We start from the raw sequence: 57,671 nt of genomic DNA, 5'->3' as shown, positions 1-57,671 counted from the left end.
CGCAAAAAACATAAAGAACATGTGAATAGAATTACATGGCTTCAGTAAAATACCTTCTTCACGTATAGGCTTTAATCTAAACATCAACCCTTTTAATCTTTTTAGAAAAGTATTATAAGGAAGTATTGTAATTGGAATTTCTCTTTCCACTCCATCTAAATCTTTTATTTTAAACATGTTCCATCAACCTTTTTAGTAGATTTTATCATTCATTTTAATCTATCATTCCTGTTAATTCTACTATTACATACTATATGACTATTGAAGATAGTAGTAAAAACCTAGCAAATTGACCCCCATAAAACAAATAACTCTAGAGAATCGTTTTATAGTCCAAAATATCCACGACAAAATTCGACACATGCGCCTATAGTAGTTCAGACAAGCTCATAGTACTATGAAATTACACATAATAACATTTTAAGTCTACTAAACAAGTAAACGTTATGTGTGACAAAAATTGAAAAAGGCAAACTAGTGGAAACGCTAGGACGCAAAGCTAAAGGGGCTAATACGACGAAAGTCGAGATGCCAGCCAGTTGCCGAAAATAGTAGGAACTTTACATACTATTCTTCGGGAGTAGTATTTTTTTATAGCAATAACTTCCAAATTATAACAATTTTAGAGAGGATGGATTTATGATGACGAACCAAATCAAACGTTTCTTCAAAGAAGAAGAAGGTCAAGGTATGACAGAGTACGGGTTAATTTTAGGACTTGTAGCATTAGCTGCTGTAGGGGCATTAGTATTTTTAGGTGATGAACTTAAAGCATTCTTTGAAACTATTAAGGGCAAATTCCCAAGCACACCAGCATCTTAATATAGCAAGATAATATGTTTTTATTCAGAAAACCAAACCCCTTACTTTCAGCCATTTTTCACATGAAAGTGGGGGTTTTTCTAATTTGAGGTGAACGACATGACAATGATCATCTTACTAATCGCCTTGACGATTTCTCTATATACAGATGTAAAAAACCGAAAAATATTAAACATCGTGACATTTCCGGCAATGCTTTTAGGACTTGTACTGAACACCATTACAAATGGTCTCGACGGTTTTACATTTAGTATTCTAGGCATTCTAACTGGATTTGCGCTTCTCGTCATTCCTTACGCATTAGGCGGGATGGCTGCAGGAGATGTGAAACTCCTAATGGCGGTCGGGGCGCTTCAAGGCGCAATATTTACTTTTTATTCCTTTCTATATATAGCACTGTTAGGCGGTCTAATCGCCTTTTTCCTCCTAATGAGAAAAAAAGAATTAGGCAGTACATTAAAGCGTATTTTTTTCTTTGCAAAATTAGGAACGCTTGACGGGGTGAGCAAGGACGAGTTTCACAAGGCGTTTCCGTATGGTGTGGCCATTTTTCTCGGGACCGTTTGCTATGCGGGAGTGAGCTACTTATGATCAAGAATGAAAAAGGACAAGCAACGGTCGAACTCGCCATCTCCTTAACCGTCTTACTAATATTATTATTCGGTATTGTAGACTTTGGACGTATTTTTCATGCTTACTTGACAATGGAACATGCTGGAAGGGAAGCCGCTCGGATGGCTAGTGTTGGGGGAACGAATGAGCAGATTCAAATACGATTTAAAGATTCCGCTCCTTCCTTACAATCGAATAACATCTCCATCACTATTTCTCCAACGCAAGCACAACAACGAACGCGCGGGACATATGTAACCGTCGAAGCAACTTATCCTGTGTCCTTTCTATTCCCTGCTTTCAAAGCAACTCTAGGTGATCCTCTCTACGTTCGCTCCAAAACCGTCATGAGGGTGGAATGATTATGAAGAAAATTTGGAAGCAAGAAGATGGCGCCGTTATCGTATTAGTCGCTCTCTTTATGACGATTCTACTCGGCTGTGTCGGATTAGTAGTAGATATGGGTTCTATTTATTTGGAAAAAAACCGTTTGCAAAAAATGGTTGATGCCGCGGTACTAGCTGGTGCGCAAGAGTTGCCTGATAGCTTTGATAGGGCTAGAACGGCCGTCGCCAAAACAATTACGTTGAATGGAGGAGATCCATCTAACTTCCACACTAGCACGAACGAGTTAAATACGGTGCTAGAGGTTACTGGTTCTACTGTAGGGACTTTTTACTTCGCCACTTTATTTGGCGTTACTGGCCCAGACATTGTTGCTTCTGCAAAAGTGACATTACATGCGTTAACATCAGGAAAAGGTGCGATTCCTTTAGGGATTTCTAAAGACCAAAACTTAAGTTTCGGAACACATCAAGTGTTAAAAGTAAGTGAGTCGGCAAGCGGGAACTTCGGAGCTCTTGCTTTAACTGGTACAGGAGCAAGGTTGTACGAAACAGATTTAACCTATGGGTATCAACACGAATTAAATGTAAATGACGTATTGAATACGGAAACTGGTAGAATGGCGAATCCTACTGTTAGAGCCGTGGAATCACGCATTAATAAATGTCCACAAGCAACGTATGAGAATTATTTACCCGATTGCGCGAGAGTAGTACTTATTCCTGTCATTGAGCCAGTAGAAATTAGTTCGAATCAAATTAAACAAGTAAAAGTGATCGGCTTTGCTACATTTTTCCTAGAAGCCGTTTCCTCTACAAGTGACGGCGCAGAAGTAAGCGGCCGATTTATCCAATTCACAAAAGAAGGCGGAACATCATCGGTTCAGCCTAACTACGGCACGTACGGAATGAAACTATCTGAATAGTGGACAGTAGTTAGTGGTTAGCCGTTAGCTGCTAGCTGCTAGCTTTTACCTAACCACTAATCACTAACCAACTAACCAACTAATAAAGGTGATGTCATCATGAATACGAAAAAAATATGGATACTAGCGCTCATTTTCGGATTACTCACATCCATTGTTTTTATCATAGCTATTTCAGGCAAAACAGGTCCTAATCAAGCTTCACCAACTACTACTCCTCCAATAGAAGAGGAGAAAACGGACGAAGCGGAAAACGAAGAAGCCGATGAGCCGTTAGAAACAACAGAAGAAAAACCTCAAATGGAAATTCAAGAAGGAATGCGTGCTATATCCATTCCTGTGAATGAAGCACAAAGCGTATCTAGCTTCGTTCGTCCTGGTTCTTATGTTGATGTAGTTGTAGTCCTGCCAATGCCTATTGGAGATGCTACCACCGCTCATTTATTATTACAAAACAAAAAAGTTTTGGCTGTTGGCAATACAATTGACGAAAAAGTTGAAGTAGACGAAAACGGGAACGAAATTGAGACAAATGAAGAACCTTACTATTTAGTAACGTTAGAAGTAACACCTAAAGAAGGAGCTTCTTTAACCTTTGCAAGAGAACTCGGAGTATACACATTAATGCTTAGAGGCGACGGTGATGAGTCCATACACAATGTACGAATTTCAACGGATCAAATGATAGAAGGAAGTTCCTTACAATGAGAATAAACTATTTTATTTTATCCGAAAAAAGAATGTACTCCGACGCCATTAAGATGATGTTAGATGAAATAAAAAAGCCAAGCACCATTTACGATGTGATGGCAGATTTGCGAGCAGATCTTGCCACGCCTACTAATGGAACAGTTATTATTATCGGACCACACACTGCGCAAGATCCTTACGAGCTATGTCAAGACTTATCACGCACCTATCCGTTAACAGCAGTAATTCTTTTGCTCCAACAAAAAGAGATAGATTTTAAAAAAGCAATGTTCGTAGGAGCTGTCGACGTATTAGATATTGAATGTGAGGAATCGGAAGTCATTGATTCGATTCAGAGAGCAGAAAAAGTCGTACAACAAAAAGTGGAGCTAGATGAAAGCAGTAAAAATAAAAAAGAAGCAAAAATCATTACTGTTTGTAGTACAAAAGGCGGGGTTGGTAAAACAACGATTTCTGTCAACTTAGCTGCCTCATTAAGCAAACATAATGTGAGAGTAGCACTAGTTGATTTAGATTTACAATTTGGTGATGTTGCTTTGTTGTTAGACCAGTCAATTGACCATTCCATTTATGATTGGGTAAAGCTGTCATACGAAAATGGAGACAAGTCCTACAGCAAATTTATGATGAGAACGAAGGCTGGAGTAGATATTTTAGCAGCACCAGACTTGCCTGAGTTTGCCGAGCTCATTACAGGCGAACATATCTCCTATTTGTTAGATGTATTAAAGCAAGATTATGATTACATCGTCATTGATACACCACCTGCCTTCGTTGAAACAAGCTTAGTAGCGTTAGAAAACTCCGACACCATTTTACTCGTTGCTTCTCTAGATTTACCTGCTTTAAAAAATGGGAAGCTTGCAGTGGAAACGCTCGGCGTACTTGGATTAAAAGAAAAGATTAAAGTCATTTTAAACCGAGATTCTGAATTTGAAGGCATGACAAAAGAAGTGATTGAAGACGTACTTGGACTACCTATTAGCGGTCGAATTCCAAGCGACTATCGCACGGTTATCTCTTCTATAAATAATGGCGAACCGTTTGTGCTAAAAGCTTCTCGCACACCTGTCGCAAAAGCCGTCTTAAAAATATGTGAACAAGTAATCGACTCATTTCCGAAAGAAAAAATTAACAAAAAGAAGAAAAAGTTATCGTTCTTTTCAAGAAGGATTTTCTAACAAGAATTTTTGTATTATACCTAACAAGCTGTGGATTGGTGCGCAAGTTGGAGACTCCTGCGGGACAAGCGGGAGCCGTGAGAACCCGCAGGCGCGGATGCGCTGAGGAGGCTCACGCTCCGCCCGCGGAAAGTGGAAACTTGCGCTCCAATCAACAGCGGTATCTAGAGTAAAAGTTAAGAAAAAGAAAGAGAAAAATAGGGGGAGACAAACATGTCACTATTAAAACGCATAAACGAAAAAACTCTCTCTTCAACAGCAAACCCAAACACGCAAGACCGTTCTGCTTCTAAAAAAGAAAGTGCAAAGCCCGCTGATTCCGACTTAAAAATTGCACTACAAGCTCATCTCATAACTGAGTTAAAAAAACAAACAAGCTTAAGCGACGAAGAACAAAGTACATTAATTGAAACAGAGTCGATGAAATATTTAAACGAAACCGGCGACCGCTTATCGTTCGAATCTAAAATGCAGCTGGCTGACACGGTGGCGAACGACCTGATTGGCTACGGTCCTATTTCTGCCCTTCTAAATGACCCGGATGTATCAGAAATAATGGTAAACGGTCCTTATCAAATATACGTTGAGAAGAAAGGAAAGCTAACCCTTTCCGATTACTACTTCCGCGATGACGACCATGTTTTACAGGTGATTGAGAAAATAGTGTCTCCACTCGGACGCCGTATAGACGAAAGCAGTCCAATGGTGGACGCACGATTACCGGATGGCTCGCGTGTAAATGCGATTATTCCTCCGTTATCACTAGTTGGCCCAACGATTACGATTCGTAAGTTTCCAACGAACCGCCTACAAATTGAGGATTTAGTACGGTTCGGTTCTCTTACGGATGAAATGGCTCAATTTTTAGATGCGTGTGTAAAAGCTCGGTTGAACATTTTTATCAGTGGAGGAACTGGTAGTGGGAAGACAAGTTTGCTAAACGTTCTATCTTCTTTTATCCCGCACGATGAACGAATCGTTACCATAGAAGATGCCGCTGAGCTTCAAATGCTGCAAGACCATGTTGTTTCTTTAGAAACTCGCCCTCCTAACATTGAAGGAAAAGGTGCTGTGACGATTCGTGATTTAGTAAAAAACTCGTTACGGATGCGACCAGACCGCGTTGTGATCGGAGAGGTTCGTGGTGGCGAGGCATTGGATATGTTACAAGCAATGAACACAGGGCACGATGGCTCTCTTGCCACTGGACACTCGAACTCCCCTCGTGAAATGTTGTCCCGTTTAGAAACGATGGTATTAATGGCCGGAATGGACTTACCAATTCGAGCGATTCGCGAGCAAATTGCAGGTGCGGTAGATTTAATTATTCAGCAGTCTAGATTGAAAGATGGTAGTCGTAAAGTAGTCAGTGTAACCGAAGTAATCGGAATGGAAGGCGAAACGATTACATTACAAGATATTTTCACGTATAAACAAGCTGCTACTACGGAGACGGGCAAAGTGGTTGGTAAACATGTTGCAACTGGCATTCGCCCTTATTATGCAGAAAAACTAGCGAAATACGGCTATGATCTACCTGGACATTGGTTCAATGGAGAGTGACGACAATGGTTGTAATTATTTTTATATTATCCACTCTTACATTCGGTTTTTTACTGACCGCTTTTGCCGAAAAAAAATTAAAGGTAAAACGAAGAATTCAACAATTTATCCCGAAGGAGCGGCTAGAAGCAGTTGATACAAAGCAACAAAAAAGAAGAAGAGCGAAACGTTCTTCACTTAAAGATTTAGTGGGCCTATTATCTAAAAACATCAAAACGAATGAAGTGAAGCGAAATAGATTAGAAGCGGAAATCGAAAGCGCTGGGTTACCTTTAAAAGTAGAAGAATTTTTAGTGATACGAATCTTTTGTTTTGCTGTTGCATTTCTTATTCCTTTACTGTTTGGGGTCCATTTTTTATTTACGTTAATTCTAGGTTTTTTATGTTGGAACATTCCTACTATGTACATTCGGAGAAAAAAGAAAGTTCGGGTAGCAGCAAGCGGATCACAACTTCCACAAGTGTTGGAAATAATGGCAACTGCCATGAAATCAGGGTTTAGTTTTATGCAGGCGTTGCAACTTGTATCAAAAGAAATGCCGGACCCAATCGGGATGGAGTTTCAAAAGACTATCCGAGAAATTAACTTAGGAGTGTCAGTGGAAAAGGCTTTTGAAAATTTATTATTAAGGTTGCCAAATCAAGACTTAGAAATGGTTTTAACCGCTGTATTAATTCAGCGTTCAACAGGTGGTAATTTAGCATTAATTCTAGAAACAATACAAGAAACAATTACCGAACGTGTGCGGATGAAAGAAGAATTAAAAGCACTTACTGCACAAGGTCGAATGTCCGCAACCGTCATATCGCTATTGCCTGTTGCGCTAGGTTTGATTTTAAACGTAATGAGTGCCGATTACTTTTCCCCAATGCTTACCCATCCTTTAGGCTGGGCACTGTTAGGCGGTGGCATATTTTCCGCTACATTAGGATGGATTTTTATCCAAAAGGTCGTAACAATCGAGGTGTGATGAGATGATTAATTTTTTACTATGGCTCTTTTCTTTTCTTTTTTTCTCAAGCGTTGGGTTTCTTCTCTTATTTCGCATAAATAAAAACAAATGGACGGTATATCGCAGAGTACAGCCTTATTTAAGTTCCCATTTATCTAGCGGAAAGACTTCTATAGTGGGGAATGTACAAGAACTAGATGGCAAGAATCGCTCGTTGTTTCATCGGGTTGTGAAACCTGCATTTGTTAACCTTAGACAAATGGCTGCTGGTAAGTTGCCAAAGCAAAAAAGGATGGAATTAGAGAAAAAACTACAAGCAGCAGGGTATCCGTTCGGCATGTCCGTAAGTGACTTTGTATTAGCACGAACACTATTACCTTTACTTGTTTTCTCCTTATTTTTATTGTTATTTTTACCTACTTCTGATGAGAAACTAAAAGTTGTTTTTTTAGGTGGGATTGGCGGATTTTTTGTCTATTTTTATATTAACTATTATTTAGTGGCAAAAAGCAAACATCGTACAAAGTTGATTGACAAAGCAATGCCTGATTTTTTTGATATGCTGAACATTTCCATCGAGGCGGGCATGGGGCTTGATAGCGCCTTGAAAAAAGTGTGCAGCCAAATGAAAACACCTTTGTCTGATGAGTTCTTGTACGCTTTAGAAGATATGAAGCTAGGAAAATCTCGTCGGCAAGCGTTTGTAGAATTACGAGACAGAGTTCCGTCCGACTTTTTACGAAGTGTGATGGGATCGATTATTCAAGCAGATCAAATGGGGATTGGATTAAGCAAAGTGCTGAGAACACAAACGGTAAGAATTCGTGAAAAGCAACGTTTCACCGCGAAAGAACAAGCGATGAAAGCACCCGTAAAAATGCTCATTCCTATGGTACTATTCATCTTCCCTACTCTATTTATCGTCTTACTGGGCCCAGTAGTTGTTAATTTGGTTATGCAGTTTATGTGATCTAAAATGGGGACGGGATTTGGCTTCACATTCCGCTGAATGTGAAATCAAACCCCGTCCCTATTTTCCTCATTTTGAGAAGTGAATCACGTCCCCGTTTCACATCTATAATTAGTAGGGTGTTACTTTAGAAGTTGCGCTCTTTTTTGGTTTCGTTTCCGCTGATTTCGCATGATTTTCGCCGATATTACTGCTAGTTCACCGATAACGCTCTAGTACTCGCCGATTGATTACTTATTATCGCCGATAAAGTTGTAATTTCCGCTGATAAATTCCAGTTTTTCGCCGATAGAAACGCTTTTTTCGCCGATTGAACCAAAATACTGATCCATAAACATAATAAATACATAGTTCGCTACACACCTGGATTTTTAAAAACCAAAAGTTCATCTTTTCGGGGGAAAATAAATGGGGACGGAGTTAATTTCTCTTTATAAGAATTAACCCCGCCCCTATTTTTTAAAATAGCCTCATATTGTGGTATGTACGCTTCTTTTTTAGTTGCTCTTTTAAGTGATCATCTAAACAGTCGTTAATTAAGATGGAATAGTACGTAGAAAAGAATTTGTGTATGATTTTCATGGAAATTGCCTCCTATTTTTTGTATCGTACGGAGGTTGTATTCGGCAACTGGCTGGCATGATTTTTAGTGAATGTAACGTTAGCCCCTATAGTTTTGCGTCACCATTTTTCAATGGCTTTGCCCGTTCGTACGATTTTTCTATTTTCATTATCGACAACAATCGACATTCTTTCAATGTGTAAAAGACCTATATTCTCAAGTTAATGCATGTTGTATTTTATTATGAAGTATGCAAGCTACACTTGAATCTTATTACTTTTCTAAGTCCCTTTTCAACATATATTCCTATAAGAATTTATTCTTATAGGAATGACAAATAATTAGAGACATACCGAAGACAATCCTGTATTTAAATCTAGCATTTATTATTTTTACCTAAACTATTTATATTCGACTATTTACGATTCCAATATGCTCCATTTTCTTAAAGACAAACAACCAATTCTCTTTCGCTTTTCCACCTAAATTGCCTCATTTACTCAAATGACTGTAAGCTTCATCTTCATATATCTTGTAATTACCGCGGAATACTCGATATGTGCACTGTCAGAAGGAAAAGAAGATGGAAATAAAGGAAAGCGAGTTTAGTGAAATAGTGGAAGAATATTCTTCAATGATCTATAAAATTATACATTCTCTTCACATTCAAAAAGACATAGATCAGTTTTATCAAGAAGGGCTCATTGCTCTATGGTATGCGTGGAAAGGCTATGAGGACAGTAAGGCTAGCTTTACAACTTATGCATATTGGACAATTCGTGGAATGCTACTTAACTTAATTAAGAAGGATCGACGCTATCATGATAAACATTGTGCATGGAAAGCTGAAATGGAAGAATTAATTTCAGATGAATCTAATAAAACTATTGATGAACAGCTACAAGAAATAGAGTGTTATGCTGTCAACCTAACGGAGAAGCAAAAAATTTGGCTAATCGAATACATTGTGAACGGAAAAAAATTAGAAGAGATTGCAAAGGAGTACGGAACAACTGTAGCCTCCGTAAAGGCGTGGCGACGCTCGGCAATAAAATGTCTCCGAGCACTTGTTAAGTGTTAAAGAGGGACGGTGTTCGTTTCATAATTCCAAAGAAGTGTAAAGCGAAACTGAATCCTGTCCCTCTTATACTCCCAGAAACAAGAACAGGGACAGTTATTAAACTGGCCCCATCCGATTTAATCATATTATACTAATTTTCTTCTTCTAGCTTGAACGAACAGTGCTAGACTTCCAACCATTAAGATTACTAAACCGATAATAATGTTGTTGTAAACAGACGTTGCTGTGCTTGGTAATTTCTTACCATCACCTTTACTTTCTTTGTTTGTGCCTGTTTCTTCAGTATTTTCATCATCTTCGTTACCGTCTTGATCGCCGTGTTGGTCACCATCTTGGTTGCCGTCTTGGTTTCCATCTTTGTTGCCGTCTTGGTCGCCATCTTGGTTGCCGTCTTGGTCACCATCTTGGTTGCCGTCTTGGTCGCCATCTTGGTCGCCATCTTGGTTGCCATCTTGGTTGCCGCCTTGGTCATCATCTTGGTTGCCGTCTTGGTCTCCACCTTGGTCTCCACCTTGGTCTCCACCTTGGTCTCCACCTTGGTCTCCACCTTGGTCTCCACCTTGGTCTCCACCTTGGTCTCCACCTTGGTCTCCACCTTGGTCTCCACCTTGGTCTCCACCTTGGTCTCCACCTTGGTCTCCACCTTGGTCTCCACCTTGGTCTCCACCTTGGTCTCCACCTTGGTCTCCACCTTGGTCTCCGTCTTCTTCTGTATCTTCAAATACTGCGAAAATACTGAAGTGGCTAGTTTCAACTGAAACTCTTCCATTTGCATAAACTGCGCCTGGTACTAGTTCCCATACATTTGTTTCTTCATTTAAATAGTATACGTTTAATGCATCTGTATCAGTAATATTAGAAGAATCTACGTTGAATACAAGAGTTACATTCTCTTCGAATGTAGAAACCTTTTCACCGTCAGAATAGATTGTGAAGTCATATACATCACTTACTGCTCTTTCAACCGCTTCTAATTTTTTTAATTCTACAGAAACATTTTTACCATCAGAAAGGTTACTTAATGGAAGTTGTACTTCCACTTTGTTGTTTTTCACAACGAATGTAGCTTGTTTTGCTTTTAAATCACCTAATTGATTAGCTGTTAAGTTTACACTTGCCGCTTCTACTTCATTTAAGTTAACGATTAATTTACCATTATCCGCCAATACTACGATAGAATCGTCAGAAATAGTAGCTTGACCATTGTCAACAACTGGAGTTGTTTCTACTACATCTTCTTTTTGTCCATCACCATCAACTGGCTGCTCACCATCTCCCGGTTCTTCACCGTCTCCTGGCTCACCTGGTTCTTCACCATCTCCAGGTTCTTCTCCAGAACCTTCTGTACGAGTAATCGTTAACACTTCAGTCGTTTTGTTTCCACCTAAGTCGATTAGCTCTAATACAAACTTATTTTCACCTAATTCAAGATCAAGTGTTACAGTTAATTCTTTCGTATACGGCTTCATCGTATAACCTGGTAATTCTTGGAAAAACACTTCATCTGCATTAATTAAGAAACGAAGTTCCTCTGCATTATCTGAAAGTGTAAATGTGACATCTACCTTATCTGTATCCACAACAGTTGGTGCATCTACAGAAATTACTGGTGCAGTTGTATCAACAAAAATTGTACGGCTATTTAATAACGATGCCTTATTACCCGCAGCATCAATTGCTTCAATATGAATTGGGTTTGCACCGTCTTCAAAAGTAACAATCGTTGAGAATTTGTAATTTCCTTTTTCTTCATCCCATACAAGTTCTACTTCTTCTCCCTGAATTGTAAAGCTAACAATTTCAGAATGATCTGTTACTGTACCTGCAACTTCAATATCACTAACATTGTGAGTAGAGAAAGTTCGTGGAGTAGTAACATTAATAACTGGTAGTGTTTCATCATACACTACTTCTGCTTCTGATTTATTACCAGCAATGTCTACTGCTACTACAGTAACAGCAAATACTTCACCGTAAGGATAGTTACCAAGCGTAAACTCATTAGTCGTAGGTGGAACTACTCCTAAAGATTTGCCATCTACTAAAATCTCAAAGTGTGATAAACCAGAAAGCTCGTCTTCACCAGTGAATGTTACAGTTTTGCCATTGATGCTAGCTTCCACTGTCGGAGCAACAGTGTCCACTAATACTGGAACATGTAACGTTTGTGCAGGTTTACCAGCATAGTCAATGTTTGATTTAATTTCATAGTAATATAATCCATCTGCAACTAATTTATTGTTTACTTTTCCATCCCATGCATTTGCAGTATTCGTATAATACATTGGAGCTAAACCACGGTCAAAATAGTTTTTACGAACATTTTGTTCTGTTCTAATTGTACGTAGCTTATTTTTGTTTCGGTCAAGAATATTGAATTCTACCCTTTTCGCATTACGTAAGAAAGATAAACGAGGGTAAATAATATCTTGTTTTCCATCTCCATTTGGTGAGATAGCAATACGATCTAGATAACGTCCGTAATAACCATCAGAGAAAGGATCTAAACCTAGTTCATACTCGTCGTTAGACAACATGTAAGATTCTTCGTAGAATGAATCATTTCCTTCGTATGCTAAGTCGTCTAAAACTGGCGGAGCATTCCAATCACCTTTGAATCCAACATAAGGTACAGAAAGCTCTGGAAGTGCTTCATTTGTTAAGGTTACGAAACCTTCAACAAAGTATCCGTTAGGAAAAATATTTTCTGGTGATGTTAATCCACCTGCATTCTGTGTAAATACTTTCGCGTTAGATAAATCAACCGTTACATGTAAATTAGCCGAACTGTTAGCTGGAACTACAACAGTGGCATCCCCACCATTTACAGTCACAACAGCATCTACAAGCTCTTGTGCTTCTAACTGACTAATTTGGCCAGTTAACGCTCGGTTTCCTAATAAACCAAAAAATGAAAGGTCCGTTTGAACATTGGAAGCAACATCATAAGTTACTGCCTCATCACTATAGTTAGTAGCTTTTAAAGTAAAAGTGAACTGATCTCCCACTTCTTTTAATGCCACTTTCGCTTCACCCGTTTGAAGCTCTGTTACAACAACTGGAGTACTTAACGCAGCATGTAATTGCATTAATCCTGCTCCTTGACGACGAGGAGAATAATAGTTTCCTAGTCCCCAAGCTGCATTCGCCGCACCTTTATCTAGAACTGGTTTTGCTGTATTCATTAATAAGTTTTTCGCCATTTCAACTCTTGCTTTTCCTTCTAATTGAGAAAACTCTTCTTTCACACGTTGCAACACAATTGCAGACCCACCTGCTACATGTGGAGCAGCCATGGAAGTACCACTCATTACACCGTATTTATTATCATTAAGTGTAGATAAAATATTACCACCTGGAGCTGTAATCTCCGGTTTGAAGTCTAAGTTTGGCGTAACTCCCCAAGATGTGAAGTCAGACATTTGACCTGCCATCGGGTTAGGAGCAGTTGTTTTTAATCCAGTAAAGCTAAAAGTCACCTGTACACCAGCATCTAACTTTGCTTTTAATGCATCTCCATCAACTTTCAACATAAATAGCTGTGGAATTTTAATTCCAGGATCAGATTGCATGTTTACATATCCGTCAGAATGGTTATATACAATAACACCAGCTGCTCCTGCATCTTGAGCATTAAATGCTGTATCTGTAAATGTATTTCCACGTCTTACTAAAACGAATTTACCTTCATAGTCGCCATTTTCCCAATCAGCTTTTACACCAATACCTGAACCACCAACATGAGTCAGATTGTAAGGAGTATCACCTAGGCTGTTTGGATGTACACTACTAGCTGATAAGAACGGACGAAGTTTATCTTCTTGACCGTCATATGAAACTAAAACTGCATCTAAATCTAAGAAACTATTTTCTAAAGATGCTACTTGTAAAGAATCATAAGATAAACCAGGTGCACCAACAACACCGATATCTGGGTTAGATGCGTACGGATTGTAGAAACCGTTACCTAAATGAGCTGAGTTTCCAGCAGAAATTGCCATTAACACACCATTTTCAACAGCTCTTGCAATTGCTTCTTGTTCAGGGTTTGTTGCATCAACAAATGCAGCTGTAGAGCCTAAGCTCATGTTGATAACATCTGCCCCTAAAATAATTGCATCATCGATTGCTTTAATGTAAATATCTCCCCATGTGGAACCCATGTTAGGATCATTACCAAATACTTTAAGCGCTAAGATTTGAGCTTCAGGAGCAACACCTTTAAGTCCTCCATTGCTTTCATCACCATTTGCACCTACAGTACCAGAAACGTGTTGACCATGCATGGAAGCACCAGGGCCTAAGTCTCTCACTTCATCGTTTCCATCCATGTAGTTGTAACCATAAGGAACTTTTGCCGTAAAGTATTTACCAACAAGGTCGTGCTCTGAAACCAACGCATCCACCTGTTCCTTGGAAAGTGCCGCTGTCTCATTGTCTGTTAGGACCATATCTCTATGAGCAGGGTCAATACCGGTGTCAATAACACCAACGATCATCCCTTCACCAGCGTAACCGTACTCGTCCCAAACACGCTGAGCTTCTACAAGCTCTTTACTATATTTCATTTCTGGCTTTACTTCTGGGCGCTCGTACTCAGTTGCGATTGTTACTTTCTTAACACCACTAAGTTTCTCGATCTGTGCGATTTGGCCATATTCGACCATCCCACTGAATCCGTTAAACGCTGTAGTAAAGCTTTCTTTTTCATCAAATTTAAGTTTTTTTCTATTAATCTCTTTTTTAACAACGTTTTGCTCTGCAAGAACTTTGTTATGTAACTCTTCTTTCTTAGGTTCAGAAAGCTCGTTGAATTTAATACCTGACATTGTTGCGTACTCAATTGCTGGAGCACCTTTTACCTCAACAATGACACGAACTTTTTCATTAGAGGCATAATTACTATCCTCTTCGCTAAGTGAAAGATTCACATTAGACTTTTTGTCTCTGCTTGGCTCTGATAATGGTCCAGCAGCCGCTAAAGCAGTGTTTGAAAATACTAATAAAAATGCTAATAATAATGCAACTGTTTTTTTCACTTTTACCTTTTCCTCCCCCGATACAAAATAAAAAACTATAAAACTAGTTACCAATCTACAATAGTAGTAGACTAAAAACCTTATGTAAAAGTACCTACTTTTTACCTGCAAGTGTACATTTTACCACTTTAGTTTAGTACTAATATTCCCAATAGTCAAACAACTTTTTTGCAAAAAATGCATACTTTTTAGGAGAATTTTCGTGTTTTTTGCATAATTGTGCGATTTTTTACAATAAAATATTTGCATTTATACGCAACATTTTGCATTTTTCGTAAAATATACCTACACATTCAACAAATATCGCAAAAAAAAGACAAACCCACATTGGATTTGCCTGCTTTATTCAGCTGTAAATTCTTTTTCTACTTGAAGATATTGCATATCTCGTGCCGTTAACCTTACAACTAATGTATATTCTCCTTTTTCTAGTTCTGGGAGACTAATATCATAAGAAACGCTTTCATTCGGTGCTAGTGGTACGTCCTTTAATACTTGTAGAAAAGATTTTCCATCTGAATACCGATAGATAAATTCACCTGATTTACTATAAATTTCATAGTCATAATACTGACTTGTCATGAATTGTAACGTTACTACTCTATCTTCCTTATTTTCCACTTGAAATTGTACGGATTTATTCTTTATTGTTAAAGAGGATATTAGGTTTAACTTTTCAATATTTCTTTCTTTTTTTAGGGGAATAGGTTCTAGCTTTTTAAAAACGAATTCTTTTTTATTCACTTCCTCTTTCACCTCTTCTTTGTTGGATTCTGGGGTTTTTTCATCTTTAGGCTCTTCAGTTTTATCCGGTTCCGGTGTATGGCCACCATCTTTTAATCCTGTGCTAGTATTGGTAGGTGTGTTAGGTTGCCTGGAGTCCTCACCTTTGTTGGATGAAGTTTCTTTTGATCCTACTGATTTATTACTCGTTTCAACAGGTTGACTCACTTGATCCGGTTCTTTTTTCTCACTAACAAGGAGGATGCCTACAATAACAATTGCCACTATTGAGAAGAGTCCAATCCAAACTTTGTTCAATTTTCCCACCCCTTACTCTTAATTGTCAAAATTATTTAATAATTTATATACTAGCATATTTTACCTATAAATGCGAGGAAGGGACGGGGTTCGTTTCTCATTTCCACAAAGTGGAATGAGAAACCGAACCCCGTCCCTATTTCACATTAATAGCTTGGTGATGGTGTTTCGTAGTTCTTTTAGGTTGATTGGTTTGGTTAGATAGTCGGTGCAGCCGTGATTTAGTAGGTCTTCTTTTGTTAGTTCGTTTGATTCTGCACTTATTATTAATACAGGTATCGTTTTAGTTGCTTCTAATCTTTTTAACTCTAGCAGCACGTCTTTGCCATTTGTATCTGGCAAACCTAAATCTAGCAAAATTAAATCTGGTTTTTGCTCGATCGCCTTTTGGAGTCCCGACTTTCCTGACGTTTCAAAGAATAGAGAAATAAAATCTAATGTTCCTAACATTTCCCTCATTAACGTAATGTTTTCCGGCTGATCTTCAATATATAAAACTACCTTTTGGGCCGACTGGCTAGGGTCTTTCTTTTTCTCAGACAAAAGGGTTGATTCGCATTGTTTGAAGGACACCCAGAATGTAGCACCTTCCGCTTCATTATTAAAGGCGCCAAACTCGCCATTCATTTTTTGCGATAGATTCGCTACAATCGCAAGTCCAAGGCCTGTTCCTTTCCATTTGAGCATGTTTCGCTCACTTCGGTAAAAAGGTTCAAACAATCGGTCCATTTCGTGATCAGGCAAGCCAATCCCCGTGTCGCTGACAGAAATTTTAATAGAGCCAGTGGCGTTCTCTTTTTTCACAGAAATTTTTATCAATCCGTCCGGACGATTATATTTGATAGCGTTCACTAGTAGGTTTTGGATGATTTGCTTCAGCCTCATTTCATCCGCTTCTAAAAACAAGTCATGATCTGCGTTTTCTACTGTAATTTGGACATTTGGATTATCTATTTTAGAAATGGTATGGATACATTCGTGAAGGAAAGACTCGACGTGTATCGGCTTCATATTTATTTTAATATTTCCTCCACCTATAGCTGAATAATCTAGCAGTTCTTCTATTAAATCTAGCAAATGGTAGGAGGAGTCGTGGATATGATTCAACATATTATACTGTTTCGAACTTTTGTTATGCAGCTCCAACAATATTTGCGTATATCCTAATATAGTATTTAGCGGTGTTCGTAAGTCATGGCTTATTTGCGATAAGAAAATAGTTTTCATTTGATTGGCATTTTCGGCGTTTTGTTTCGCTAGTCTTAAGTATTCCTCTTCTTCTTTGTGGTATTTATTTTCTATTAATAACTCTTCGTTCTTTTTTTTCAACGATTCAAATTCGGCGACAATTTTTGTTAATCGAATGGTTTCTTCTGTGGCCATGGTCATGTTCGTTAAATGTTTATGGTTATAAAGAGGTGATGGCGTGATTTTTTCATCTAACATAAAGTAGTTGTGGAACTTCAACAGTTCGTTTTGTAGAAAAGAAGTCGTCGTTAAGGTATTATAGCAGCACACGGAGATGACGCTTTTCCCTTCAAAAAACTGATCACAATTACATTCATAATCCACTAAATCTCTAATGGATTTTTCATAAACGATTACATGCCCCCACGTTCTGATGGTTGGGTATGTTGGTAATATATCTTGAAATAATTTCTTTACGTTTTCCGTTCCTTTGACAGCATCAAATCCATCGCTAGAATAAAATTCATCATGGTCAACAAAAATAAGCAAACGCATTTGCTCAGGCGTGAAATCGGTCAACTCTTGTAACATATTTTGATAGAATTCTTTACACTCGCCTAATAGAATCGCATGTCCTTTCGCAATCCCTTCCCGAATAAACGCGACGGCATTTTGAAAATACTTATCAGGCTCATCAAACATATATAAAATATGAGCTCCTCGGTTTATTGACGAGCTGTTTGTAAGATCGCTAAGTTGCATTGTTACATCTTCCACAAAGACCATTTCGCTAGTACTCAACATATTTGCCCCCATGTGTAAAGCTGTATTTAGGCTCATTATACCATGTTGTGAAGTGGGGACGGGGTTTGGTTCTCATTTTTTTAATGAGAAATAAACCCCGTCCCCGCTTCACACTCGAGCTGCAACTCGTACTCTATATATTTCAAATACTGTCCCGTAAATAAATGCTACTAGAAACATAGATGCTACCATGTCTAGAATGACATGTTGTTTTATAAAGAGGGTTGATAATATGATTAGACTACCCATCACATGGATAAAGTAAGTATTCCACTTATGTTTATTTTTAATATGGAAAGAAGCTAGCATAATAGCGTAAGTTGTTAACACGTGAATACTTGGAAAACAGTTTACCGGACGGTCATGTGCGTAAATGTATTTTACTAACATTTCGAAAAAGCCATTTCCTTGGATGGTCGGCCTTGGTACTGTTGTTTGAAAGAAGAAGTATATGACAAAGCAAATTAGTTCCCCAACAACAATTGTAATGAGCGTTTTCACATATACATCGGTGTCTTTAAAACAAAAATACACTAAGTAGCCGAAAATAAAAGCATACCAAATGATATAAGGAATAATAAAGGCTGTAATAAACGGGATTTCTTGATCAATTGGCAACGGTATTTGTGTTGCTGTTCTTGGGTGTTCGTTCAATATTGTATAAATAACACCTAATATAGGCATGACAAGCAATAATAATAAATAGGGGATTTTCTTTTTTATCTTCATACAATCCACTCCGTCGAATCTGAGATTTCGTACATGTATTCTATTAAAATAGAATACTAACCATATATTCGACGAAACATTTGCAAAAATGGTTCAATTTGCATTAAAAAAATTTTGTGTGAAGCGGGGACGGGGTTTGTCTCTCATTCTTTTAAAATGAGAAACAAACCCCGTTCCGCATTTTACATACCTTCCTCACATATATTAGTCATAAAATAAGGAAAAGGGGAATGGGATGTTACTAGTAGCGGGAAGGCAATTGCAACAGGATAATTTGGCGAACTTAGGTCGGGTGGAAAGAGACATTGTACAATTAATGATTGCCGCTCCCGACAGGCTCACGTATCCTTCTATGAGGGAGTTAATGTTTGAGTTAAAAACTCGCATTAATATCATGGATGCTGCAAGGGAAATGAGTGAAGGCGAAGCGGCGTTTACGACGTTTGAGTATCACCGGGCCAATCCAGCTTACTGGAGTTTAACCCATACTGGAGGGTTTCAGTTAAGGCGTGGTGTTAGCCCAGCTGATGCGATTACAGATATTTTTCGAAACAGCTCTCAGTATGCGTTTGAATGTGCTACTGCTGTGGTGATTATTTTTTATTATGGTGTGTTGAAGAGTATTGGCAAGCATTCGTTTGATATGCTTTTTCAAAATCTTTATTTATATAGCTGGCATACAGATCCTGACCTTGATTTATATACAACGTATGCGGATTATTTTTTTCCTGGGGATGTGGTGTATTTTAACAACCCTGACTTTCATCCGAATACGTCTTGGTATCGAGGGGAAAATGCGGTTGTGATGACGGAAGGGATGTTTTTTGGGCATGGATTTGGGATTATGACTGGGAGAGAAATGATTGATTTTCTTAATACGCAACGGTTTCCTGGAAGCACTCGACCTGCATATTTGACGAGTTTAGTTACAAAGATCTCTTCAGGTACGATTCAACGGTTGGCGAATTTACCGGCGAATGCTATGGCGCTTAGGAAATCGCCGAGACCACTTGTGCATCATAATAGGTGCTCGATTTGTATCATTGAGCATCAACATTATTGTAGTAAAAAGGATTAAAAGTGTAGTAATAGTTTAAAACCGAGACATACACCCATTTTTCATATAGACAGGTTCAACTTTCGACTAGGTGAGTATAATGTGTAGTGTAAATAACCTAACCCGAAAGGAAGTATGAAATATGTATGCAAACGTAAATGCAGCGCCTATGGTTGCTGGTGTGAATATGCCCCCAATGGTAGCTGGAGTTTCTGATATGCCTTTTGCACCTGCTTATGGATATGGATACGGTGGTCAAACACATTCTGGTTTCGGTAACAGCTTCTTATTAATCGTAGTATTGTTTATTCTATTAATCATCGTAGGATGCAGCTTTCCTAAGTGCTAATGTGAACTGGGGACGGGGTTTGATTTCACATTCCCCAATCCCGTACGAAAGATTGAAAAGACGGTGTAGCTAGTTCTTGGATGAACTGGCTGCACTGTTTTTTTATGAGCAGTGAATCGTGGGGTCTGACACCTTGGTGCATAAGAGTGCCATTTTGGGCTGCCCCTCTGTATACTAAATGTAATTTCGCTGATAAAATTGTTAAATCGCCGATATCTTATCGTTTTCGCTGATTGGGCTCTAGCTCTCGCCGATTAGTTGTTCATTTTCGCCGATTGAAGCTTGATTTTCGCCGATAAACATTTCATTTTCGCTGATTAAACAAAATTTCGAAGGTATTTTCACAAAAAAATGACCTAATCGCGTTAATCCAACCCCGTCTCCGCTCTCTCACCTTTGCAAATAGTCATCACTACTTGATTATTTTCATTTAATATGACGATGTCTGCGTCTTTGCCTACTTTTATGCTTCCTTTGCGATCAAATATTCCGATTTGTTTTGCTGGGTTTTCTGATGCCATTTTCACTGACTCTCGAAGCGAACATCCCGTCCATTTCTTGACATTCCTTACCGCCTCATCCATTCTCAGCAAACTACCAGCTAGTGTTCCATCAGCTAATAGGGCGGTACCTTCTTTTACCGTTACCGCTTGTCCTCCTAGGTCAAAAACACCTTCCGGCTGGCCTTTTGCTCGCATCGAGTCTGTGATTAGTAGGACATTTTCTACTCCTTTAGCAGCTATTGTTGCTTTTACGACTAGCGGGTGGACATGAATTCCATCGCAAATTATTTCGACTTTTAACTGTTCCATAGAAAGTGCCGCTCCCACAACACCAGGATCGCGGTGATGAAGCCCACTCATTTGATTAAATAAATGCGTGACATGCTTCGCTCCAGCTTCAACAGCTTCTTCTACTTTTTCAAAACTGGCTTCTGTATGTCCGATCGAAACGATTATTCCTTGCGAAGAGGCTACACGAACAAGATTGATTCCATTCGGTAATTCAGGAGCTACCGTTATCACTATCAACCAACCACCAGCTGCTTCGTTAAAAAGTTGAAAAGCTTCAATAGAAGGTTCCACAATATGTTCGATTGGTTGTGCTCCCGCTTTCGATGGGGAAATAAAAGGACCTTCTAGATGAATACCAATTATCTCTGCTTGACCACCGTTTTGCGATTGCTCTTCTTGATACTGTGCAACCTTTTTTAAAGCTTTAATAATTTTTTCAGGTTTCTGCGTGATGGTTGTTGGCAAAAAGGCTGTAGTTCCTTCGTAAGGTAAAGACGTACACATTGTGCGAAGAGCTTCCTCTGTCGCGTCCATCATGTCTGCCCCGTTCACTCCGTGTATATGTATGTCAATAAAACCTGGGATAGCCTTATAGTCACTGTGAGAGGAAAAATCATAGGTTATCAAATCTTCATCAATGGTAGAAAACGTACCCGTTCCTGTCTCAAAAATTTTCCCATCCTTTAGCACAATATATCCGTTGGAAATGGTCGTTTCTTCTTCGACTATCGTCAATCCTTTAAGTAAGGTTGTACCTTGCACATGATAACCACCTTTGAGAAGCGGGGACGGGGTTTGTTTTCTCATTAATTTTTGCCCTAAATGAGAAATTCACCCCCGTCCCCACTTCACACTCAAATCTCTTTCAATTTCCAATTAATATCTTTTAAGTCAAAATCTCTATAGCCGTTTGATTTTCCCCAAGTCTTCATATGTTCAAGATCTGGGTGGTTAGGAGTTGATATGATATGCAGGAATTCTTCATATCCTCTCTCGCCTCCAACATCTTCAGGAGGTGTGTTTCCCCTTCCCCCTATACAAGTTGGATAATTATGCTCATAATTGTCTACTTCTCTCACCACTTCAATAATATGATTCCAGTCATCTCCAAAGTCATAACGGTAGACAATTTTTGCAGGAAGATAATCGGCTAGTCTTTCTCCGGTCTCCATCTTTTTTGAAATGTTATCTTCATAAGCAAACATTTCTTCATCACATATCAACGACACTATCGGCTTCAAACTATAGAAAAAGGCTTCCTCCGGAAAAACAGTATCCGGTGGATAAATGTTAAACTCATGTAAATGATAATCTTGCCAACCAAAAGCTGCCTGCATTACTTCATGAAGTTCATCAAAAGTAATCTGTTTCGGCACCATTAAAGTTCTCGATACATCGTAGTTCTTCAAAGCTAGCCTAACGTAAAGTTCTAATGCACGAGTCTCAAAGATAGGCTTACCTGCGAACGCCTCTAATGCTTTGTACAATTCAATATTCGGAGTGATGTACTGCCCGTTTCCGTTTCCCGCTAATAGCTTACTAATCCTCTTACTAATGTCCACTTGAATAACCGCATCTGGTTTTAGAAAACTTTGAAAAGCATATACATTCTCACAAGCCTTATTTAGCCTCGCTACACAAGTTCGATCTTTTGTTTTAGAAGAAATAATGTCTGGCGCCTTAGCTAAATAATCCTCAATAACATCTTCCTTTATGTACTCCGCTCGAAGCGTTTCACGAATGGCTTGCTGAAACAAAGCACCTAGATTTTTAAGTTCTTTTGCCTTCAGGTTGTCCAAAACAATTGCATAACGGGAAATGTCATGGACAAATACCACAATCTTCCGTCGTCCTTCTTTCAACACATTCACATGCCACGCATGCACCTGATTCACTTCTACCGGTGTGATATCTGGCTTTATTTTCAACTCATCTAACATCTTCTTCGTACACTGCAAAAGCATCTGCTACTCAGCCTCCATAACCTAACATTCTATCCTTTATACTAGCAGAATTGCTATGCAAGATAAACGGGGACGGGGTTTGTTTCTCATTTTTCTAAAATGTGAAACAAACCCCGTCCCCACTTCTCACAATACCTCTTTTACATCCATTCGTTTTACTATTCTGGTGCCTTTGACTACGATAATTTCGTCTTCTACAGAAACGATGATGCTCTTCTTATTAACTTCTTTTGAAATTTTGTAATGCTTCATACAATGTTTTGCATCGGCTGTTATTGGTTGAACTGGATTGGCTGGTGTACCAAGGAAATAGCCTTGTGCGTATTGTATATCTAACTCCATAGCCGTTTCTAGCTCCTCTTTCTCTTCAATTCCTTCTGCAATAATCTTGCTTTTCATTTTTTGAGCAAAAGTCATAAATGCTTCTAGAATGTTCCTTTTTATTTCATTCTGGTGAATTCCACTTACTAATGAACGGTCCACTTTAATAAAGTCTGGTTGAAGTTCGGAGATAGCTTGTAAGGAAGAGTAACCTGCTCCTGCGTCGTCAATGGCTATTAAAAAGCCTTGTTCTCGGTAATGATTCAACACTTCCCGGAATGCTGCAAAATCTTTTATAGCACTTCTTTCGGTAATTTCAAACACAATATCTTCGGGAACTAAATTCGTATTTTTCAACACAGATATCGTGTGTCCTGGGGTGAATTTTGGATCATGTATCACATCTGCACTTATATTAATAAAAAGCTTTTGTTTTTTTTCTAAAAAAGCGCTTTGGGTTAGAGCCAGTTCTCTCGCATTCTTTTCTAGCGTATACAAACTACCTTCGCCTAGCGCAAAAGGAAAGAGTTCGGAAGGAGAATACAACGAACTATTTTTCGGGCCTCTAGTTAATGCTTCATATGCGAAATTTTCACCAGTAACCAAGGAAACGATTGGCTGGTATTGAACTGCTAGTAGATTATTATTTAATATCCGTTCTAACTCTACTTTCTTTGCCTCATAATCTATATCTGTATTAAACATTATGATGTAAACTCCTAACTCAATAAAATACAAGTTTCGACACCATTATACACTGTCAATTGTAAATTATAGTTAAGAGATTTGTTAAGAAATTGTTTAAATGGTGATGATAAGTGGGGACGGGGTTTGTTTCACATTTTAGAAATGTGAAATGAACCCCGTCCCCATTTCACATCCAAAAAAATGAAACATTTTTCCACACAGCGTCGTCAAACTACTGTTTAATGGGCATAAGGGGGGATTTTGTGGGGGCGGTTGACAAGAGGCTTATGCTAGAACAGCTGATGAATGATTACGGCGATCAGTTGACTAGATTAGCTTATTCCTATGTAAAAGATACAGAGATAGCTAAAGACTTAGTACAAAATACGTTTGTGAAATGCTTTTTGAACATAGATACATTCAAACATAACTCTACAATTAAAACATGGCTATACCGTATCACGATAAATGAATGCAAAGACTACATAAAAAGTTGGGACTACAAGAAAGTGAAAGTTTTAGACATTTTCCAAAGCCACACGAAAAAAAGCCAGTCTGCTGAGGAAATTGTAATGGATAAGACGGAGAGGAAAGAAATCCAAAACTCTATTTTTCGCCTACCAATGAAATACAGGGAAATTATCTTTCTCTATTATTTTGAAGAAATGACAATGGAAGAAATTTCGTCATTGACTGAACTGTCGATTAACACAATCAAAACTAGATTAAGAAGAGGAAAAATGTTGCTGAAGCAGAAGTTAGAAAGGAGGGGAATTTATGAACAATGAAGAAAAGGATAGCATATTTGAAGAATTTGACTCTATACACTTTGATGCAGCAGATAGAGAAAAAGTGTACGAGAAAATTAACGAACAAACGAAGAAACAGAAATCGTCGCGATATTTTTCATTATTAAAACATTTCTTCTGGACAACAACTTTCGGAATCGTGACAGCTATGTTATTACTATCTTTCCTACCTCCTACTAATCTTTCACATAATCAAGATAACATCCCCACTGAACCGATTGAACAAGTGGTAGATGAACCAAATGAATCTACAATGGGACTGTTAGTCATTTCTATCCATGAAAAAAATGAAGTTTCGTATGCTCCTTTAACCGTTCTGTTTTCTTATATGGAACAATCTGGTACGCTAACTCTTGCTTTAGTCCCTGGTAACCTTTCCGTCCCTGTCTACGACCGACATGGTAAACCAATTCTTATAACAGAAGCTTATAAAGCTTACACGAAAGATAATCGAATGGAGGGGCTGCAGCGAACATATGAAAAGCTGTTGGATAGACCGATTGATTTTATATATGAAATGGAACTAGAGAAGTTTATGGATGCTGTAGATAAGGTTGGGGAAGCTCCTTTTGCCTTTGACGACATGCGCCTTCTTGAAAGGAGACTCCCTTCCATTAACTCTGAATTTTATCCATACTCGAATACCTTTTCTATAGGTGGATATGTTTTCTCCACGCTAACAACTAATACATTATACGGTTTAGATGGCAGTTTTAGGAATGAGGTTGTAGAAGACCAATATCATGTCTTAAGTGTTGTATTTGAGGAAATTTTTCTAGATTACACAACAACGACTATGAGACATCAAGTAAAAGAGGTTGAGAAAATAGAAACTGTATTTCTCACTGAATGGATAGCGGAGCATGGCGGGGAATTAAGGTTTTATATGCTGAATAAAGACGGTGAGGATTACTTGAAAGAACAGTTTAGAAAATAATGCACTGAAGGGTCAGACACCTTGATGCATGAATGCGTCGCGGTGTCTGACCCCTTGGCACAAAAAACGATGGGGAGTGGGGAAATTTGAATCGGTTAAAAGCACTTGTAGTAATTGGGGCCATTTGTATTGGTATGTTAGTTTTTTTTGTGTTTTTCATGGGTGATAGTAATTTTTTTAAAGCGGACGCTTCTGAAGAAGAGGTAGTAGTAACAGAGGAATCTAAAACTGTAGATGAGGTACCTGTTGAAACGGAGGTAGAAGTGGATGAAGAGGCATTAACACAGGTAGAAATAGAGTTTCCTTTTACTATGAGTGAAGGAAGGGTAAAGGACGCCATTCACCATATGAGTCATGGTTGGATATGGGCTGCACAGAAGCGAGGACATTTAGAGGCTACACAAGAAAGAATTGATCGGCTGCTTATTGTTGTAAAAGAAAACCATGAAAAATACGAAAATGCTGAATTATATGAAGAAATTCTCACAAGGTGGCAAGCAGGCGACTTCAGCAAAGCCGTCCGTGACCATAACGCTGTCTGGACTTTACTAGAAGGCGAAGTCGGAAAAGCACTTCGCCTGCTTACGAAAGAAGAACGTAAAGAGTATGCTAAAATGTATTATAATAGATAAGTTCTATGTGTGAAATCGGGACGGGGTTTGTTTCACATTTATGAGTGGAGGGGGTAGATACCGCGTTGTATGCGTCGCGGCGTCTGTCCTCTTGGTTATAATTATCCTCTCCATGCTTTCTCTTTAAGTCTTTAAAGACTTGCTCTCCTTCAAGAAGTTTCTCTCCGTATGAAGTTCATCTGGCCCATAAATTAAATCGGCATTGTACTTTATCAGCCCCTATGAAGTTCATCTAGCTACAAAATTACATCGGCATTGAACTTCATCAGCCCTATGAAGTTCATCTGGCCCCAAAATCCAATCGGCATTGAACTTCATCAGCCCTATGAAGTTCATCTGGCTACAAAATTACATAGGCGATGAACTTCATCAACCCCATGAAGTTCATCTGGCCCCAAAGTCCAATCGGCATTGAACTTCATCAGCCCTATGAAGTTCATCTGGCAACAAAAACTAACCGAAATTAAACTTCATATGGGCTGTCCCCTCAGTTCGCCCCTCCATTCAATCGTGACCTATAAAATGTGAAACTAACCCCGTCCCCACTTTCCCAACTCCCCAACCAAACAGACCTATAATAACGCTTTTTTGTCTGAATTTTCCCAATACAAAGAATCCTTTCTAGGTGATATAGTTATCTCAACCTAATTAAGGAGTGATGTATGAATGGTAAAGTGGAAAGGTAAAAAACGAACAAAGAGGGTTGTTGTATCGATCCTGACTTCAGCGGCAATCTTGGCATCTGTTTCATTTAGCTCCCCCTCTCCTTCCGACGCAACAGATTTCGAACTACATTTCAACGGGGTCAAGTCCCTTCATCAAGCTCAGCTGTCTAAAACTAGTTCAAATGGCACCGCTAAGTTTCTCGTAGACTCTGAAAATATGAAAATGCCTTATGGAATCCAAAAGAAGCTCGAAAAAGTTGCCTCTGATAACAGTCTATATGTTGTACAGTTCACCGGTCCGATCACAGATGACCAAAGAGCTAGTCTAGAAGCATCCGGCGCAGAAATCATCGACTACATTCCGGATTATGCGTTTGTCGTAGATTTTAAAGGCAAAGCTGCCGAGTTACAGTCGCAACATGCCATCTCGACTGTCTCTCCTTTTTTACCAAAATATAAAATTGATCCACAACTTTACAGCAAAAATCCTTCTAGTCTAATGAAAGCAGTCGTTTACACGAAAAAACAACTCGCTAAAGAAGTGGAAGTAAAAGGATTGGACGGACTTGTACAATACGCTTTGAGCAACGATGTGTTGTACATAGCAGAACAACCGGAGTTCACGCTCATGAATGACGTTGCTCGTGGCATTGTGAAAGCCGATGTGGCGCAAAACAATTTTGGATTATACGGCCAAGGTCAGATTGTTGCAGTCGCGGATACGGGGCTTGACACTGGAAGAAACGATAGCTCCATGCATGATGCTTTTAGAGGAAAAATTACAGCCATTCACGCGTTAGGAAGGTCTAATAACGCCAATGACCCGAATGGCCATGGTACGCATGTGGCAGGATCTGTCTTAGGAAACGCACTCCATAAAGGGATGGCTCCCCAAGCGAATTTAGTTTTTCAATCGATTATGGACTCTAGTGGCGGCCTTGGAGGATTGCCTTCCAACTTGAACACACTGTTTAGTCAGGCTTACAATAACGGGGCAAGAATCCACACGAATTCTTGGGGTGCGCCAGTAAACGGAGCGTACACAACGAACTCCAGACAAGTAGATGAATATGTTCGTAACAATGACATGACGGTTCTTTTTGCCGCTGGTAACGAAGGACCTAATTCTGGCACAATCAGTGCACCTGGTACAGCAAAAAATGCGATTACTGTTGGGGCTACAGAAAATTACCGCCCAAGCTTCGGTTCGATGGCCGATAACATTAACCATGTGGCATCGTTTTCTTCTAGAGGGCCAACAAAAGATGGTCGTATTAAGCCAGACGTAATGGCTCCAGGAACGTATATTTTATCTGCTAGGTCGTCACTTGCTCCTGACTCTTCTTTCTGGGCAAACCACGACAGCAAGTATGCGTATATGGGCGGAACTTCCATGGCAACACCGATTGTAGCAGGTAACGTGGCACAGTTGCGCGAGCATTTTATGAAAAATAGAGGCATCACGCCAAAGCCTTCCTTATTAAAAGCTGCATTGATCGCCGGCGCGACAGATGTAGGGCTTGGGTATCCGAACGGCAACCAAGGTTGGGGCCGAGTGACACTTGATAAGTCGTTGAATGTTGCGTTTGTGAACGAAACAACTGCGCTATCTACAGGGCAAAAAGCAACATACTCTTTCCAAGCAACAGCTGGAAAACCGCTTAAAATTTCGTTAGTTTGGACAGATGCACCAGGAAGCACGACTGCATCGAAAACGCTTGTAAATGATTTGGATCTTGTTATTACAGCTCCAAATGGTCAAAGGTTCGTTGGAAACGACTTCTCCTCCCCGTTTGACAACAACTGGGACGGCACAAACAACGTAGAAAACGTGTTCATCAATGCTCCACAAAGCGGCACGTACACGGTTGAAGTGCAAGCATACAACGTTCCATCTGGACCGCAACGATTTGCTTTAGCGATTGTGCATTAATGTGAAACCGGGACGGGGGTTGATTTCTCATTCTAAGAGAAATCAACCCCCGTCCCTATTTTTCATCATTATTTCTCTACAAAAAACATCGAAACCGCGCCTAATCCTACGTGTGTTCCTACGGATACACCCATTTGCATTAGGTGGATGTCTCCTGAGAAATTTGTTTCTTGTAGTAGCTTGTCTCTTAAGTCTTCCGCTATTTTACTATTATTTGTGTAACCAATAATAATAAAATCAGTCATTTTCTCGTCGTTTCTTGCAATAAATTCGTTGACGTAATGTTTCAATACTTTTTTCTGGCCTCTTTCTTTTCCAACTATGGCCCCTTTACCTTGTTTCATCGACATGATCGGCTTTAGCATTAATACCTTACCAATAAATGCAGATGCATTAGAAAGTCTTCCACTTTTGATTAGATGGTTTAAATCATCTACGGATAAAAAGTGTTTAACTTTTGTTTTATATTTTTCATTGAAGGCTACAATCTCTTCAAAGCTTGCGCCTTGTTCACGCATTTGTGCACTTTTCATCACTAACCAACCGCTTCCGTGGCTCATGCACTTGGAATCAACGATATGAATTTTCACTGTGGAATTCGGATTTTCCTCCAAAAACATATCTTTTGCGATAACCGCTGATTGGTAGCTCCCGCTTGTCCCGCTCGACATCGAAATACATAGAATTTCATTTTGCCCCGATTGAATTGCGTCATGAAAAATCTTCGTATATTCTTCTGGACTCGGCATCGCAGTAGTTGGGAACTTCGACAAGGATTTTAAAATACTGTAAAAATAATCTGGTTCTATGTCTACTCTATCTTTATATGTTTTTCCATCAATTGTTATCGTAAGTGGTGCCAAGCTTATATCATATAATTTCAACATTTCATTGGATAAATCACAAGTTGAATCTGCCATTATTTTTATCATTCGTTACCTCCAAAGTGGTTTATCAACCCTTAAAAAAATTCTCCAATTAGAGTCTTAGCCTATCATATGAAAAATATAACAAGATGATAAGACATAAGTGTCATTGGAGTAGTATGACAAATGTCATGTTTACAGGTAGAATTTGGGTCTATAATCCTTTTTTATAATTAAATTCCACATGACAAAGCACACAGAAACGAAAGTTCCACTCAAAGTCGACACAATCGCACCGGTTGTTAAAAAAGTTGGAAGTACCACTTTGCTAAATTTCCTTTTTCTGTTCTGTGGTTACGGCTAGAATGGAAAAAGGACTAAAGTATAAGGAAGCATAATCATCAACACTAGAAGGTGGTATGACGATAGCCGCAACTTCTCCCTTTTTATTAGCTTCAATATGAACTGAAGAATAGAAGGCATAGGTACGTGATGGCTTTGACAGTACAACTTTCCCTTGCAAAGAGTCAAAATTCTTGAAATCCGCTGAAGGGAAAACGGGGACGGGGTTAAAATTCTCATTTAATGATGAGAATTTTAACCCCGTCCCCATTTCACACTAGACTTCTACATTAAAAGTTTGTACCATATATATATCACTAGATGTCTAGAGGAGTTCTTTGATTATGAAACCGAGCTATGTGAAGATAAAGGAACAGTTAGATACGTTAATTCAGCAAGGAGTCTTTAAAGTCGGGGAGCGGCTTCCTTCTGAGAAAGAAATGGCGAAAAGATTTGAAGTCAGTCGGGAAACGTTTCGTAGTGCTGTTAAATTGTTAGAACAAGAAGATAAGTTAGTCGTTAAACATGGAGCAGGTACTTTTGTTGTTAAACCTTTACCTAAAATAGCGAACAGCTTAGAGAAATTAGGTAGTGTGACAACGATGATACAATCTGCTGGTTTAACAGAAGGAGAACAGAGGGAATCGATACGTGTAGAACCTTGTCAAGCGGAATGGGCCGAAGCTTTACTGCTAGAAGAAGGTACACCTGTCATCGTGCATAAACGAATCCGTACCGCAAATGACGAACCTGTTGTATTCTCCCAAAATATTTTACGGAAGGACCTTGTAAAAGAAGAGATATTAGAGAGTGAATCCGTTGGGTCACTTTTTCAGTATCTTGAACACGCTTGTGGCTTAGTCATAACTAAGGCAGATTCAGAACTAGTGGTCCCATTACATACGGACCGAAACTGCCAGAAGCTTTTAATACACCCTGAAACAACTGTATTATTAATGAAACAACTTCATTATGATAACAATAATGTTCCTATTCTTTATTCGTATGACTATTTCCGAAATGATGTTTTTACATTCATGATTAGAAGATTAAGATAACCATTCAACAGGTAGAGGAAAATACTATTCCTCTACTTTTTTTATGCCTCACACATCCTCCCCCATTCAAAAAAACTTTCCAACTTTACAGAATATTAATACTATATTTACCCAGCTTTAATATAAACTTGTTACTATAAGTTTGTAGAAGTGGTCTATACCTCTTACCAAATCCAAGCCCACTCACCTACTCCTAACAACTGATAAAAACCAAGTCATGAGGTGAACTTATTGAGTGTTTTACAAGATGGTGGTCTAGATGACATCTATCAACAAGTAAATAAATTAATTTATAAGGCAGGTGATATAGCGAAAAACAAAGTATCCAAGCTTCACTCATACAAGTACAAAATTAATGAAGTCGATTTAGTAACAGAAGTGGATAGAGAAATAGAACTTTTCTTAATCCAACAACTATCTTATTTAACGCCTAACTGTTCCTTTTTAACAGAAGAAACGAATCCTAATACGGTGTTAGAAACAGATCGTTTCGTATGGGTAATTGATCCTTTAGATGGAACGATGAACTTTATTCATGGCTTTCCAAGATTCTCTATTTCCATTGCTCTATGTAAAGGAAATGAAGTAGTACTTGGATTTGTTTTAGATGTAATGAATGGGCAATTGTACCACGCGAAAGCTGGTAATGGTGCATACCGAAACGATGAGAAATTACAAGTTTCCGCTTTACAAAATTTAAATCAGTCCCTTATCGCCTTTGGCTTTTCCGCTAAGCAATGGGTCCCAGACTCTACTATTTTACATACAGTTTCATCTTTTATCGGAAATGCACAAGGTTTACGAATTACAGGTTCTTCCTGTCTTGATTTAGCCTCCGTTGCAACTGGTGAAATTGATTGCTTTTGGCATTACGGGCTTGCCCCATGGGATATTGCTGCTGGTTTATTACTTGTAAAAGAAGCAGGTGGACATTTTTCCGACTTACGAAAGGAAATTAACCTTCATTCTGATTGGATTATTGCTTCTAATGGGCACATTCACGTTCCAGTTGTTTCGGTGCTGAACAAAACGATTCAGACAGCTGGAAAGATGAAAGTAGGTTCCACACATGAGTGTTAAAGAACAAAAACGACTGAAAAATATAAAGCGAATAAAATTAACGATTCGCTATGCAATTGCTTTGCTCATCGTCATTTGGACTATTTTCCCTGTGTATTGGATGGCCAATAATTCCTTTAAAAATAGAGTAGAGCAGTTTTCAGCTACACCAACTTTTTTTCCAAAAAGTATAACGTTTGAAAATTACATCTCTTTGTTTGTTGATTTAGGCTTTCACAAGGTGCTGTGGAATAGTTTTATCGTCGCAACTGTTTCAACGACTATTGCTGTTTTCATAGGGGCGTTGGCTGCTTATAGTTTATCGCGTTATCAATTTATCGGGCGCCATAGCATGTTAGTGTGGATACTTTTAACGAGAATCTTTCCACCAGTCACCTTTGTTATCCCACTTTATGCGATGATGGGAAGTTTTGATCTATTAAATACGAGAGTTGCCCTAATCTTAGCTTACATTGCCTTTAATTTACCTTTTGCCATTTGGTTATTGATAGGCTTTTTTAATGAAGTACCTAAAGAAATTGAAGAAAGTGCAATGATTGATGGAGCAACGCCATTCCAAAGCTTTCGAAAAGTTGTTTTACCACTCGTTATTCCTGGCATTGGAGCAACTGCGATTTTTACATTTATTACAGCTTGGAACGAATTTTTATACGCGATGATTTTCATTCAGTCCCCTGGATTAACGACAGTACCCGTTGCTCTTTCAGGTCTCATTACAGAGTACCTCGTTTTATGGGGGCCAATGAGTGCAGGGGGAATATTGTCTGTTATTCCAATCGTACTGTTTGTTTACTTAATGCAAGATACGTTTATTAAAGGGTTAACTTTAGGGTCTGTAAAAGGATAAAAAGGAGCTGGAAACGATATGAAGAAGAATAAAATATTCATGATTTTATCGATTGTCTGTGCGTTTTTATTAGTATTTACTGGTTGCTCACAAAATAATGGTCAAGAAACCTCTACTCAAAAGACTAGCACAACACCTTCTACGGGGAGTAAAGAAGTGAAAAAAGTGGAACTAACAGTCGCCGCACGTGCTGGAGCAATGGCTGATGCACTGGAAGCAGTAGTGGAAAAGTATGAAACAGAAACTGGAGTGAAAGTTAACATCAATGCATTACCTTATGATAACTTGAAGGAAACGGTCGTTCTAGATGTTAGAAATAACTCCGGTGCACACGATCTAGTGATGATAGATGACCCATGGATGCCCGAATTTGCTGGGGCTGGTATGTTAGCTAATTTAGATGAGTATTACAAAGACGGAATTGATTCGGATTTTGTCCCAAAATCAGTCGCATTAGGAAAAGAACCTTACAACACTGGTTCGTTATATGCGTTACCTTTAATTGGAAATGTACAAATGTTTTTCTATCGTGAAGATTTACTAGAAAAATATAACATGACAACCCCATCTAATTGGGACGAAGTAATAGAGTACGCAGAAATGGTTGTAAAAGAAGAGCCAGAAACATATGGCTATGCTTTACGTGGACAACGTGGAAATCCAATTGTATCAAACTACCTTCCATTATTTTGGGCATACGGTGGGACAGTACTAGATTCAGATAATATGCCGCAAGTAAATTCTGAAGCTGGTGTGAAAGCAATGGAAACGTATATGAAACTGAAAGATTTAGGGCCAACTGGTGTAGAAACATTTGATAGTGACCAAATTGCAACAGCGTTAACACAAGGGCAAGTAGCAATGACCATTGCTTGGCCATCTTGGGTAGCTCAAGTAGATAACGAAGAAAGCTCAAAAGTAGCTGGGAAAATTGGATTTTCTCCTGTACCTATGCAAGTAAATGAGTCTGCTGCTATGATTGGAAACTGGCTGCTTGGTATTCCTCGTACTTCTAAAAACATCGAGGAAGCAGTAGAGTTTTTAAACTGGGTAACAAGTGCAGAAACACAAAAAGAGATGGCTTTACTAGGTGGTGGAGCACCAACTAGAACAAGTGTTTATAATGATTCAGAATTAATAGAAGTGTATCGTCATTTCCCTGCTCAATTAGAAGCACTTGAAAACTCTGTTGTACGACCTCGTACAGAAAGATGGAGCCAGATTGAAGATACTTGGGGATTATATTTATCTCAGATTTTATCAGGTCAAGTGGACATTCAAGAAGGTTTAGATCGAGCGAATAAAGAGATTGAAGCAATTGTTTCTAGATAATTATTGGCTGGAGGTTGAACTTGCTTCAACCTCCTTCACTCTATGAACACGTAAGGAGAATACGATGAGAAAAAGTCATTTGATGACATACATCTTTTTATTACCGGCAGCACTCGTGTTTTTAGTATTAACGGTTTATCCACTATTTTACGCTGTCATTACTAGTTTTTTTCATTTAGATTTTTTAAGAGGCGAATCTAGTTTTGTAGGATTGGAAAACTATCGTAAACTATTCCTCCATGATGTTTTTTGGATTTCTCTTAAAAACACATTTATTTTTGTCGGGGTTGCCGTTTTCTTTGAAGTACTACTTGGTACTGCACTGGCATTATTTTTTAACGCGAACATAAAAGGAGTTAAATTTTTTCGAACCATTATTTTACTACCGATGTTGTTACCACCTATTACGGTCGCATTAACGTGGAAAATGATGTATGACTATGACTTTGGTGTACTGAACTACTTAATTGGACTCGCTGGTTTTGAACGTGTGGAATGGTTAAGCTCCTATCAAATAGCACTTTACTCAATCATCATTACAGATATTTGGCAATGGACTCCTTTTGTTTTTCTCATTATTTTAGCGTCTTTGCAAGCAATTCCCGAAGATATGTACGAGGCAGCAAGAGTGTTCGGGGCGAATTCGGTTCAATGTTTATGGTACATAACATTACCTTTATTAAAACCAGCAATTTTACTAGTTTTGCTTTTGCGCACAATTGATACTTTTCAAGTGTTTGAAAAATTGTATGTCTTAACCGGTGGAGGACCTGGTAACTCTACGGAGACTATTACTTTCTACATTTATCGATATGGCTTCCGTTATTTTGAAACAGGGTATGCAACGGCAGCTACCATTGTTCTTGTATTTCTTATCATACTTTTTTCTATTTTTTATTTAAGGCGTGTTTTGAAAACGACAAGTTATAATTAACAAGGAGAATGAAGATGAGTGAAAAGTGGAGTACCACAATTGATTTCTTAAACGTAGGTTTTGGGTCTTGTACGGTTATCAACTATTATGGATCAGAACGAAAGACCATTATAATTGATGGCGGAGATGATTACCGTCCAATCTATGAAAAGCCAGGGCGAAAATCCTTGCTTTCTTATGTAGAAAAAAATGAACTACCTAAAATAGATTTGTTACTCATAACACATCCTCATCCTGACCATATAAATGGTTTAGTAGAAGTGTTAAAATCTGTACCGGTTGACGAAGTGTGGACAAATATCTCCATTCCATCCGACTTTACACTTTTGAGTGAGAATCATAACATGAACCGTGCATTTACGGCGTTATCTACTATATATGGTTTAGTGGAAAGGGAAAAGATAAAGTTTATCTATTCCAAAACATCGTACCGCTACGAAACACTAGAGTTAACAGCACTACCTCCTTGTGAGGAGTGCGTTTTACCAGTTCAGCTATTGTTAAATAGATTAGTAGCTGCTGCTACTTCTGAAAGCGCAGTAAATGAGATTGATCGTTTGTTGAATAGAATAAGTATCCCTAGTAAGGTTAATATCGGAGACATCTCTTTATTGTTTGGAGCAGAGGTTCAAGAGAGTCACTGGGACCGCTACGATGAGTATTTACCTTCTACCATTTTCCTGCTTCCACACCACGGGGACATCAAGCATATGTCTTCTAGCTTACTAGAAAAAGTTGGAATGAAATATGCTGTCGTAAGCGCAGATGATGAAGGCACATATGAATTGCCAAGTAAAGGATTAACAGATTTTATGCATCAACATGCTCCAGAAACTACTTTACTATTCACTGCATACAACTCAAAAGCAGAAATTCATGAAGGAGTACGATTTACTATTGAATGTTGTGAAACGGGGACGTGGTTGGTTTCACATTTGCAAAGTTTGTGAGTTAAGGGTGAATTGAGGGGACAGATGTGAAATGGAGTCTGGTTTGGTTTCACATTTGCAATGCGCGTTTTAGGGACAGAACCATCAGTGCAAAGATGCTTGAGGTTCCATTCCCTACGATGCATCCCGCTGGATAAGCAGAAGCCTCCCACTACTATTTATATGAAGTGGGAGGCTTTTGTTTAATTTGGATAGTTTATTTTTCCACTGTTATACCACATCTGGAATGTTCCACCAGAACGGTGAATATTAACTAAGGTATTGTTTGTAGAATTATACGCCACTCTTGGTTTTGAGCTAGCACCAGAATCCCAGATATGATTATGCTTCCATTCTATAGAAGGAAAATCTACTGTTCCAATGTTATACCATAATAATCCTGTTGATGGACTTGTATGCATTTCGATCACCTTATTATTATCTAAAAAAGTAATCGTAGGATCTAGTCCATCTTGCCCTCCAATTGTTCCACCTTGAATCCAATTCACAGTTCCATCTGTCGATAATTTACCAGTAACAGTTCGCAAACCATTATTTCTGTAAACTACAATTATTTCTCCACTTTTCATTGTTACATCAGCACTTGTGCCACTAACTCCTATAGTTCCAGTTCTAGTCCAGTTAACTCTCTTTTCGTTTAGAGCAATTTCTCCAGTTATATAATGTAGAGTACCACTTGAACTATATACTAATATTATATCGTTACCATCAATTGCTATATGTGGCCACTCTCCATTTATATTGTTTCTATTTACTTGTATTCTCTCATTTGTAAACCAATTAATAGTATTATCATTGTTTAATATACCAAAATTAAGCCATAAACTAGAACCGAATCCATCTGTTTTATTTACCTGCACTACAGCGTAAGAACCATTTATTTTACTCATCGCACTATGTGGTTGAACGCCATTTTTATTGCTACCGCCGGGATTAATCCTTTCGTTTGTTGTCCATGTAATGTATCCAGTACCATCAATATTACCTACTGAATACCAAAGATTATTGTTAAATGACCCTTCAGTCTTATGGACCTCTATTACTCTATTATCATCTGTAATGGAAATAGAAGGATCTGCTCCATTTTGAGATCCACCTGACTTTTCTACTTTTCCATTATAGTCACGTAAAGGTACAAGAAAATCGTTAAATAAACTGGTCATATCTTTATAAGAATCTGTAGAGATATAATGATTCGTTCCTAACTTATGGTTTACATATACAAATTGCGTCCACCTTTGAGCAGCTTCACCAGTACCGTTTGGAAATTTATAATACCAAGCACCATCATCGCCGTTTAAGCTATAAAATCTAACTGTGTATCCTTTTTGATTCGCGATAGAACTCATTTCTTTTAACCTATCTTGATTAGACTGTGACCAATTACCAGGTAAAAGAAGTTCAAAGCCACTTTCTATATGCTTCCAATGTATAGCATAAAAACGGTGGTATATATCTGCTTCTTGTTGAAAATAATCTGCAACATTACTTTTCCTTCCGTCAAACTGACCATAAACTTCATCTTTGAATGCTAGTAACTTACCTTCTTCTCCATTAGAAACTAGATGAAAATATGCATCCTTTAACAGATCTGCTCCAGATAAACATACTGTAATAGCTCTTTCCGTGTAGCTGTTATTATCTCCTACATAACCGAAACTAAAATGTTCTTGATTCTGCATAAATATAGCATGTAGAGTTTTCGCTACTTCTAGATAATTAGGACTATTATTCGTTTTCATATCAATATTCACAATAATTGTTTTTCCATCACCGTGTACAGAGCCAAGGTTTCTATCGATTCTTTCTAAAAGGTCTTCAAAATATTGGTGCAAACTTCGAGTGTTTGGCCAATTTGCCGCATCATGCTTAACATATAACTTTACGTGTCCCTGTAAATATTCTGGATATTCACTTCCACTATACGTTGTGTGATCAGCATCCACCATTATATCTAGCTCCACATTATAAAACTGCCTATCTAACGCTTCTAGAAACAACTCATCTGGATCATTTTCGTCATACGTGTCATGAAAAGCCTTGTACCTATTAGCTTCTTCTTTTGTAATGTTAGCAGTTTGCGCAAAAATAGGCATTGATAGAATTAACGTCATTACAAGTATTACAAGCGATACCTTCCTCCAACGACCTTTACTCACATTAAACACTCCCAATCCTACATATTTATCCAGATTACCAGACCTCTAGACCTCTAGACCTCTAGACCTCTAGACAAATATAGCGTAACACATCAATGTTAAAGTCATTTTAACTAAATGTAAAAACGCATTCACAAAACACAAAAGCAATGGACGCAGAATTAATTCTGCGCCCATGAAAAATAATATTTAAAATCGTCTATATAACTTAAAATTCACCGAGAGTCAGACATCGCGATGCATGCAATGCACCAAAGTGACTGTCCCCCAGATTCACACGAAGACGCATTTATGCGTCAAGGTGTCTGTCCCCTCGGTTCATTTTTCACACTCATTCGAATCGGATAGCGTTGGTGATTGGTATTTTGGCGCCGTAGTAGCTTGGAATGAGCGAAAAGAGGAAGCCGAATATACCTGAGACGAAGAATGGAACGAGAATTTTATCGATTGTTAAGTGTAATTGGAATAAGATGAATAGTGACTCTTGTAAATATTGCTGAATAACTAGTGATGTCACAATACTTAGAAGTATCGCTATTACGGAACCAATTAAAGCTAAGAGCATACCTTCTAGTATAAATTGTATGAGGATATCCAATTTGTTTGCGCCATACGCTTTTTTGATCCCGATTTCTGGGACACGTTCTTTAATGGAAAAGAACATAATGCTCATCACACTCACACCTGAAATAGTTAGAAAAAGTATTAAAAGTGTGTTAATAAACGTTTTGATTGGCTTTAGCGTGGACGTAAGATTTTCTATTAACAGAGCATAGCTAGCAATAGAAAACACTTCTATTTGTCCGGTGTGAATATGTTGATAGCTTTTTAATGTGTGAAAAGCAAATGTTTGTTGTTCCATGGTTTCAAATTTCCAAACAAAAAGTGTATGATCCTCTACTTCCAATTTTTCCTCCAATATAGAGAGTGGAGTGTAGATTGTCACATTCGTAAACATGTTATCCCCTTTTTGTTTCATTCCTTTTTTATATTGAAGTTCACTGTAAGTGGAATTGTACATATTTTCTATCACCCCAACAACTGTTAGATCATGGGGCTTGGTAGCTTCGTTTTCTTGATTAGTTGATACGTTGGCCATTCCTGGTATCTCGATGTTTATTCGAACTGTTTTGCCTATAGAATCTCCGTCTGGAAATAGCATTTCTTCTGTAAACCGATCAATTATAGCGACATTATTTTTTAGCGCATGGTCATTTTCAGATAATAACCTGCCTTTTAAAAGGGTCACATCCGCTGCAATTTGGTATTTATTTTCATAAAATACAGGTATGACATCTTGTACAGAAGAGACACCAACGAAGGTGGAAGTAATAGAATGATAGGCACTGTCTGATATTTTTTCGTAGTAGATAAGTGGTCTAGAGGAGGAGGCAGTTGCTTCCATACTTACATTATCTTGCACTACTCTAATATCTTTTAGGAGCTCTTCATTTTCATTGGAAAGCTCTGCTACTATTGCCGTTTCGTTCATTTCTTCTACTTGATCAAACATTCCTTTGTAATAAGAATCTAGCATAATATTACTTAGTGAAAAAATATACAAGCCGATAATAAGACCTAATAAGGATAAAAATAGCCTAGAGTTACTTTTTACAGACATCTGGAAGATATGTCGAAGCAGAAACAGAAATTTGCTTCTATAAAACATTAACATAACCTCCCTTTGTCTAGGGTGTAATTTCGGTCTGCACACGTGAAGTAATATGGATTATGTGTTACTACTATTACTGCTTTATTTTGTTCCTTCAATACTTTAAATTCTTCCACGATAATTTTAGAGTTTTCTGCATCAAGGTTTCCAGTAGGTTCATCAGCAATAATAATGTCTGCTTTCTTAATAATAGCTCTAGCAATAGCAACCCGCTGTTTTTCCCCACCTGAAAGGAGAGCTACTTCTTTATTTTTCATATCTAATAAGTTAAAGCGACATAACATTTCATCCATTTTTTGAAGAACAGTAGAGTCAATATTGTTTTTCATATATAGGTATGGAAGGAGAATATTATCTTTCACACTAAGCTTTTCAATAAGTTGGTATGATTGAAAAATAAAGCCAATTCGTTCGGACCGGATTCGTGAAAAGGAATGGATTCTTTTTGTGTTTAAACGTTTTCCATCTAAAAAATAGTCACCTTTTGTTGGTGTATCTAAAAGGCCAACTATATTGAGAAAGGTACTTTTCCCAGAACCTGATTTCCCTTCGATTAAGGCAAATTCTCCATGTTGGACAGAAAACTGAATATTGTCTAAAACATTTCTTTTTCCATCAAATGTTTTCACAATATCTTGTAAGGAAAGGATAGATTTTTCTTCTTGCACAAATTTAGTTGTCGTTAATTGTTTCTGTAACAAGCTTTTCACCCTCTACAACTCCACTTAGTAGTTCTACATATTCCATTACACCTGTCTCGTTTTCTAATGAGAAAAATTCGCCGATCTCCACAACACGCTTTTCTACCGTACCATTATGCGTTTCGACTTCTACGTAGTAATCATCTCCATTTTTCTTTACCATCTGCTTTAACGTGTACAAGGCATACTCTTTTTTCGGTAATTCCATTTTAATGATTACTTTAACGCCTGGAAGTAGCTTTTTATCCGTTTTCACTAATACGTTTAACGTATTCCCCTCTTCCACTTGATAGCCGATGCGATGAATAGTACCGTTGAAAAAATCAGCATCTGTTACATTTTCTTTAAATAGTGCTACTTTTACGTCTGTCTCATAATGTAAGGAATCTATCCTTTCGTAAGGAAAAGAAGTTTCTATATAAAGCTTGTCATAGTTTAATAAGTTAATAACTGTCATTCTATTTTTTTCATCTGTTGAAACATTTACTACTTTTACATCGCTTTCGGCATAATACGTTTTTTTATTAACGGTATAAAGTTCGTCTCCTGCTTGTAAGTCATCGCCTAAGTTTACATGGAGTGTGACTTTATCATTGCGATTCCAACTAATTTCTACTTGATCCATGTAAATCTCTTCAGGGAGAAGAACGACCTTACCATCTTGTCGGAAAACATTTTCTAAAGTACCTGAATATACTTCTGCTCGTAGGTGCACCGTGTTCTTTGTTTCGGTCGTTACATCCCTTACCGTTTGATAAGTGCTTTGACTACTGAAGTAGAACAAGCCGTAAATACATCCAGATAGAACGATTAAGATAAAAGTAGATAATATTAGTTTCCCTTTCATTTTTCTTCAGTCCTTATAATGAATTTGATAAGGAAGAGCCCGTCATCTGACGAGCTCCCTTCCTTTTTATTAACTGTGCAATTGTAAGGAATAGCAACGTTATGGATTATTTGTAAATAACATGATCGATGTAACGATTAATATGGTCCATTGAGTCTTCTATTGGATATATAGGATTAAAGAATAAAGCAACCACATTTGCTTGCTTTTCTAATGTTTTCGCGTTTAAAAATTCGAAATAAAGATTAGTAGAAACAAAATGATACATATCTAATTCATTTGTTTTCCCTTCAAACGTTAGGTAGATTTCTACCACAGAGTCTGCGGAAATGCTTAACGGTAAAAATTCATCCTTTTCTACAAGTTGTCCATTTATTTTTATTTCAGAAATAACTGGCTTAATATGGTCTAACGTATAAATGTTTTGTAATTCAATATCTTCTTTCGCTTCGAATTGATAGATAAATGTATCATTTTCATTATTTATTGCTTGTGTGGAAAATTCATTTGGTAATATGTTAGGAACAAAATCATTTGTAAAAACGTTTCCGCCTGTAAATGTATGTTTAATAGGATTAGTAAAATGTATTTTGTTTGGCTTTCCATTTAATAGAAGGACCATTTTACTTATTTCTATATCATGTTGGCCCGCCTCTGGCATCACATTCACCATGACGATTGAAGTAAAGTAATCTTTATGTTTATAGTTTTTAATTTGTTCGACTGTATTGTTTATTAATTCTGCACTAACATTCTCCACATTCGTTCCTTCGAACCCATCAAATTCCATATTTGTGACTTTATATTTTGTGAATAACGTTACTTCAAAAGATAGTACACTTTCGCTTTCACTAGAAACGAACACTTTGTCCGCATTGGAGTAGAACTCCATTTTTCCGCTGCTCGGATTAGAGCATGCCAATGGGATAATCAATATGATAAGTAAGAATGCATAAAGTAGTTTGCGCACAAAATTTCCTCCAAATATTCATATAATAGGTGATGCGGAACAAAAGATGTTACAATGTTGTTAATTCCTTTACGTGGAACTTTGAGTTTGCGATTTATTGATTTTATTAAGAGAATATCTCACCATATCTTCTTAATCGTGCAATATTTTTCCACGTAAAGGAACTATAGAGCTAATGTAAGTAAACTACTAGTATCTACTTACACCTGAATAACTTGCGTTTCTCGAATTGAAAACAATGGATCGGTATGGTTGACTTCTTGGTGCGAAAAATTCGATAGACCCTGCTGCACTTCCATCACTTACTTTTTTTCTATTAATTTTTATTTTGTACGTATTTAAAAGCACGTTGTAACTATAGTATCCTTTAGGTGCTGAAGCAGGTATCGTTCTTGAAGTAGTGTTGGATACTCCCCAAGTTGCAGAACTTGATGTTTCAATAGATCCTCCTACATTTACAGGAACACCATATCCTGAAAAATCTACTCCTGCACTTAATGTATTTTTCGTTTGTTGGCTAACAGAGAAGCTACTAGTTTGAGTTAAAACAACATTTGTGTTGTTCTTATATTCAAAGCCAGTACTTAAACTTGGCGAGCCATGGAATACTCTAAACCAACTGCTATCTCTATAAACAGTTGCTTCATATTTAGTAAACCAGTGTGTGTAGGTGTAGCTATTATATCTTGAGTATGCATCAGAAGAAGTAGGTAACAATGTTAAGGTTAAGCAAAAAATAATTGCCATCGAAATGACGAGTTTAATCTTTCCTATCATATAAAACATCCTCCGCTTCACTATTTATTTAGTTCTCTGCTGAACTACTTTCTTCCATTAAATTTATCTATCACCTAGCTACACTCCCATTGCCATAAGATTACGAAAATGAATAAATGTTTTACTAGTCAGTTAAAGTTAATAAGAAGTTGAGTTAATTACAAAAAAAGTTACTACTTACAAATTTTAGAAGCGCTTCTATGAATAAAATACCACGACAAAACAACTGATTACTATACTTATTCTTTCAAGAATAAAAGATAGGACTATAGACACAGTGAAGTGTGAAAAATGCACTGAGGGGACAGACACCGCGATGCATGCAATGCACCAAAGTGTCTGTCCCCTCGACTCACTCACCTTTATTGCAATATGTAATCCCTAAAGGCCTCATCTACATCAACTAAATCCCCATTCTCGTGATTCCAAAAAACAACTTGCCCTACCCCTCTATTGCGGAAATCAAAGCAAAAGTAATTCCCAAAGTCATCGTTGGCAAAGGCCACCACTTTATTAGGGAGAAGATCCTCTAATCGTTTGTTTACAGAAATGATGTTATCCGGGTACACTTTCCCGACAGCCAGAAAAGATCGAATCGTAATCACTTGCTTGTCTAACTGAACCATAAGCGGCGGCTTTGGTCTTGCGCCGTTAAACGAACGAATCACGTTTCTATAGAATTTTGGAAAAGTAATATTCAAAACCCTTTCCACTTCGGATAGAGTTCCTTCACTGACTTCTCCTTTGCTGTAACGCCATTCTAATTTACTCACACTATTCACCTACCTATTTTCACTTCCGCCACCCCAAATGCTACGACCACCAGTATGCCCAGATTGATCGTGTGGCTCTGTTTCTACTAATTGTATTTTACCCATTTCTTCATGATGGTGCCATGTATAGCCGTCCGGTGTTTCCCCATCTTGAATTTGCTCTAATTGCATACTAGAAAACTGTGACTGTAAACTTGGGTCCATTTCTACAGCCTGTGCGAGCTGATCGTTTGCCAGTCTAGCATGAGTATAGTCACTAGATTCATAATGCTCGGGCGGAATGGTAGCATCATACATAGAGTCAAAGATTGGGAACACTCCTTGTACATAGTTCCCATCTGGTGTTTCTACCGTTTGCACTTCGTACGGTATTCCGCTGACAGGATGAATGCTGCCAGCAAGTTCTGCATTAATCGTGTTCATACTTTGAATATCTACTGGCTCTGCTGCTGCTTCTCCTGTCCCATCTACAACGTCCACTAAACCGATAGCTATCGTACTAACAGCCGCCACTTTTCCTAAGTTCTTTAATCCTTCTTTTGTTCGTTCTGAATCTTTACTAGCAAGTCCTGCAGCAACATCAAAGGAACTATTCACCGTATAGGCGAGCCCTTTTCCAACTGCTTTCGTTGCTCCCCATGTGGTTGCACCAATCTCGGAAAGACCTTCATTTATCTCTTCCTTATCCCGCCTTACTACACCACTTACTGTATCCACTGCACCTTGTCCTAAGTCGCCCACTGTCCGACAGGTGAAATTCGTCGTCCTTCCAACACTATCTCCTACTTCTTCTATGTAACTACTTCTCACCGCTTTACCAGCAAGTTTAATTCCACCGCCAAGCGTGCCCCCTAATACTTTCCCTGAGAACTTTCCTAAACTACTAATATATTTCTTTTGCATACTTTCACCTCCATATGCGGTTTAACGAAAACAATACCGACCCACTTGCCATACAATTCCATTTTACTAGTAACATAGAACTAAATCAATGAGTGAAGTGGGGGCGGGGTTTGTTTCTCATTTGCATGATGGAGGGAGCGTGTACCGAGGGGAAAAAACAGGGACAGGGTTATATTCTCACCTCATGATGAGAAATGTAACCCCGTCCCCACTTCAGATTACTAAGGCTTATCTATTATTATTTCTATTCTAGAACTACTATTAGTCTTCTACAATATATTATCGCATGCACCGCGTGGATAGACATCGCAATTCACTTATGCATCGGTGGTGACTTCCCCTTCGATGCATCACTTCTTATTCCACCCTACAAACTCCGCTGCTTTGAAGTTATATAAAGGCTTAAGGATAGATACAATCTCCATCGTGTCTTTCGTATTTTCGATAATCTCCTCCATCGATTTGTAAGCAAACGGAGATTCGTCAATCGTGTCTTCACTCACGCTAGTAGTGTAGACGTCCTTCATCGTATCGTGAAAATCATGTATAGATAATGTTTGTTTTGCCTTCGTTCTCGATAATATTCTACCTGCTCCGTGTGGCCCAGAATAGTTCCAGTCCGGATTTCCTTTTCCTTTTGCTAAAATAGAGCCATCACGCATATTGATAGGAATTAGCACTAGCTCCTCTTTTTGTGCAGAAATTGCACCTTTTCGAAGAATCATATTTTCTAAATCAATATAATTATGAACGGTATCAATTCTTCCCACTTCTACAAACCCCATCTTTTCTATCAAAACTTGAGCCATGGCTGCACGGTTCCATTTTGCAAAATCTTGTGCAATCTTAAGGTCATGTAAGTAGTTCTCCATTGCTTCACCCGTTACGTAAGCCAACTCATTTGGAACAGTAGGTTCATCTGCCTTAAAGTTTTGAATCACCGCTTGTATTTCTCGATGTCTCCCTTGTTCTTTTAGGCGATCAATGAGCTCTTTTAATTTGTCTTTCCCACTATTTAATTGTTCAATGGCTTTCTTTTGATGATAGTTTGCTACTCTCACCCCTAAATGACGGCTGCCAGAATGAATGACAAGATACAACTTGCCATCATCTGATTTATTAATTTCAATAAAATGATTGCCTCCACCTAACGAACCAAGAGACAGAAGCGCCTTGTCTAGTGAAAAATTCGCTATTACATTCTCTAAGTCTAAGAACTTTGTATATTCGTGAGGCGTTTCTCGCATATAGATTCCTGAAGGTACAAAGTTTTGGATTGAGCGATCTAGTTTATGAAAATCTATTTCGGTTTCTTTCATTTCCACGCATAGCATACCGCACCCTATATCTACCCCTACAAGGTTCGGAACGACTTTATCCTTCACCTTCATGGTTGTTCCAATTACTGCACCTTTCCCAGCGTGACAGTCAGGCATAATTCGAACATTTGCACCTTCAGCAAAATCTTGATCCAGCACAGTTGAAATTTGGTTCATCGTTGCCTCATCCATATTCCGGGTAAAAACTTTTGCTTCGCCTTTCTTTCCTACCAACTTTACCTCATTCTTCTCCATCACTATCTCTCCTCCAATACTGCCTGAATTGCAGGGGTCTTGAGCAATCCGTGTTACAGAAAAACTATTATTATATATATTGGATGTTTTCTTGTAATATCCTTGTTTTTGCACTGGAGAGTGAGTCAAAGGTGAGTCAAAGGGACAGACCCTCCTGCTCACACAACCAACATAAAAGTCATGAATCCCAAAATCCAAATGAAAGGAATCAAATTAATAGCGATGGCCGTTCTTTTTCTGCTAGAGCGAAGGATCCAAGATAAGATGGTGCACAAGACGACGAAAACTGGGAATAAACTAATCAACAAAAAGAAAAGCGAATTCCAGAAATGAAATCCCATATCAAATACCATAAAAGACATACCCCATACCATTAGCCACGGAAATAAGCATAATGCATATATAATTTGAGATATCAGTAAAAATATTTTCAAGTGTTGTTATCCCTCCTTGGGAAGTAGTAACTTTAACAGCTTTATTTCTACTATACTATGTACTGCAACTAAGAATAATTGTTTTTTACCTAAACAAAGTAGCAACAGGGACAGACCTTGCTTGCTCCTTAAAAACGTAAAACCGTCAACAGTTGAATATTTCATTACGAATATAGTAATAGGAAAGGAACCTAAATTGTTTTTTTAATCGCTTGCACAAATCAAATGTATAACAAAGAAGATACAGTTGCAGTTCTTGATGGAAGAGAGATTAAAGTAGAAACTATAAAAGGAAAGGGATATTGGAGATAGAATAAGAATGAGTCGAGGGGGCTAACACCTCGACGCATTTCGCTGATAAACTTACTATTTCGCCGATAACTTACTATTTTCGCCGATAAAAAACTTTTGCCGCTGATTGGATCCGCATTTTCGCCGATTAACCCTCCATTTCCGCCGATAAAATCCGGATTTTCGCCGATTAAATGGCGATTTTCGCCGATAGAAAGAAAATACTTCTCCCTTAAACACATCCAACGAGCACTTTTTCGCATAATAGGTACCTTCCGCACCAATAATCTTCGACTGAAAGCGGAAATCGATAATGATATGCGACAATTGTTGATGAAACAGACCACGAAATGCAGAAAATGCGTCGAAGGATCATCCCCTCGACGCACTCTTTAGTTATTCATTCGTCTGTTGGCCGATATAAGAAACATCGCTCCACCAACTAGTAGTAGTACAGCTCCTAGCAATAGGAAGTTATACAAAGTAGTTGCAGTGTTTGGTAGTTTTTCACCTTGATTTTTATCTTTTGTGTTTGTTGAATTGGTATCTTGTTCGTTGACAGTACTTTCTTCAGTATTTGGCTCTTCCCCTCCATCGACTGAAGATTCTTCTCCACCGACAGTTGGTTCTTCTCCATCAACTGAAGGTTCTTCTCCACCGACTGAAGGTTCTTCTCCGTCAACTGGTGGTTCTTCTCCATCGACTGGACCTTCTCCACCGACAGGAGGTTCTTTTCCATCGATCGGTTGTTCTTCATCTGTTTCAAAAATAGCGAATGTACTAAAATGTTTTGTTTGCGCAATAACATAATGCACACCATTATCTTCTAAATACTCTCCACCAATAGACTCCCAAACTTGTCCATTAAGATAATATACTTCTAAATTAGAAGTGTTCGTTACTTGGTTGATGTCTGTAACAATAAATGAAAGAGTGATCGCTTCTTCGAATTCTGAAATTCGTTGGTCGCCTTGCATAATCGTAAAGCTATACACCTTACTTAATGCATTCTCTTTGTTAGGTACTTCTACCTCTGATTCTTCAACAGTAATTTCTACATCTTCATCTAGATGAGAAGTAAAAATAGTTAATGGAATAGTTACATTCACATGATTTGTTACAAGGTTTAATTGAGCATTTTTTTCGATAAGCTGCCTAATTGTACTTCCTGTTATTCTAACAGTCTCATAAGTAATGTCTCCATCGATAAGCTTTACTTCAACGGTAGCACCGTTTTCGAATTCACTAACATTTGGGTTAACTGTAATAGTGCCATTATCAACTATCGGATCTTCTGGCGTATCGACTGGTTCATCTACCGGATCCTCACCATCGACTGGTTCACCATTAAATAATCCTTCATTCCCACTAATAACAACATCTTCCATCCTGTTTGTTCCGCCAGAACCAACTATGCCTGAATTGATTGATACATTCGATGTGTTTAACCATCTAACATAAACGTTTTCTTGATTTTCTACTTCTTGTGGTAAAGAAATATTATTTAACACTCCAGATGTCCAATTGTTCCCAACCGTAACATTTGTATTTGCAACTTCTGTCCAATTTGCCCCATCAAGGCTATATTGAACGACGAAATCTCTTGGACCCGTGTTCGATCCAAACTGTTTGGACGAAAGTGTTACATTTTTATACCCTAATGTACTAAATTCAATGAACCAGTACTTCTCTTCACCAGTATTATGCCAACCATTAGAGTTGATTGCTCTTGATGAGCTTCCATGGCCTGCAACATATCCAGTTCCTGTTGCACCTACTATACGAATCTCTTGACTAGCATTACTTTCGATTCCACCAGTAGCTACTGGGCTCTCACCATTAAAATGCCAACTTACTAGTTCAAAGATGGCTGGTTTAACAATAACAGTAAAGCTCTTCGTCTCTTGTAAAGCACCTTTTTGTAAGGTAGCTGTTAAGGTAACTTCTACACTCTCATATTTAGGGTTCGTGACTATACCTGTAGTAGAAATCACTTCTACATTACTTGATTCCCATGAAATAGAAGATCCATAAGCACCAGTTGTAATTAAGGTTACGTCTTGTAGTACATTCTCCGCGTTATCTGTTCCTTGGAATTCTACACCAAGTGCATTTTTATCCATATCAATTGATTCTTCATCTGATAGTTGAAGAGGTTGATAGCCTAAACTATTGGCTTGCGATTTCGTAAAAAACACGCGATATTCAGGCGGAATAATCTCATAATGATCTGGTGCTACATACTCTTTCGTTTCAAAGTTTCCAACAAAACGAGATAATTGACTACCACGTTCTCTCGCACGGAAAACGAACGGCATTTCTAAAAGTGGATCTTCTGGATTCCATATACCAAGTTCGTTTTCTCTTGCATACTTTAACGCCGCTGCATATTCTGCCACGGTATCATTTTCAAACGGATAAATAAAATAAGTAGGTGCAAATCCATCTCGAACCATTTGTAGATTCGTATTTAGCCCGTCCTCTGTAATAACCTCTGCAAGTAAACGACCATAACCATCTAATGGCTCACTTCCAAGTCGTAATGTCACCGTATCGCCATCTTGAATCATCGTTCTTAAGTGTTCACCAGCTCTTTTTCCATTATCCATTTGGTGCTGGTCTAGTTCGTTACGAATAGCATGGTATGTTTCTGCAGTATCCATATTTAAAAAGCGCACATTCGTTGCACCTAAAATTGGAGTAGTTAATCGAATCGTATCTCCATCTACCACCGCAGCTACTTTTGCTACAAACTCTCTATATGCAGTAGTTGGTGCGTCTTTTTGTTCCGCTAATTTCACCATATCCGCACTACTTCTTGGTAGTACTTGATAGGTATTTCCATACTGGCTAGAAATAGCAGTAATTTCATACCAAGCATTTTTCTCTAATTTAGAAAGATCGATGCCCGTGCTTTCCCAAACGCGGATATCCACCGATTCAAAGTCATTATTAATAATAGAAATACTAGAGCCACCATTAAAATAATCATTAATATTTCTGATGTACCCTTCAAACGTTACTAATTGGCCTTCATAAGATTCTGCTAACGCTGCATCTGCATAAACAGAAAGATCAATGTTTTTTGCTACAACAGCATGATTGCTTTCCAGAATTTCTATTGTAGAAACTTCTATCTGAGTGACATTATTAAATTCTCCAACTTTTCCAGTAACTTGAACGAAGTCTCCCTCTTCAACAGTTGGGAAATTTTGAGCATTAAAGTTGAATAGCTGTATGCCCGCATCGCCATCTTGGATATATAAAGAGAATTGAGAAGAATTTAATAAGCCTTGGCTTATATTAGCTACTCCTGTAACCGTTACTTCTTGTCCACCCATTCCACGAGCTTCAGAAATAGACAGGACTTTAGGTTCTGTATCTTCATCATCACCAGGTACTTCAATAGGTGCTGTACTACTTGTCACAACAATATCGTCCATACGGTTCGTTCCAGTCGAACCTACAGTGTTACCACCAATAGAGACATTGCTTGTATTTAGCCATCTAACATAAACTGTTTCTTGATTATTAGCTTCTTGAGGTAATGAAAGGTTGTCTATTGAGTTCCAAGTGTTAACCCCTACAATTTCAAGGTCTCCACCAGATAAATTCTGCCATGCTTGACCATCTAAACTATACTGAACTTGAAAATCTCTTGGTCCAGTTGAGGAGCCATATTGCTTGGATGAAAGACTTAAGTTTTCATATCCAACTGTATTAAACTTAATCATCCAGTATTTTTCTTCTCCTACATGCCAACGATTAGAATTAATAGCTCTTGAATTACTGCCATGGCCGACAACATATCCTGTTATAGTCGAACCAGCCGAGGTAATTTCTTGAGTGGCATTGCTTTCCGTTCCACCTGTTGCAATAGGCTGATCATGGTTAAAATTCCACTCAACAACCGTTGTTAATTCCGTTTGCTCAGCAGAAACCGAAATTGGTGAAACAATCGTACCAAAATGCGAAAATACTAGAATAATAGATAAGAAAATTGCTATAAACCTATTCTTACATCCTTCAAAAAAAGACACTTCATTTCCTCCCTTATATGTAAATATCAATTTACGTCAATGTGTTTTACGTAAATACTTAATAATTTTACCATATTTTTGAGTATTTTGTACTTTTTTGTCTAATTTTACAAACATTCAATAAAAAATTAATAAAAATCGTTCGGCTATTGCGGGTTGCGGGGTGCAAGGACCACGATACCTACCAAATTTCGTATCTTTGTTGTTGTTGATTTTAGTAAAATGAATTCGCCGCTATGAACCGCGGGTCTTTCCCCTCGGTGTTTTTTAGCTTCGCTGATAAACTTACTATTTCGCCGATAACTTACTATTTTCGCCGATAAAAAATTTCTGTCGCCGATTGATACCGAATTTGCGCTGATTAATCTTCCATTTTCGCCGGTAAATCCCTGATTTTCGCCGATTACAACCCGATTTCCGCCGATAAAAGAAAAATACCTCCTCCGAAAACACATCCTACAGACACTATTAAGCATAGTCCGTACCTTCTTCCTCCATAATCATCGTCTGAAAGCGGAAAAGTTAATGATAAAGTGGTAAAACAGTGATACTAGCTTCTTCAAAATGAGAAACCAACCCCGTCCCCACTTCACACTTTTAAAAAATTTGCACTTCCATGCTACTTTTTCCGCCTTTCTTTTTACAATAATGGTGAAAGGAGGTGATAAAGATGACGCAAGCATTCAAAGAAAACTCTCAATTACGTATCGTGTATTTTACTGGAGTAGATTTTGACGGGAACCCGCTGTACAAAACAAAAAACTACAACAATATTAAATTGGAAGCGGAGCACAGTGGCCTTTATGAAGCTGCACAAGCAATTATTGGCTTACAAGTTCACTCACTAGACAAAATAGTCCGCAATGATTCAAGTCAACTTATTAATCTATAATCTAAGGAGGATGTAAAATGAAAGTATTAGAATTGTTTTTTGTTAACGAGGATGGGAAACTCGCGCGCTTAACGATTGATGAGCCGAGAGAAAACATGACAGCTGGTGAACTATCCACTGCCATGGATGCCATCGTCCAAGCCGGAGTATTTTCTTCTACTGGTGGAGACTTCGTGGACAAGCATAGTGCTCGAATCGTCGAGAGAAACGTACAAACTATAGCAATCTCTTAATCAAGTTTTAAGGAAAAGGTCTACAACTTTGTAGGCCTTTTTTTCAAACGTACATTTAATCTTCTAGAAAGGAGGAACTCACAATGGATCCATGGTTGACGTGGATAAGTGATGTTGGATTTCCTGTTGCGGTCACATTCTACCTACTAATGAGAATGGAACAAAAACTGGACAAAATAATCTTTACCCTACAACACCAACAATCCGTACCCAATTCTTTAGATGTGATGCCGAAAAGGCAAATTAAATAAAAAAAGTGGTTAGCGGTTAGTTATTGTATCAACTATTTATCCGCTAACCACTATCTCCTATTACCTGTCAAAGTACACTTTTTCGTAAATGTCCGTCTCCCAGAGGTGCGAATACAATCAATACTCCCTCGTGCGCCCAACCTGTAGACCTAACCTACCGCTCCAAGCCACAACTCCCAAAGCAAAAGCATCCAACGCCCCTCGACGCATTCTAAAAATGAGAAATGAACCCCGTCCCCATTTATTACAATTTAATAGTTTACTTTAAAATTATCAATATTGATTCGAGAGCCACTTTTTCCATTCACGGTAATGCGGAAGCGAACAGGTTTATTTTCGTCAACTATGACAGAGTAAGATTCTAGTGTAGCTGTACTCTCCATTTGTTCGCCAACGTTAACCCATGTATCACCGAAATCTGTAGATTTCTGTAATTGCCATACCGCTCCAGAGTCTGATCCAAAGTTTGCGTGTAAAAAGGAAACAGACTTAGCGCCGATAATATCGTATAGCATAGTAATGGAGCCTACAGAACGAATACGTGCTGCACGATTACCTTCTTTTTTATCACTATCTAACGAACCTAAGATTGCATTATCAAACTCCCAAACACCACTTCCAAGTTGAACGTTGCCCTTTGCATAAGCAGTTTTACTACCTGTCTCGAAATTTTCTTTCATAATTTCTTCATTTCCAGAAAGTGAGCCTTCATAGTCCCATAGGAAGACATCTTTATAGAATTGCGCAACTTCTACATTTTCTATAATAATACCAGCTTCCCGGTTATTCATAGGGCTGTTTCCTGACCAGTTAATACTTGAAATTAATACTTTATTATCAGCAATAACACCTTTGTTATGTGTTTTATCAAGGCCAGTTCTTGTAGTATCTAATAATTTTGCCTCCATATCTAACCCTTCGGAAGCTGCAATAGAATTAATATACTCCACTGTATGAATGTTATCACGTGGATTAGAAGGATCTAACCAAGAAGAACCTAACGACACTCTAACAGTAACTCCTCTTCTAGCTGCATCAATTACTTCCTCTAAATACACATTAGGATCTGTTTCAGGCGAACCATACATATCTCCCCAATACTTGTGTGAGTACATTTGGTCTACATATACAACATCTTTTGCTGAACGAATCATCCCAATAATAGAAGTTTCCATTAAGAAAGTGGAGTCAGGTGCTAATATTGGTGTTACTTTAAAAGAACCTGTAATTTTTTTCCTTGGGAACAATGCTGGATAATTACCTGTTGGGATTTCCAGATCTGGTTCAAATCCTGGTGAAGGTTCTCCATATCGCTCATGGCCTGGAGTATATGGGAAGCTATCACGATACAGATAATTCCAATCTGTGTTAAATGCCGTTAAGAAATGTGCCGTAACATCAGGGTTTTCAATAATGATACCCCATCCACGGTTTCCAAATGTATTATTTACAGGGACTCCTGTCTTCTTCCAGTTCTCACTTTGAACGAATATTTTTTTATGATCCACTACTGCGTATTTTGCATGGTTCCAACGATAACGCTTATAACGTTGGTCTTCTCGGTCTAAAATAATATACCGAACTTCTCCACCAGCTTGTACAATTTGTTGGGAAACATATTTAGATCCATCCTGAAGTCCGCCTACTGGTGAACCTTCAAAAAAAGCACGTACTTCAACTCCACGCTCTATCGCATCTATTATTCTATCAAGTAAATAAGGGCTATGAAACTCGTATAAATTCAGATCTATCGTATATTCCGCAGTATCAAGAAGTTCGGATAAAACTTCAAAACTAGAATCTGGGGAGGTATATGGCGTAACGCTTCCTTCAAATTCAAAAGTTGGTGTTTCAAATCGTGATTGCCCAGCTTTATAACTTCTATAAGAAATAAAATCGCTAGCGCTGTTCGTGTCTATCCACTTACCTGTAACTTCATCTTGATTTCTAACAAGTATTTCACCTTCTCGTACACCTGGTACAGGAGAACTATTCCACCCATCGCCTATGTAGGAGGAACTACCATATACAACAACATCGATTAATACATCGCCATTAAATAGGAAAACTTCATCTCCATTATTCGCAAATCGTGGGCTAACAGTACCAATCATTTGTGGAATAGAAGAAACTGTATCTTCACCATACTCAAAATTAGGAATGACATCCACAACCATTTGTTCCATAAATGCATCAGCATCTCTAACAATATAATAAGTTTCACCAGCTTGAATGATAGTTCCATTCGGGAACGTAACAAAGTGATTCCCATCACCAATACGCCATCCAGTCAAATCAATACTCGTTGATGCTGTATTCGTAATGGCCACATATTCTTCTGGCTCAAAAGGTAAGTGTGTATCGTAATACACTTCTGTAATAAGTAGGGTCTGCCCCTCGTTTGCATTAGCTTCAAAGCTATATGCTGGAAAGATTAAAGAAACTAGCAATAAAATAGATAAAAATACGGAAAACGTTTTTCTTTTTAGCATTTGTTTTACCTCCTTTAATTTCGGTACAATTAAAGAGTATTAAATAAGAATTGTAGAATCTAGCAGAATTTTGTAAAAATAACGTAAATTTAAAAAAATAAACTAAAAGTCTAGAGTTCATTTAGGTAAAATGACACATGAATTGGAAGGGAATTGGTGTTTATGCTGAACAAAATCATCCAACTAAGAAAAGAAAGAAAAATGGCGATTGGCAATATACTTAGAGAATTTAAACAATTAATTATCCAATCAAATGTTGAACAAGTTAAAATCACTAAAATAATGGAAGAAAAATCACGCATTGAAAAATATTACTTTGAGACAATAACAAGAATACTACTCACTGAAAGAAACAACCTGCAAAAAGAAAATACGCGTGAAGCAGTTCAAAACTTAGCACAACTAAACAAGCAAGCCCAAGCCTTTGAAGCAGAAATATTAATGGAGAAACTCGAACTAGCACCACTACTAAAAATCCCCCCTGCAGAACAAGAAAAAATGAAAAAGAGATTATTCACTTTAGGATTTAGACCCCATGAGTAAAGGGGACAGACCCCACGACTCACTAATGCACCAAAGTGTCTGTTCCCTCAACTCACCTAACTAACTTCATCTTCAAAATTAATTCCTTACACGCGTTTTTTTCACGAATTTCAGGGGAATGAATGGAAGACGAGGAGGAGTAAAGATGAAATTACATAATGGGCAGTTATACTGGCCTGAAACTTATACAAATATTACTCAGTATCCAGAATTGGAAGGAAATATTTCTTGTGATGTATTGATTGTTGGCGGTGGCATGGCTGGTGCACTATGTGCTCACGTATTGAGCAAAGAAACAGATTTAGATGTTGTGTTAATGGATAGAAGACATCCTGGGTCAGGCAGTACTTCCGCTAACACAGGGCTTTTGCAATTTTCCAGTGACAAAATGCTTCACGAACTGATTGAAGAAAAAGGAACACAAGATGCCGTTTATTTTTATCAACTTTGTCAGCAAGCGATGAAAGATTTAAGCAAGATCGCATCTGGGCTTTCAGAAGATGCGGAATTCCGACCTAAAGAAAGCCTGTACTACGCCAGCTCAAGTGGGGACGTCCCAAAACTTGTTCGTGAATATGATGCATTAAAAAAGCATGATTTTCCTGTTGAATTTCTACAAGCATCCGATATCTCTTCAAGGTTTCCTTTTTCCAAACCAGCTGCTCTCGTAACAAGTGGAGATGCAGATGTGAATCCATATAAGTTTGTTCAGATTTTGTTAAAAGACGCGGCAAGTGCAGGGGTTAGAATATATGCACACACCCCGCTTATCCATAAAACCAAAACCGTTCATGGGTTTACATGCGAATCGGAAAAAGGCACCATTGAAGCGCGTTATATTATTTTTGCGACCGGTTATGAAAATGACTTTCTCGCTCATCAGCTCGGAGCAGACTTAAACCGTTCGTATGCCATGGTCACTGAACCGCTGCCTTCCTTAAAAACGTGGTATAAAGAGTGGATGATCTGGGAAACAAGACGTCCTTATCTTTATATGAGAACGACAAAAGACGGAAGAATCATGGCTGGTGGCTTGGATGAAGATAAAGCTGAAGCACCGTTAAATGAGGGGATTATTGAGGAAAGAGGAGAGCGCATTCTTCACAAAATCAAAGAGCACTTTCCTGAACTCTCGCCAAAACTTTCGCATGCTTGGTGCGCCACATTCGGAGAATCACACGATGGCTTCCCATATATCGGGGAACACCCAAACCGCCTTGGCGAATATTATTGCCTAGGCTTCGGCGGAAACGGAACAGTCTACAGCATGCTAGGTGCAACCATCATCAAAGACTTGATCACAAAAGATTTTCATCCCGCTGCACGGTTATTTTCCATCGCACGATAAATAGGGACGGGGTTCACTTCACATTTCGCACAAATGTAAAGCGAACCCCGTCCCCGTTTTCCCTATTAGACAAATTAATAGTTTAATTTTACTATAAATTCCTATTAAGTGGAATGTAATAGGAAAAATATCTTTCTTGTTGATGCATGTAAAACGGGGACGGGGTTCATTTCACATTTCGTACATATGTGAAGTGAACCCCGTCCCTGTTTCACATCCCTGTAATGTAGTATACAAATCAAAAATATAGGATAAATTTTGGTCGTAGGGACAGTTCTAGATCAGTGATAGTGAATGGAACTAGAAGAATCAACAGTTTACATTTCACAAATAAGAATAAACAGTTCGTCTTTACGGTGGCTTTCAAACTGCTCTATTACTAGATTGATAGACATGGCAATCTAATGATAGGGCCGACTATTAATACATTCGAATTTTCTTATTTATGTTTTGAAACTTAACCTATCCCCGTGTCCATATAAAAATTTTTCTAAAATAAGTAAAAATTTAACAATATATTATATTGTTATAAAATAATAGAAAAATTTAATGGGGGTTTTTATATTGAAAAAGTATATAGTAGGTTTTTTTGCTATATTTTTCATTTTTAGTTTAGTTGCTTGTTCATCTGAAAGTTCGAATACCTCAAAAGCAGAGGAGAAGATTGAGGAAAAGAGTTCCGAGGCTA

At 38.1% G+C, this 57,671-nt stretch carries 49 protein-coding genes, 1 pseudogene and 2 riboswitches (1 of these 52 running past the window's edge); of the genes and pseudogenes, 27 read left to right on the top strand and 23 right to left on the bottom strand.

The features are described from left to right. On the bottom strand, positions 1 to 177 hold the 5' portion of the coding sequence (locus CDZ92_RS17765) for a DUF192 domain-containing protein (protein ID WP_096156535.1). 168 nt of this gene lie to the left of the window's left edge; only the first 177 of its 345 coding nucleotides appear in the window; it begins with the start codon at positions 175 to 177; its stop codon lies beyond the left edge, outside the window. Between the two features lie 281 nt (positions 178 to 458). Beyond that, positions 459 to 547: riboswitch (cyclic di-GMP riboswitch) on the top strand. Positions 548 to 639: 92 nt separating this feature from the next. Between CDZ92_RS17765 and CDZ92_RS17760 the strand changes: the two genes are divergently transcribed. The 9 genes from CDZ92_RS17760 to CDZ92_RS17720 all read left to right on the top strand — a co-directional run bounded on the left by CDZ92_RS17760 (position 640) and on the right by CDZ92_RS17720 (position 8,082). Next, on the top strand, positions 640 to 822 hold the full coding sequence (locus CDZ92_RS17760; protein ID WP_369679953.1) for a Flp family type IVb pilin: 183 nt from the start codon (positions 640 to 642) through the stop codon (positions 820 to 822). 99 nt (positions 823 to 921) lie between these two features. After that, positions 922 to 1,413 carry an A24 family peptidase gene (locus CDZ92_RS17755; protein ID WP_096156533.1) on the top strand — a complete coding sequence of 164 codons (492 nt, stop codon included), beginning with the start codon at positions 922 to 924 and terminating at the stop codon, positions 1,411 to 1,413. Next, positions 1,410 to 1,796 carry a TadE/TadG family type IV pilus assembly protein gene (locus tag CDZ92_RS17750; protein WP_096156532.1) on the top strand — a complete coding sequence of 129 codons (387 nt, stop codon included), beginning with the start codon at positions 1,410 to 1,412 and terminating at the stop codon, positions 1,794 to 1,796. The genes CDZ92_RS17755 and CDZ92_RS17750 overlap by 4 nt, the downstream gene beginning before the upstream one ends. Positions 1,797 to 1,798: 2 nt before the next feature. Then, positions 1,799 to 2,704 carry a TadE/TadG family type IV pilus assembly protein gene (locus CDZ92_RS17745; RefSeq protein ID WP_157842663.1) on the top strand — a complete coding sequence of 302 codons (906 nt, stop codon included), beginning with the start codon at positions 1,799 to 1,801 and terminating at the stop codon, positions 2,702 to 2,704. Between the two features lie 99 nt (positions 2,705 to 2,803). Then, on the top strand, positions 2,804 to 3,412 hold the full coding sequence (cpaB, locus tag CDZ92_RS17740) for a Flp pilus assembly protein CpaB (RefSeq protein ID WP_096156530.1): 609 nt from the start codon (positions 2,804 to 2,806) through the stop codon (positions 3,410 to 3,412). Beyond that, entirely contained in the window at positions 3,409 to 4,596 is a 1,188-nt protein-coding gene (locus CDZ92_RS17735; protein ID WP_096156529.1) for an AAA family ATPase, read from the top strand. The genes cpaB and CDZ92_RS17735 overlap by 4 nt, the downstream gene beginning before the upstream one ends. Before the next feature lie 213 nt (positions 4,597 to 4,809). Further along, the gene (locus CDZ92_RS17730) at positions 4,810 to 6,159 is read left to right on the top strand and encodes a CpaF family protein (RefSeq protein ID WP_096156528.1); all 1,350 of its coding nucleotides are present in this window, start codon (positions 4,810 to 4,812) and stop codon (positions 6,157 to 6,159) included. 5 nt (positions 6,160 to 6,164) lie between these two features. Then, complete coding sequence (locus tag CDZ92_RS17725) at positions 6,165 to 7,130, top strand: type II secretion system F family protein (RefSeq protein ID WP_096156527.1); 966 nt, start codon at positions 6,165 to 6,167, stop codon at positions 7,128 to 7,130. 157 nt (positions 7,131 to 7,287) lie between these two features. Beyond that, on the top strand, positions 7,288 to 8,082 hold the full coding sequence (locus CDZ92_RS17720) for a type II secretion system F family protein (RefSeq protein WP_176483810.1): 795 nt from the start codon (positions 7,288 to 7,290) through the stop codon (positions 8,080 to 8,082). A 459-nt stretch (positions 8,083 to 8,541) separates the two neighbouring features. Here CDZ92_RS17720 and CDZ92_RS20385 read toward each other — a convergent pair whose 3' ends face one another. After that, the gene (locus CDZ92_RS20385; protein WP_255249840.1) at positions 8,542 to 8,664 is read right to left on the bottom strand and encodes a hypothetical protein; all 123 of its coding nucleotides are present in this window, start codon (positions 8,662 to 8,664) and stop codon (positions 8,542 to 8,544) included. Between the two features lie 40 nt (positions 8,665 to 8,704). Then, a riboswitch (cyclic di-GMP riboswitch) is annotated at positions 8,705 to 8,797 on the bottom strand. A gap of 430 nt (positions 8,798 to 9,227) precedes the next feature. Here CDZ92_RS20385 and CDZ92_RS17715 point away from each other — a divergent pair. Then, positions 9,228 to 9,725: a sigma-70 family RNA polymerase sigma factor gene (locus CDZ92_RS17715; protein ID WP_096156525.1), complete on the top strand. Its 498-nt coding sequence runs from the start codon at positions 9,228 to 9,230 to the stop codon at positions 9,723 to 9,725. Between the two features lie 125 nt (positions 9,726 to 9,850). Here the strand turns inward: CDZ92_RS17715 and CDZ92_RS17705 are convergent, their stop codons facing one another. The 4 genes from CDZ92_RS17705 to CDZ92_RS17690 form a co-directional block, all read right to left on the bottom strand. Beyond that, positions 9,851 to 14,764 (bottom strand): S8 family serine peptidase, encoded by a 4,914-nt coding sequence (locus tag CDZ92_RS17705; RefSeq protein WP_176483809.1) that lies wholly within the window; start codon positions 14,762 to 14,764, stop codon positions 9,851 to 9,853. 342 nt (positions 14,765 to 15,106) lie between these two features. Then, positions 15,107 to 15,805 carry a BsuPI-related putative proteinase inhibitor gene (locus CDZ92_RS17700; RefSeq protein ID WP_176483808.1) on the bottom strand — a complete coding sequence of 233 codons (699 nt, stop codon included), beginning with the start codon at positions 15,803 to 15,805 and terminating at the stop codon, positions 15,107 to 15,109. Positions 15,806 to 15,946: 141 nt separating this feature from the next. Then, complete coding sequence (locus CDZ92_RS17695; RefSeq protein WP_176483807.1) at positions 15,947 to 17,797, bottom strand: ATP-binding protein; 1,851 nt, start codon at positions 17,795 to 17,797, stop codon at positions 15,947 to 15,949. Positions 17,798 to 17,905: 108 nt separating this feature from the next. Then, the gene (locus tag CDZ92_RS17690; RefSeq protein WP_096156522.1) at positions 17,906 to 18,526 is read right to left on the bottom strand and encodes a phosphatase PAP2 family protein; all 621 of its coding nucleotides are present in this window, start codon (positions 18,524 to 18,526) and stop codon (positions 17,906 to 17,908) included. Between the two features lie 235 nt (positions 18,527 to 18,761). On the opposite strand from CDZ92_RS17690, the gene CDZ92_RS17685 reads away from it, so the two are divergent. Together CDZ92_RS17685 and CDZ92_RS20640 are read left to right on the top strand one after the other, a co-directional pair. Then, the gene (locus tag CDZ92_RS17685) at positions 18,762 to 19,604 is read left to right on the top strand and encodes a protein-glutamine gamma-glutamyltransferase (RefSeq protein WP_096156521.1); all 843 of its coding nucleotides are present in this window, start codon (positions 18,762 to 18,764) and stop codon (positions 19,602 to 19,604) included. Positions 19,605 to 19,857: 253 nt separating this feature from the next. Next, positions 19,858 to 19,932, top strand: a pseudogene (locus CDZ92_RS20640) (YjcZ family sporulation protein); the annotation flags it as partial. Between the two features lie 365 nt (positions 19,933 to 20,297). Here CDZ92_RS20640 and nagA read toward each other — a convergent pair. The 3 genes from nagA to CDZ92_RS17665 form a co-directional block, all read right to left on the bottom strand. Then, positions 20,298 to 21,488 (bottom strand): N-acetylglucosamine-6-phosphate deacetylase, encoded by a 1,191-nt coding sequence (nagA, locus tag CDZ92_RS17675; protein WP_255249839.1) that lies wholly within the window; start codon positions 21,486 to 21,488, stop codon positions 20,298 to 20,300. A 92-nt stretch (positions 21,489 to 21,580) separates the two neighbouring features. Beyond that, complete coding sequence (locus CDZ92_RS17670) at positions 21,581 to 22,690, bottom strand: plasmid pRiA4b ORF-3 family protein (protein WP_096156519.1); 1,110 nt, start codon at positions 22,688 to 22,690, stop codon at positions 21,581 to 21,583. A 126-nt stretch (positions 22,691 to 22,816) separates the two neighbouring features. Continuing rightward, entirely contained in the window at positions 22,817 to 23,716 is a 900-nt protein-coding gene (locus CDZ92_RS17665; RefSeq protein WP_096156518.1) for an EAL domain-containing protein, read from the bottom strand. A gap of 245 nt (positions 23,717 to 23,961) precedes the next feature. Between CDZ92_RS17665 and CDZ92_RS17660 the strand changes: the two genes are divergently transcribed. The 4 genes from CDZ92_RS17660 to CDZ92_RS17645 all read left to right on the top strand — a co-directional run bounded on the left by CDZ92_RS17660 (position 23,962) and on the right by CDZ92_RS17645 (position 28,674). Further along, a complete protein-coding gene (locus CDZ92_RS17660) occupies positions 23,962 to 24,486 on the top strand; it encodes a sigma-70 family RNA polymerase sigma factor (protein ID WP_096156517.1) in 525 nt (174 codons plus the stop codon). Then, the gene (locus CDZ92_RS17655; protein ID WP_096156516.1) at positions 24,476 to 25,444 is read left to right on the top strand and encodes a hypothetical protein; all 969 of its coding nucleotides are present in this window, start codon (positions 24,476 to 24,478) and stop codon (positions 25,442 to 25,444) included. The genes CDZ92_RS17660 and CDZ92_RS17655 overlap by 11 nt, the downstream gene beginning before the upstream one ends. An 86-nt stretch (positions 25,445 to 25,530) precedes the next feature. Beyond that, positions 25,531 to 26,076, top strand: coding sequence for a DUF6241 domain-containing protein (locus CDZ92_RS17650; RefSeq protein WP_096156515.1), 546 nt, complete (start codon positions 25,531 to 25,533; stop codon positions 26,074 to 26,076). A gap of 666 nt (positions 26,077 to 26,742) precedes the next feature. Continuing rightward, entirely contained in the window at positions 26,743 to 28,674 is a 1,932-nt protein-coding gene (locus CDZ92_RS17645; RefSeq protein ID WP_096156514.1) for a S8 family serine peptidase, read from the top strand. A 68-nt stretch (positions 28,675 to 28,742) separates the two neighbouring features. Here CDZ92_RS17645 and CDZ92_RS17640 read toward each other — a convergent pair whose 3' ends face one another. After that, on the bottom strand, positions 28,743 to 29,606 hold the full coding sequence (locus CDZ92_RS17640; RefSeq protein ID WP_096156513.1) for a DegV family protein: 864 nt from the start codon (positions 29,604 to 29,606) through the stop codon (positions 28,743 to 28,745). A 262-nt stretch (positions 29,607 to 29,868) separates the two neighbouring features. Beyond that, positions 29,869 to 30,153 (bottom strand): hypothetical protein, encoded by a 285-nt coding sequence (locus CDZ92_RS17635; RefSeq protein WP_096156512.1) that lies wholly within the window; start codon positions 30,151 to 30,153, stop codon positions 29,869 to 29,871. Positions 30,154 to 30,226: 73 nt separating this feature from the next. Here CDZ92_RS17635 and CDZ92_RS17630 point away from each other — a divergent pair, with 73 nt between their 5' ends. From CDZ92_RS17630 to CDZ92_RS17605, 6 genes are all read left to right on the top strand, one after another. Then, positions 30,227 to 30,940 carry a GntR family transcriptional regulator gene (locus CDZ92_RS17630; RefSeq protein WP_096156511.1) on the top strand — a complete coding sequence of 238 codons (714 nt, stop codon included), beginning with the start codon at positions 30,227 to 30,229 and terminating at the stop codon, positions 30,938 to 30,940. 231 nt (positions 30,941 to 31,171) lie between these two features. Then, positions 31,172 to 32,020 (top strand): inositol monophosphatase family protein, encoded by an 849-nt coding sequence (locus CDZ92_RS17625; protein WP_176483806.1) that lies wholly within the window; start codon positions 31,172 to 31,174, stop codon positions 32,018 to 32,020. Further along, positions 32,010 to 32,867 (top strand): carbohydrate ABC transporter permease, encoded by an 858-nt coding sequence (locus CDZ92_RS17620; protein ID WP_096156509.1) that lies wholly within the window; start codon positions 32,010 to 32,012, stop codon positions 32,865 to 32,867. Before CDZ92_RS17625 ends, CDZ92_RS17620 begins: the two co-directional genes overlap by 11 nt. Before the next feature lie 18 nt (positions 32,868 to 32,885). Then, on the top strand, positions 32,886 to 34,199 hold the full coding sequence (locus CDZ92_RS17615; RefSeq protein WP_096156508.1) for an ABC transporter substrate-binding protein: 1,314 nt from the start codon (positions 32,886 to 32,888) through the stop codon (positions 34,197 to 34,199). Between the two features lie 64 nt (positions 34,200 to 34,263). After that, on the top strand, positions 34,264 to 35,133 hold the full coding sequence (locus CDZ92_RS17610) for a carbohydrate ABC transporter permease (protein WP_096156507.1): 870 nt from the start codon (positions 34,264 to 34,266) through the stop codon (positions 35,131 to 35,133). Between the two features lie 14 nt (positions 35,134 to 35,147). Then, positions 35,148 to 36,083 carry a ComEC/Rec2 family competence protein gene (locus CDZ92_RS17605; protein ID WP_176483805.1) on the top strand — a complete coding sequence of 312 codons (936 nt, stop codon included), beginning with the start codon at positions 35,148 to 35,150 and terminating at the stop codon, positions 36,081 to 36,083. Positions 36,084 to 36,265: 182 nt separating this feature from the next. On the opposite strand, the gene CDZ92_RS17600 is transcribed toward CDZ92_RS17605, so the two are convergent. The 11 genes from CDZ92_RS17600 to CDZ92_RS17550 all read right to left on the bottom strand — a co-directional run bounded on the left by CDZ92_RS17600 (position 36,266) and on the right by CDZ92_RS17550 (position 51,224). Next, entirely contained in the window at positions 36,266 to 38,242 is a 1,977-nt protein-coding gene (locus CDZ92_RS17600; RefSeq protein WP_096156505.1) for a hypothetical protein, read from the bottom strand. 331 nt (positions 38,243 to 38,573) lie between these two features. After that, a complete protein-coding gene (locus CDZ92_RS17595; protein ID WP_176483804.1) occupies positions 38,574 to 39,911 on the bottom strand; it encodes an ABC transporter permease in 1,338 nt (445 codons plus the stop codon). Further along, positions 39,911 to 40,615 carry an ABC transporter ATP-binding protein gene (locus tag CDZ92_RS17590; protein ID WP_217990663.1) on the bottom strand — a complete coding sequence of 235 codons (705 nt, stop codon included), beginning with the start codon at positions 40,613 to 40,615 and terminating at the stop codon, positions 39,911 to 39,913. Before CDZ92_RS17590 ends, CDZ92_RS17595 begins: the two co-directional genes overlap by 1 nt. Further along, complete coding sequence (locus CDZ92_RS17585; RefSeq protein ID WP_096156503.1) at positions 40,587 to 41,462, bottom strand: efflux RND transporter periplasmic adaptor subunit; 876 nt, start codon at positions 41,460 to 41,462, stop codon at positions 40,587 to 40,589. Before CDZ92_RS17585 ends, CDZ92_RS17590 begins: the two co-directional genes overlap by 29 nt. 106 nt (positions 41,463 to 41,568) lie before the next feature. Beyond that, complete coding sequence (locus tag CDZ92_RS17580) at positions 41,569 to 42,432, bottom strand: hypothetical protein (RefSeq protein ID WP_096156502.1); 864 nt, start codon at positions 42,430 to 42,432, stop codon at positions 41,569 to 41,571. A 189-nt stretch (positions 42,433 to 42,621) separates the two neighbouring features. Continuing rightward, on the bottom strand, positions 42,622 to 43,209 hold the full coding sequence (locus CDZ92_RS17575) for a hypothetical protein (protein ID WP_096156501.1): 588 nt from the start codon (positions 43,207 to 43,209) through the stop codon (positions 42,622 to 42,624). 362 nt (positions 43,210 to 43,571) lie between these two features. After that, positions 43,572 to 43,982: an SMI1/KNR4 family protein gene (locus tag CDZ92_RS17570; protein ID WP_176483803.1), complete on the bottom strand. Its 411-nt coding sequence runs from the start codon at positions 43,980 to 43,982 to the stop codon at positions 43,572 to 43,574. A gap of 9 nt (positions 43,983 to 43,991) precedes the next feature. After that, on the bottom strand, positions 43,992 to 44,885 hold the full coding sequence (locus tag CDZ92_RS17565; protein ID WP_096156499.1) for an HNH endonuclease: 894 nt from the start codon (positions 44,883 to 44,885) through the stop codon (positions 43,992 to 43,994). Between the two features lie 350 nt (positions 44,886 to 45,235). Next, complete coding sequence (locus CDZ92_RS17560; RefSeq protein WP_096156498.1) at positions 45,236 to 46,459, bottom strand: RtcB family protein; 1,224 nt, start codon at positions 46,457 to 46,459, stop codon at positions 45,236 to 45,238. 655 nt (positions 46,460 to 47,114) lie between these two features. After that, complete coding sequence (locus CDZ92_RS19735) at positions 47,115 to 47,447, bottom strand: hypothetical protein (protein WP_141395243.1); 333 nt, start codon at positions 47,445 to 47,447, stop codon at positions 47,115 to 47,117. Between the two features lie 129 nt (positions 47,448 to 47,576). Further along, positions 47,577 to 51,224, bottom strand: coding sequence for an immunoglobulin-like domain-containing protein (locus tag CDZ92_RS17550; protein ID WP_096156496.1), 3,648 nt, complete (start codon positions 51,222 to 51,224; stop codon positions 47,577 to 47,579). A 670-nt stretch (positions 51,225 to 51,894) separates the two neighbouring features. Here CDZ92_RS17550 and CDZ92_RS17540 point away from each other — a divergent pair. The 3 genes from CDZ92_RS17540 (at position 51,895) to CDZ92_RS17530 (ending at position 52,600) form a co-directional block, all read left to right on the top strand. Continuing rightward, positions 51,895 to 52,116: a DUF1659 domain-containing protein gene (locus CDZ92_RS17540; RefSeq protein ID WP_096156494.1), complete on the top strand. Its 222-nt coding sequence runs from the start codon at positions 51,895 to 51,897 to the stop codon at positions 52,114 to 52,116. Between the two features lie 17 nt (positions 52,117 to 52,133). Continuing rightward, complete coding sequence (locus CDZ92_RS17535) at positions 52,134 to 52,349, top strand: DUF2922 domain-containing protein (protein ID WP_096156493.1); 216 nt, start codon at positions 52,134 to 52,136, stop codon at positions 52,347 to 52,349. A gap of 83 nt (positions 52,350 to 52,432) precedes the next feature. Then, the gene (locus tag CDZ92_RS17530) at positions 52,433 to 52,600 is read left to right on the top strand and encodes a YvrJ family protein (RefSeq protein WP_096156492.1); all 168 of its coding nucleotides are present in this window, start codon (positions 52,433 to 52,435) and stop codon (positions 52,598 to 52,600) included. A gap of 251 nt (positions 52,601 to 52,851) precedes the next feature. Here CDZ92_RS17530 and CDZ92_RS17525 read toward each other — a convergent pair whose 3' ends face one another. Continuing rightward, entirely contained in the window at positions 52,852 to 55,092 is a 2,241-nt protein-coding gene (locus tag CDZ92_RS17525) for a phospholipase D-like domain-containing protein (protein ID WP_096156491.1), read from the bottom strand. A 162-nt stretch (positions 55,093 to 55,254) separates the two neighbouring features. Here CDZ92_RS17525 and CDZ92_RS17520 point away from each other — a divergent pair, with 162 nt between their 5' ends. Next, positions 55,255 to 55,635, top strand: a complete 381-nt coding sequence (locus tag CDZ92_RS17520) for a hypothetical protein (protein ID WP_096156490.1) — start codon at positions 55,255 to 55,257, stop codon at positions 55,633 to 55,635. 145 nt (positions 55,636 to 55,780) lie between these two features. After that, positions 55,781 to 56,983 (top strand): NAD(P)/FAD-dependent oxidoreductase, encoded by a 1,203-nt coding sequence (locus CDZ92_RS17515; protein WP_096156489.1) that lies wholly within the window; start codon positions 55,781 to 55,783, stop codon positions 56,981 to 56,983. Positions 56,984 to 57,671: the final 688 nt, after the last annotated feature.

This window comes from Bacillus sp. FJAT-45066, assembly GCF_002335755.1.
GTDB classification, from domain to species: Bacteria; Bacillota; Bacilli; order Bacillales; family Bacillaceae_I; genus Bacillus_CD; species Bacillus_CD alkalisoli.
This window is presented reverse-complemented; position numbering and strand designations above follow the sequence as displayed.

Bases quoted from the DNA above. Each gene is read 5' to 3' on its own strand.
- CDZ92_RS17685 (WP_096156521.1), top strand. From the start codon at position 18,762: ATGTTACTAGTAGCGGGAAGGCAATTGCAACAGGATAATTTGGCGAAC.
- CDZ92_RS17665 (WP_096156518.1), bottom strand. From the start codon at position 23,716: ATGTTTAATACAGATATAGATTATGAGGCAAAGAAAGTAGAGTTAGAA.
- CDZ92_RS17575 (WP_096156501.1), bottom strand. From the start codon at position 43,209: ATGATAGGAAAGATTAAACTCGTCATTTCGATGGCAATTATTTTTTGC.
- CDZ92_RS17750 (WP_096156532.1), top strand. From the start codon at position 1,410: ATGATCAAGAATGAAAAAGGACAAGCAACGGTCGAACTCGCCATCTCC.
- CDZ92_RS17585 (WP_096156503.1), bottom strand. From the start codon at position 41,462: ATGAAAGGGAAACTAATATTATCTACTTTTATCTTAATCGTTCTATCT.
- CDZ92_RS17630 (WP_096156511.1), top strand. From the start codon at position 30,227: ATGAAACCGAGCTATGTGAAGATAAAGGAACAGTTAGATACGTTAATT.
- CDZ92_RS17730 (WP_096156528.1), top strand. From the start codon at position 4,810: ATGTCACTATTAAAACGCATAAACGAAAAAACTCTCTCTTCAACAGCA.
- CDZ92_RS17605 (WP_176483805.1), top strand. From the start codon at position 35,148: ATGAGTGAAAAGTGGAGTACCACAATTGATTTCTTAAACGTAGGTTTT.
- CDZ92_RS17610 (WP_096156507.1), top strand. From the start codon at position 34,264: ATGAGAAAAAGTCATTTGATGACATACATCTTTTTATTACCGGCAGCA.
- CDZ92_RS17695 (WP_176483807.1), bottom strand. From the start codon at position 17,797: ATGTTGAGTACTAGCGAAATGGTCTTTGTGGAAGATGTAACAATGCAA.
- cpaB (WP_096156530.1), top strand. From the start codon at position 2,804: ATGAATACGAAAAAAATATGGATACTAGCGCTCATTTTCGGATTACTC.
- CDZ92_RS17635 (WP_096156512.1), bottom strand. From the start codon at position 30,153: ATGGGGACGGGGTTAAAATTCTCATCATTAAATGAGAATTTTAACCCC.
- CDZ92_RS19735 (WP_141395243.1), bottom strand. From the start codon at position 47,447: ATGCGAAAAAGTGCTCGTTGGATGTGTTTAAGGGAGAAGTATTTTCTT.
- CDZ92_RS17755 (WP_096156533.1), top strand. From the start codon at position 922: ATGACAATGATCATCTTACTAATCGCCTTGACGATTTCTCTATATACA.
- CDZ92_RS20385 (WP_255249840.1), bottom strand. From the start codon at position 8,664: ATGAAAATCATACACAAATTCTTTTCTACGTACTATTCCATCTTAATT.
- CDZ92_RS17515 (WP_096156489.1), top strand. From the start codon at position 55,781: ATGAAATTACATAATGGGCAGTTATACTGGCCTGAAACTTATACAAAT.
- CDZ92_RS17735 (WP_096156529.1), top strand. From the start codon at position 3,409: ATGAGAATAAACTATTTTATTTTATCCGAAAAAAGAATGTACTCCGAC.
- CDZ92_RS17620 (WP_096156509.1), top strand. From the start codon at position 32,010: ATGAGTGTTAAAGAACAAAAACGACTGAAAAATATAAAGCGAATAAAA.
- CDZ92_RS17565 (WP_096156499.1), bottom strand. From the start codon at position 44,885: ATGCAAAAGAAATATATTAGTAGTTTAGGAAAGTTCTCAGGGAAAGTA.
- CDZ92_RS17640 (WP_096156513.1), bottom strand. From the start codon at position 29,606: ATGATAAAAATAATGGCAGATTCAACTTGTGATTTATCCAATGAAATG.
- CDZ92_RS17670 (WP_096156519.1), bottom strand. From the start codon at position 22,690: ATGCTTTTGCAGTGTACGAAGAAGATGTTAGATGAGTTGAAAATAAAG.
- CDZ92_RS17745 (WP_157842663.1), top strand. From the start codon at position 1,799: ATGAAGAAAATTTGGAAGCAAGAAGATGGCGCCGTTATCGTATTAGTC.
- CDZ92_RS17645 (WP_096156514.1), top strand. From the start codon at position 26,743: ATGGTAAAGTGGAAAGGTAAAAAACGAACAAAGAGGGTTGTTGTATCG.
- CDZ92_RS17760 (WP_369679953.1), top strand. From the start codon at position 640: ATGATGACGAACCAAATCAAACGTTTCTTCAAAGAAGAAGAAGGTCAA.
- CDZ92_RS17535 (WP_096156493.1), top strand. From the start codon at position 52,134: ATGAAAGTATTAGAATTGTTTTTTGTTAACGAGGATGGGAAACTCGCG.
- CDZ92_RS17615 (WP_096156508.1), top strand. From the start codon at position 32,886: ATGAAGAAGAATAAAATATTCATGATTTTATCGATTGTCTGTGCGTTT.
- CDZ92_RS17655 (WP_096156516.1), top strand. From the start codon at position 24,476: ATGAACAATGAAGAAAAGGATAGCATATTTGAAGAATTTGACTCTATA.
- CDZ92_RS17715 (WP_096156525.1), top strand. From the start codon at position 9,228: ATGGAAATAAAGGAAAGCGAGTTTAGTGAAATAGTGGAAGAATATTCT.
- CDZ92_RS17520 (WP_096156490.1), top strand. From the start codon at position 55,255: ATGCTGAACAAAATCATCCAACTAAGAAAAGAAAGAAAAATGGCGATT.
- CDZ92_RS17560 (WP_096156498.1), bottom strand. From the start codon at position 46,459: ATGGAGAAGAATGAGGTAAAGTTGGTAGGAAAGAAAGGCGAAGCAAAA.
- CDZ92_RS17595 (WP_176483804.1), bottom strand. From the start codon at position 39,911: ATGTTTTATAGAAGCAAATTTCTGTTTCTGCTTCGACATATCTTCCAG.
- CDZ92_RS17725 (WP_096156527.1), top strand. From the start codon at position 6,165: ATGGTTGTAATTATTTTTATATTATCCACTCTTACATTCGGTTTTTTA.
- CDZ92_RS17690 (WP_096156522.1), bottom strand. From the start codon at position 18,526: ATGAAGATAAAAAAGAAAATCCCCTATTTATTATTATTGCTTGTCATG.
- CDZ92_RS17525 (WP_096156491.1), bottom strand. From the start codon at position 55,092: ATGCTAAAAAGAAAAACGTTTTCCGTATTTTTATCTATTTTATTGCTA.
- CDZ92_RS17530 (WP_096156492.1), top strand. From the start codon at position 52,433: ATGGATCCATGGTTGACGTGGATAAGTGATGTTGGATTTCCTGTTGCG.
- CDZ92_RS17540 (WP_096156494.1), top strand. From the start codon at position 51,895: ATGACGCAAGCATTCAAAGAAAACTCTCAATTACGTATCGTGTATTTT.